Below are 57,468 nucleotides of genomic sequence, written 5' to 3'. Positions count from 1 at the left end.
GCTGACGCTACAGATGGCGGGCCTGGCCCGGCGTGCAGACACCCGTTTCATGCGCCAGATGGCGCGGGGGTCTGGGGCGATGGCGTTGGGTGGGGGCATCTGGTCGATGCACTTCATCGGCATGCTGGCGTTCACAGTGTGTGGGCGCGGGCGTTTTGATCCCTGGATGACAGCCCTGTCTATGCTTCCCAGCGTGGCTGCGTCGTGGGTGGCGCTGGGGCTGCTGATGCGCCGCGAGATCAGCCGTACCGCCCTGGTCGTGGGCGGCGTGCTCGTCGGCGCCGGCATTGGCGCCATGCATTACGTCGGCATGGAGGCGTCCCAGTGGGCGCCCCTCATTCGCTTTGATCCTTGGGGCTTTGCAGCTTCCGTCTTGGTGGCCGTGCTTCTCGCGGTTGTGGCCCTTTGGGTGAGATTTGGATTGGAGCGAGTGGTGCGCTGGCGGGCCCGCTGGCTGAATCTAGCGGCGGGAGCGGTCATGGGGCTGGCCATTGCGGGCATGCATTACACCGGGATGGCGGCATTGCGTTTCATCGACGCACCCGACGAACTGGAGCTGCTGGCCGCAGCAGAGGGTACGTCCCTTGCCCTGGCTGTAGCCGCCGTGGCCGTGGTAATCGGTGTGCTGGTCATCGCTATCAACGCCGGCCTGCGCTACCGGCAAATGTTCCTGCAGATGCGCCAGAGCGAGTCCCGCCTGCGCGCGATTGCCGACACGGCCGTGGATGGCATGGTGATGATTGATGCGCAGGGCCGGGTGCAGTCCTTCAATGCGGCGGCCGAACGCATCCTGGGGTGGCGCCCCGATGAGGTGGTGGGCCAGAACGTGTCCATGCTCATGCCCGAGCCTGATCGCTCTCGCCATGACACCTACCTGCAGCGCTACCTGCAGGGCCAGGGCGGTGGCGTGGTCGGCGCCAACAGCCGCGAGGTGCTGGCCTTGCGCCCCGACGGCAATACCGTGCCCATTCGTATTGCCGTTGGACGCGTACCGCTGGATGGCGCGCCTGTGTTTGTGGGGTTCATCAGCGACCTGACCCAGCGCCGCGCGATGGAGCAGGAGCTCAAGGCGAGCGAGCAGCGTTTGCGCTCATTGATCGGAAACATCCCGGGGGTGACCTTCCGCTGCCGCTACGACGCGGACTGGACCATGCTGTTCATCAGTGATGCAGTGACAGCGCTCACAGGGTGGCAGCCGCAAGACTTTTTGCAAGGGCGCATCAACTTTACACAGCTGACACTGCCTGAAGAGGTACCCCGCCTGTGGGACGAGGTGTCGGCGGCCATCGAGGGGCGCAGGCCCTACCACGTGGAGTTTGGCCTGCGCGACCGCGAGGGCCGCTTGCGTTGGGTGTCCGAAAGCGGGCGCCCCGTGGTGGGGGACGATGGCCAAGTGCAATGGATTGACGGGGTCATCATGGACATGACCGCCTTCAAGGAACGCAACGCAGAGTTCGAAAGCACTGTGCGCGCCATCAACCGCGCGTTGGCGGTAGTGGAGTTCGACATGCAGGGCCGTGTGCTCCATGCCAATGACAACTTCCTCAGTCTGATGGGCTATGGCCTCCAGGAGATCGTGGGCCAGCACCACCGCATGTTCTGCGAGCCCGCCTACGCGCAGACCGAGGCGTATGCGCAGTTCTGGGAACAGCTCCGATCCGGCCAGCTGGATGGCGGTGAGTACCAGCGACTGGGCAAGGACGGGCGGCGCATCTGGATCCAGGCCACCTACAACCCCATCTTCGACGCGCAAGGCCAGCCGTTCAAGGTCGTCAAGTTTGCGACCGACCTCACCCAGCGCCGTGCCATGGAGCAAGAGCTGCGCGCCGCCAAGGAGCGTGCCGAGCAGGCCGCAGCCGCGCGCAGCACCTTCCTGGCCAACATGAGCCACGAGATCCGCACGCCCATGAACGCCATCATCGGCTTCACCGAGGCACTGCTCGACACCCCCATGGACGCGCAGCAGCGCCGCCACCTGGGCACGGTGCAGCATGCGGCGCGCTCCATGCTGCGCCTGCTCAATGACATCCTGGACACCGCCAAACTCGAAAAAGGCGCGGTGGAACTGGAGATTGCGGACTTCTCGCTGCAAGAGGTGTGCGACCAGATCCTTGCCTCGCTGCGCATCCATGCGGGCAAGAAGGGGCTCGCGCTGCAGTGCCTGACGGACGACCGGGTGCCGCCCTACCTGCGGGGCGATGCGCTGCGCCTGCAGCAGGTGCTGCTCAACCTGCTGGGCAACGCGCTCAAGTTCACCGAGCGCGGCCATGTGATGCTGCGGCTGGACTACCACGACGGCACGCTGGTGATGGAGGTGGAGGACACGGGCATCGGCATCGCGGCGCAGCACCTGGAGCGTATCTTCGACCCCTTTGCGCAGGCCGACGCATCCACCACCCGGCAGTTCGGCGGCACCGGCCTGGGCACCACCATCTCGCGCCAGCTGGTGGAGCTGATGGGCGGCAGCATCAGCGTGCGCAGCACCCTGGGTGTGGGCACTACGTTCACCGTGTGTGTACCTTTGCCGGTGGGCCAGGCGACGGCGGCAGTGGCCACCGTGAGCCATGCGGTGCAGTTGCCGCCGCTGCGCATGCTGGTGGTGGACGATGTGCCGGCCAACATCGAGCTGCTGCAGATCCACCTGGACCGGGGGCGCCACCAGGTGACCGTGGCGCGGGATGGCGAAAGCGCTGTCGCCGCCTACGAAGCCGGGCGCTTCGATGTGGTGCTGATGGACTTGCAGATGCCCGGCATGGACGGCCTGGAGGCCACGCGCCGCATCCGTGCGTTCGAGCAGGCGCAACGGCGCAAGCCGGTGCCGGTGATCGCGCTGTCGGCCAGCGTGCTGGAGCAGGACCGGCGCAACGCACGCGCTGCGGGCATGGACGGTTTTGCAAGCAAGCCGCTGGAGCCCGCCCGCCTGTTCCGCGAGATCGCCCGCGTGCTGCATCTGCAGCCCGACACCTCCACATCGGGGTGGAGCAGCCTGCAGACCTTGACGCGCGCCACCGACTTGCCACCGGTCCCCCACGCCACCGTCGCCGCGGTGGACTGGGAGCGTGGCACCCGCCTCTGGGGCCAGCGTGCGCTGCTGCGCGATGCCGTGGCGCGCCTGCTGACCGACCATGCCGCCACCCCCGCCACCTTGCAGGCCCTGGTGGCGCAGCCCGACATGGACGCTGCCCGTGCGCTGGCCCACCGCCTGCGTGGTGCGGCAGGCAACCTGGCGCTGGGCCCGCTGCAAACGCTGGCGCAGCGCATCGAGGAAGCCGCCCACAGCCTGGACCGCACTGCTCTGCAGCCGCTGGTGGCCGCCCTGCCCGCCGCGTTGCAGGCCGTGGAGCAGGCCCTGGCCCACGAGGCCGTGGCCGCCGCAGCGCCCGCCCCCGGCGTGGGCCAGCACGCACCGCTGACCGCAGACCAACGCCAGCAGGCCCGGGACGCCGCGCAGGCGCTGCAGCAGGCCCTGGCACAGTCCGAGCTGGCCCAGCCGCCGCTGGACCTGCTGGTGCAGATGCTGCCTGCAGATGCCACCGAGCGCCTGCAAGAGGCCATCGACCGCTTTGACTTTGACCAGGCCGGGGTGCAGTTGCAGCAGCTGCGCACGCACTGGCTGGACGAACCCCTGGAGAACCCCGCATGACACCGGCCCCTGACCAGCGGCCCCGCCTGTTGCTGGTGGACGACGAGCCCACCAACCTGCAGGTGCTGCGCCACATCCTGCAGTCCGACTACCGCCTGCTGTTTGCCACCGACGGTGAACGTGCGCTGCAGGTGGCGCGCGAGCAGCGGCCCGACCTGGTGCTGCTCGACATCATGATGCCGAACCTGGACGGCTATGCCGTGTGCCGCGCGCTCAAGGCCGATGCCGCCACGGCCTCCATCCCGGTGATCTTCATCACCGCCCTCACCGACAGCCAGGACGAAACTGCCGGGTTTGACGCGGGCGCGGTGGACTACATCACCAAGCCCGTCAGCCCGCCCGTGGTGCGCGCGCGGGTGCGCACCCACCTGTCGCTGGTGCGCATGGACGAGCTGCGTGAAACCCGCCTGCAGATCGTGCAGCGCCTGGGCCGCGCGGCCGAGTACAAGGACAACGAAACCGGCATGCATGTGATCCGCATGAGCCACTTTGCCCAGCTGCTGGCCCTGGCTGCCGGCCACAGCCCGGCCTGGGCCGAAGACCTGCTCAACGCCGCGCCCATGCACGACGTGGGCAAGATCGGCATCCCCGACGCCGTGCTGCGCAAGCCCGGCCCGCTGAACGCCGATGAGTGGGACACCATGCGCCGCCACCCCGAGATCGGCGCCGAGATCATTGGCGAGCACCCGTCCGGCGTGCTGCAGCTGGCCCGTGAGATTGCGCTGGCCCACCACGAAAAGTGGGACGGCAGCGGCTACCCGCGCGGCCTGGCGGGCGAGGCCATTCCGGTGTCGGCGCGCATCGTGGCGGTGGCCGATGTGTTCGATGCGCTTACCACCCGCCGCCCCTACAAGGAACCCTGGCCCGTGCAGGATGCGCTCGACCACATTGCAGCGCAGGCCGGCAAACACTTCGACCCCGCTTTGGTGGCGCTGTTCGCCCCGCTGGTGCCGCAGCTGCTTGAGATCCGCGCCCGCTGGGCCGATTGAGGCGTGACCGCATGACCCCCTGGACCCTGCAGCGCCGCCAGTTCGTGGCGGGCGCCGCCGCCCTGGCCACGGCTGCGCTGGGCGGGTGCGACCGCGCCGTGCCGCCGCTGGAAGGCGGCTTCACCGGCATCAACATGGCACGCGGCCACCAGCTGCGTGAGTGGCTGGCGCGCGGCACCTGGCCCGAGCCCGCCGTGGTGCGCCGCGCGCAGGTCATCATTGCCGGTGGTGGCGTGGCGGGGCTGGCCGCAGCGCGTGCGCTGCGCCTGGCAGGCGTGCAGGACTTTGCGCTGCTGGAGCTGGAAGACACCGCAGGCGGCAACAGCCGGGGCACTGGCGTCAACGGCATCACCTGCCCGCAGGGCGCGCACTACCTGCCCGTGCCTGGCGACGACGCGCGCGAGGTGCAGGACCTGCTGGAGGAGCTGGGCCTGCGCCAGCGCGTGGCCGGGCGCTGGCAGTACGACGAACGCCACCTGTGCCACAGCCCGCAGGAGCGCCTGTACTTCGATGGCGAGTGGCAGGACGGCCTGCTGCCCGTGCAGGGCGTGGGCGAGGCCACGCTGGCGCAGTACCGCCGCTTTGCCCAGGCCGTGGACGCGCAGGCCCGCGCCGCCCGGTTTGCCATGCCCGCACTCAAGCTGTGGACCGCCAAGCGCCCACTGGCGCCCAGCCAGCAGGCGCTGGACGCGATGACGTTTGCCGCCTGGCTGGCGCAGGAAGGGCTGGACGATGCCCACCTGCGTTGGTACCTGGACTACTGCTGCCGCGACGACTACGGCGCCGGGGCCGACCGTGTCTCGGCCTGGGCGGGCATCCACTACTTTGCCAGCCGCCATGGCTTTCATGCGCCCGGCGAGGCCGTGGACGAAGCGCGCGAGAGCGTACTCACCTGGCCCGAGGGCAATGGCTGGATCACCCGGCGTCTGGCCGAGCCGCTGGCCAACACGTCCCACGGCGGCGGCCAGCTGCGCACCGGCACCAGCGTGCTGCGCATTACCGAAGGCCGCCACGGCGTGGAGGTGGATGCGTTCAATCACGCCACCGACAGCGTGGAGCGCTGGCAGGCGCCACGCTGCATCGTGGCGCTGCCCGTCTTCGTGGCGGCGCGCGTGGTGCAGAACCCGCCTGCCTTCCTCACCGGGGCGGCCCAGCGTCTGTCGTGGGCGCCCTGGCTGGTGGCCAACATCCACATCCAAAGTCCGCTCACCGACCGCCCCGGCGCTGCGCCGGCCTGGGACAACGTCCTGTATGCCGACCCCACGGCGGGGGGCCTGGGCTATGTGAACGCCGGCCACCAGCGCCTGGACACCCGCGCCACGCTGGCGGGCCCGACCGTGCTCACCTACTACCAGGCGCTCGGCGACCTGCCGGACGCCCGCCAGCAACTGGCCACCCACCCCTGGCAGCACTGGGCCGACGCCGCCCTGGCCACCCTGGCGGTACCGCACCCCGACCTGCGCCAGCGCGCCACGCGCGTGGACATCACCCGCTACGGGCACGCCATGTCCATCCCCACACCGGGTTTGCAGCAGTTTTTGAGCCAAATCGGCCTGGAGCGCAAGTCTTTCATGCCCAAGGTGCTATCAAATGGTGAGCGTTCCGCCTGGCTGCCCACGCCCACCACCGCGCGGCTGGCGTTTGCGCATGCCGACTGGTCGGGGTATTCGGTGTTTGAAGAGGCCTTCACGCGCGGGCACGGCGCGGGGCTGGTGGCTGCCGCCAGTTGATTCCTTGGTGCGGAGGATCCCTAGCCGCGCTGCCCGTCCCACCACAGCCCCAGGCACAGCGCGACGCCCACGGCGTACAGCAGCCAGGTGGCCGAGACCACGTAGGGATAAAACATCAACGCCACGCCCCACCAGCGGGTGCGCGGCTGCTGCGCACGCTTGCCGTGCCAGTACGCCGCCATGCCGATCAGGCCAAACAGGATGGCGCCCACGATGTAGGCCGGGCTGGGCAGCTCCAGGCCGAGGGATTGCAGTGCAGAGAGGGTTTCCATGGCGGGTGCGCAGGCCGTGCGGGTGGGGTGAGGCAGGTGTGATCCCGGCCAGCGGCAAAAGGTCCGTGCATGTGCCCGATTCGGCGTTGCCTGGTGGGGGGCGTTGGAGAACCGCTTTTCATGGCGGTGTCACAGGGCGGCGGCATCGTTCACGGTTTTGGCTCTCTTCCCCTTGACCACCATGTCCCGACTGTCCCAAATTGCCGCCTGCGCAGCGCTGCTGTGCGCTGCCGCCACCCCCGCCATCGCCCAGCAGGCCTACCCCGCCACCCTGGCCGGCCACGCCGTGCTGCCCGCGCTCACCGTGGTTGCCGCGCCCAAGGACGCGCCGCAAGACCTGCAGGTGGCCGGCAAGTTCACCACCCCCCGCCGTGTGGACGCCGTGGGCAGCGTGATGGGCCAGTCGGGCGGCCGCGACACAGGCGTGTCGCTGCCCTTCCAGGGCCAGCCCCTCCAGGGCCACTCGGGCATCAAGCGCATGGCCGACGGTTCGTTCTGGATCCTGACCGACAACGGCGCGGGCTCCAAGGCCAACTCGCCCGACTTCATGCTGCACCTGAGCCACTACACCGTGGACTTCAAGAGCGGCCAGTTCAACCGCCTCAAGACTGTCTTCCTGCACGACCCCGACAAGAAGGTGCCGTTTCGGATCACCCACGAAGGCACCGACAAGCGCTACCTGACAGGCGCTGACTTCGACCCCGAGAGCTTCCAGTTCGCCGGTGGCGCACTGTGGATCGGCGAAGAGTTTGGCCCCTTCCTCATCAAGGCCGACCTGAACGGCAAGGTGCTGGCCGTGTTCGAGACGCAGGTGGACGGCAAGGTCGTGCGCTCGCCCGACGCCCCCGGTGTGCTGATGCCTGGTGCCCCCGACGCCAAGCCCACGCCGTTTGAAGTCAAGCGCTCCAAGGGCTACGAAGGCATGGCCTCCAGCAAGGACGGCAGCAAGCTCTACGCGCTGCTCGAAGGTGCGCTGTGGAACGACAGCGCCAAGGCGTACGAAAACGTGGGCGGCAAGCAGTACCTGCGCGTGCTCGAATTTGACGTGAAGACCGAGCAATGGACCGGCCGCCACTGGAAGTACGTGCTGGAGGCCAACCACCACGCGATTGGCGACTTCAACATGATCGACGGCACGACCGGTTTGATCATCGAGCGCGACAACGGCGAAGGCACGGCCGACAAGGCCTGCCCCGAAGGCCAGAAGCGCACGGATTGCTTCCACGACCTGGCCAAGTTCAAGCGCGTCTACAAGGTGGAGATGAGCGACGCCAACGTAGGTGGCGAGATCCGCAAGGTGGGCTACATCGATCTCATGAACATCCAGGACCCTCAGCGCCTGGCGCGCAAGCCGCTGAACAGCGGCGTGCTCACCTTCCCGTTCTTCACCATCGAGAACGTGGACATCGTGGACAGCACGCACATCGTGGTGGGCAACGACAACAACCTGCCCTTCAGCAGCAGCCGCGACCCCAACAAGGCGGATGACAACGAACTGGTGCTGCTCGAAGTGGGCGAGTTGCTGCGCGCAAGGTAAGGGGCACCCCCCTGAGACGCTTCGCGTCTTCCCCCCGCTCTCGCGCTGCGCGCGGGCAGGGGGACGCAGCCCTCGCTCGGCTGCCCCGGGCTGGGTCGCGCCGGTTTTGGGCGCTGCGGGCAGGTGCGAGGCCCCGTTAAGACCGGTGTTTGGGGGCTCCAACCCTCGGGACACCTTTGAATGCTGCGGGTGGCAAAATTCCCGGCTCCCGTTCCAACGTACCCGGAAGCCGCGCCATCATGTTCACAGGCATCGTCCAAGCCACGGCAGGCATTGCCGCCATCCACGACCGCGCAGGGTTGCGCACGTTCACGCTCGATTTCCCTGAGGGCTTCTGCCAGGACCTGGCCATTGGCGCCAGCGTGGCCACCGATGGCGTGTGCCTCACGGTCACCGAGATCCTGTCGCCCACGCAGGCCAACTTCGACGTGATGCTGCAGAGCCTGAATATCACCACGCTCGGCAGCTATGGCCAGGGCGACCGCGTGAACGTGGAGCGCGCGGCCAAGGACGGCGCCGAGATTGGCGGCCACCCGCTGTCGGGCCATGTGGACTTCACCGGCACGCTGATTGAGCGGCGCGAGTTCGACAACAACCTGGTGTGGCGCGTGGCCGTGCCCGAGGCGTTTCGCCGCTACATCTTTGCCAAGGGCTACATCGCCATTCACGGCGCCAGCCTCACGGTGGCCGAGGTGAACCGGCAAGAGGGCTGGTTCGAGATCTGGATGATCCCCGAGACCCGCCGCGCCACCGTGTTCGAGAACAAGCAGGTGGGCGACCGCCTGAACATCGAGATCGAGCGCAGCACCCAGGTGGTGGTGGACACCGTGCGCGAGGCCGTGCAGGAGAGCCTGGGCCGCCTGCAGCCGGTGCTGGAGGCGCTGCTGAAGGAAAAGGGCCTGTCGCTGGACGACTTCGTGCAGGCGCCCGTGCTGCCGCACTGATCGAACCAAGCTCACTTATGTCCGTGGTGGTGCGCCCGCTGGCGCTGAGCGACCTGTCCGATCTGCTGGCCGTGCAGCTGGCCTGCTATGGCGAGGGGTTTGTGGAGAGCGGCGAGGTGTTTGCCCGCCGCCTCGCCAGTCCCGCCAATTGTTCGCTGGTGCTGGAGCAGGGCGGCACGGTGTGTGCCTACCTGGCGGCTTACCGCAGCGTGCGCTGCAAGGTCACCCCGCTGCATGGCGACTTTGAAGCCACTGCCCAGCCCGACACGCTGTACCTGCACGACATGGCCGTGCTGCCTGCCCATGCGGGGCAAGGCCTGGCCCACGCGCTGCTGCAGCCCCTGTGGGCGCAGGCCCGCGCAGAAGGGCTGCGGCACAGCGCGCTGGTCTCGGTGCAGGGCTCGCAGGCCTACTGGCAGCGGCAGGGCTATGCGCTGCGCCCCTTGCAGGACGCCACCCAGCAGGCCTGCCTGGCCAGCTACGGCGAAGGCGCGGTGTACATGGCGCGAGCGCTGTAGACCTTATAGGCGCAGCGTCACCCGCCCTCGTCATAATGCCCGCCATGCCCCACCGCTGGAAACCCAACGTCACCGTGGCCGCCCTCATCGAGCGCGATGGCCGCTTTCTGCTGGTCGAGGAAGAAACCACCGACGGCCTCAAGCTCAACAACCCTGCCGGCCACCTGGACCCGGGCGAGTCGCCCATCCAGGCCTGCGCGCGCGAGGTGCTGGAAGAAACCGCCCACGACTTCGAGCCCACAGCGTTGATTGGCGTGTACCTCAACCGCTTCACCAAGACGCGCACGGGGGACGACATCACCTACATGCGTTTTGCGTTTGCGGGCACGCTGGGCACGCACCATGACTGGCGCACGCTCGACACCGGCATCGTGCGCACGCTGTGGCTCACGGCCGACGAGATCCGCGCCTGCCCCGAGCGCCATCGCAGCCCCCTGCTGCTGCGCTGCCTGGAGGACTACCTGGCGGGCCAGCGTTTTCCGCTGACGCTGGTGCACACTGACATTTCGGTGACGGAACCCTCTGCGCAATAGCGCCAGGCGGCAGCGCGAAAAAGTTTTTGGACGGCATGTAACCCGCAGTACGCGGGGGACGAATTACCAGGCAGAGAGCGCTCAGTTGTGCAGCGTGATCTACCCGCTTCATTCATCCCTCAACGTTTACGGAGTTACTCACCATGCTGTCTACCCAAGCCAAGTCCACCGCCTCCTTTGCCCTGTCTGCCGCCCTGCTGGCACTGGCATCCACCAGCTTCGCAGCGGATCTGCCCAAGGGTGCCAAAGGCGCGGCCATTGGCGCCAACGACACCGTGCACTGCTACAACGTGCACGACTGCAAGGGCAACAGCGACTGCTCCACGGCAGAGCACAGCTGCAAAGGCCAGAACGCCTGCAAGGGCCACGGCTTCAAGGCCAAAACAGCGGCTCAGTGCTTGATGGAGAAGGGCACCATCGGCGATATCAAGGGATAAGGCAACAAGCCCCTCTGAGGCGCTGCGCGCCATCCCCCCAGGGGGACACCGCCAGCGCGGCGGGGCGGCCCTTGCGCGGCGGTGCTGGCATCAGGGCGTGCCAGTCTCGGCGATCATGCCCAGTGCCCGCACTTTGATACCTTGATTTCGCCATGGCACATGACCTCATAGCTACGCGCGGCACCGGCTTTGGCCTGGGGCTGCGCACGCAGCACTACGCCGATTTCCTCGCGCGCAAGCAGCCGCTCGACTGGCTGGAAATCATCACCGACAACTACCTCATCGATGGCGGCAAGCCGCTGGCGGTGCTCGATGCCATCCGGCGCGACTACCCCATGGCCATGCATGGCGTTGCGATGTCCATCGGTGCGTCGCAGGGCGTGGACGTGCCGTATCTGCAGCGCGTGAAGGCGCTGGCCGACCGCATCGAGCCGTTGTGGGTGTCCGACCACCTGTGCTGGACGGGCCCTGGCCCCGAGCAGTTGCACGACCTGTACCCGCTGCCTTACACCGACGAGTCTGCACGCCACGTGATCGCGCAGATCCGCCATGCGCAAGACGTGCTGGGCCGCAGGCTGGTGCTGGAGAATGTGTCGAGCTACGTCCGCTACCGGCAAGACAGCGCGAGCGAGTGGCAGTTTCTGGCCCACATTGCTGAGAAGGCCGACTGCCTGCTGCTGGTCGATGTGAACAACATCTACGTGAGCAGCGTGAACCATGGCTTTGACCCGCTGACCTACCTGCACGCCTTGCCAGCACACCGGGTACAGCAAATTCACTTGGCTGGGCACAGCGACAACGGCGACCACATCATCGACACGCACGACCACCCGGTGGCGCAGCCGGTGTGGGACCTGTACGCCCAGGCCTGCCAGCGCTTTGGCGCCGTGGCCGCGATGATCGAGCGCGACGACCACATTCCGCCGCTGGCCGAGCTGCTCGATGAAATGGCGACGGCGCGGCGCATAGCGGCGCAGCACATGGCGTCGCCCGAACCCGCTGCCGCTGCAGCGTTGCCCTTGGCCCCCGCAGTGGACCCGCTGCCACTGGCTGCGCTACAGCGCCACTTCGCCGATCAGGTGCTGGCCGACGCGCTGCCGCAAGCCACACCCGATGACCCTGTCACCGGGCGCCTGCCCATCTACCACCATGCCTACCGCGCACGGCTGTCCGAAGTGCTGGCAGACACCTATGCCAAGACGTTTCTCTACATGGGCTCAGACAGCTTCGACGCACATGCCCGCGCGTTTGCGGTAGCGCGTCCGCCGCACACGCGCAGCCTCAACCGCTACGGCGAAGGCCTTGTGGAAGCGCTGCGCACGCAATACCCCGACAACCCCGAGCTGCATGAACTGGCCCAGCTCGACTGGGATTTGCGCACCCGCTTTGACAGCGCCGATGTACCGACCCTGGAGACTGCGGCAGCTCAGGCATCGGACCCCTGGACCACCCGCCCCGGTGTGCTGAACCCCAGCGCCTTGCTGCGCACGATCACGACGAACGTCGTGGGCGTGTGGAACGCCATCCACACGGATGACGACGTGCCCGAGGCCGTGGCTCTGTCTGCACCGGCCACGCTGCTGGTCTGGCGCAAAGGGCACCAGCTGCACTTTCGCACGCTCGACGCGGCCGAGGCCGCCTGGGTGCAAGCGCTGCACGCCGGCGCCTCGGTGCACGACGCCTGCGCGGCGCTGCTGGGCAGCGGCCTGTGGCAGGGCGACCCCATCGTGCTCGGCGGCTGGCTCGCGCAGCTGCTGGACGATGGGTTGGTGCAGGCGGATGGTGCTGTGGAGGCATTGCGCGGTGCCGGCCCTTGTTAGTCCGCCGTCAGCTTGCGCTCCTTGATGATGGTGGCCCACTGGGTCGATTCCTTCTTCATGAAGGCCGTCAGCTCGGCGCGTGTGGTGGGCTGCGGCGTGAGACCGTGCTTGTTCAGCGCCTCTTTCACGCCCGGGTCGTTCAGCACCTTCACGATCTCCTGGTTCCAGCGGTCCAGCAGCGGCGCGGGCGTTTTGCCCGGCGCCACAAAGGCGTACCAGTTGAGCGCCTCAAAGCCCGGATAGCCCGACTCCGCCACGGTAGGGATGTTGGGCAGGTAGGCCGGGCGCGTGAGGCCGGTGGTGGCAAGCGGTATGAGCTTGCCCGTCTCCACATGCGGCAGCGCAGTGGGGGGCGCGGCAAAGTACGAGGTCACGCGCTCGCCCAGCAGGTCCTGCAGCGCCGGGGCGCCGCCCTTGTAGGGCACATGGGTCATGTCGATGCCGGCGCGCTGGTTGAACAGTTCACCCGCCAGGTGCGATGCCGAGCCCGCGCCGGTGGAGGCAAAGTCCACGCTGCCGGGCTTCTTCTTGGACAGCTGCACAAACTCGGCCAGCGTCTTCACGCCCGCGCCCTTGTGCACCACCAGCACGTTCGGAAAGTTCACCCCGCCCGACACGGCGGCCAGATCCTTGAAGGGGTCGTAGTTCACCTTCATCAGGTGCAGCGCAATGGTCAGCGGCCCCACGGACCCGAGCAGCAGCACCGAGCCATCGGTGGGCGCATTGGCCACGAACTGGTGCGCGATGTTGCCGCCCGCGCCGCCCTTGTTGTCCACCACCACCGACTGGCCGATGTTCTCGCCCAGCTTCTTGGCAATCAGGCGCGCCGCCGCATCGGCCGCGCCGCCTGCGGCAAAGCCCACGACGAGCGTGACGGGCTTCTTGGGCGGGAAATCCTGCGCGTGGGCAGCGCCGGACAGTGTCGCGGCAGCGGTGGCAACTGCCAGCGCGCTCATCAAGAGGGTGCGTTTTTTCATGGGGGTCTCCTTCATCGTGGATGCTGTGGTGATCGTGGGGTCAGTCCGCGCCTAAACCGATGGGGTTGGGCTGTCGCTTCTCCACCGCATGGCGCAGCAGCGAGGCGGTGCGGAAGATGCCGTGCGCAAACTTGCCGTAGGGCATGGTGGCGAACAGCGCCATCACCGCGCCCAGGTGCAGGCACAGCAGCAGCGGCAGGCCTGCGGTGCCACGCGCGGCCCACAAGGCCAGGCCGCTGGTGGCGGTGAGGAACAGCAGGGCGATGAAGGCGCGGTCCATGGGCTTTTGCGCGGCATCGCCGTGTTGCGGGTGGCGGCGCAGGTTCAGCCGCCAGAGGCCGGCCGTGCCAATCGCCAGGCTGATGCCGCCCAGCCCGCCCAGCAGCTTGGGCAGGCTGGGCAGGTCGTACGGTGCAGGCAAGGCCAGCAGGTAGTGGTACAGCGTCGCCACGCTGGTGGCCGCAAAACACAGCATGAAGCCGTAGAACGTGAGGTGGTGCATGCGCCTGCGCGACAAGGTGTAGGCATCGTCCTCGTTGTGGCAGCCATCGCCATGGCCGCCGTCCAGGTACTTGAGGCGCAGCACGGCATCGGTGGCCTCGGCCGTGGCGGGCGCGCTCAGCGGCGCGCCGCTGGTGGCGGGCGTCACGTCGCGCCAGAAGCGGCGCACGCCCAGGCCCAGCGCCAGCACGGCGAACAGGAACACGGGCGCAAACAGGCCCACCAGCAGGTTGTGCGGGAAGATGCCGTAGAAGCCGCCCACAGGGGCCCGCCACAGCGCGGCGATGCCCTGGCCATGCAGCACCACGGCCAGCAGCAGAAACAGCGTGAGCCCGGCCACCAGCGCCAGGGCCAGGGTCAAGCCGTTGCGCTGGTACAGCTGGCCCAGCGCAGGCGGCCAGGCGTAGTCGGCATAGGTCTGGCCGCGCACCTGGGCCATGGCCTGCGGAATGTTCACCGCAAACTCATGCGGTGGCGCGTACTGGCAGGCGTGCAGGCAGGCGCCGCAGTTGTGGCACAGGTTGGCGATGAAGTGGATGTCGGCCTTGCCAAATTCCAGCCGCCGCGTCATGGCGGGGAACACGGCGCAAAAACCTTCGCAATAGCGGCAGGCGTTGCAGATCTGCAGCTGGCGCGCCACCTCGATTTCGGGGGCTGACAGCACAATGCCGCCATTCGCCAGCGCCCGGGCGTCGCGCGTCAGGGCCTCAAGCGTTTGCATGGTTTGCTCCTTGTTTTGTAGCGTTTGAGGCATGTTCGACTGGCGCTACCGGGCGTTTTGAGGCCAAAGCTGCCTGCGTGCCCGCAATGCGGCCAAACGCAGTGCCAATGCTCATGCCCACGCCGGCGGTGTAGCCCTTGCCCAGCACGTTGCCGGCCATCATTTCGCCCGCCACAAACAGGTTGGGGCTGGGCTGGTTGTTAAAGCGCACCGCAGCCGTGTCGTCGGTGTGCAGGCCCAGGTACGTGAAGGTGACGCCGGGCTTGAGCGCATAGCCGTAGAACGGTCCGGTGTCGATGGGCCGGGCCCAGTGTGTCTTGGCGGGCGCCACGCCTTCGGTGTGGCAGTCGTCCAGCGTGGTGTGGTCGAACTGGCCCACGCGGCAGGCGGCGTTGTAGCCGGTCAGCGTGCGCATGAAGGTGTCCACGGGCAGGCCGAGCTTTTGCGCCAGCTCGGGCAGGGTGTCGGCCTTCACGCCCGGGAACACGGGCGGCATGAAGCGGCCGATGGCCTTGCTGTCGATGATGGAGTAGCCGATCTGCCCCGGCTGCTGCGCCACCAGGCGGCCCCAGATGGCATAGCGCTTGGGCCAGAAGTCCTCGCCCTCGTCGTAGAAACGCTCGCCATTGCGGTTGACCACCACGCCCAGAGACACGCAGTCGATGCGCGTGCAGATGCCGCCGTCGTACAGCGGCGCGCGCGCGTCGATGGCCACCATGTGCGCCTGCGTGGGGTCGCCAATGCGGTCGGCGGCGTGGTCGTCGAGCAGGTGCTTGAGCAGCACCCCCTTGTTGTAGGCCGTGCCGCGGATCAGGAAGTTGTCAGCCGGCCACTCGCCGCGCTCATTCTGTCCCCAGGCTTCGCGCAGCCACTCGCGGTTCGATTCAAAGCCGCCTGCGGCCAGCACGCAGCTCTTGGCGGCAATGCGCTCGCCGTTGGCCAGGTGGGCGGCGACGAAGCGGGGGCCCTCCATCTCGATGCGCTCCACGGGCGCTTCGTAGCGGATCTGCACGCCCAGCTGCTCCGCGCTGCGGTAATACGCATTGACCAGCGCCTTGCCGCCGCCCATGAAGAACGCGTTGGTGCGCGCCACATGCAGCGTGCCTGCCAGCGCGGGCTGGAAGTGCACACCGTGGCGGCGCATCCAGGGCCGGCAGGTGCTCGACTCGCGGATCACCAAGCGCGCCAGGTGTTCGTTGGTCAGCCCGCCTGTCACCTTGAGCAGGTCTTGCCAGAACTCTTCCTCGGGGTAGGCATCGACCAGCACATCCTGCGGCGCATCGTGCATGCAGCGCAGGTTGCGCGTGTGGGCCGAGTTGCCGCCGCGCCAGGCGCGCGGGGCGGATTCGAGCAACAGCACGCTGGCGCCGGCCTCGCGCGCCATCAGGGCGGCGCACAGGGCGGCATTGCCGCCACCGATGACGAGCACATCGACCACGGGGGTATCGCCGCTCATGGCCGTTGGCTCCAGGCGGTGCGTTGTGTGTGGGGTAGTGAAGCGGGTGCGGGGCCCATGGGTGTCTCCTGGCGGTTCGCCGGTCGTTCATCGAATTGATGGCGACTGTAGGGAGACGCAGGCCCGCCGTGCAGCGTGTTCAGGTCATGGGGGTATCACGGATCGTGATGGCTGCGGGGTGGCCGCTCAGCCGCCGGTGTCTTGTCCGCCTATCCATGTCGTGCCAAACCACTGACCCGTAGTGACCAATTCGCGCACGCAGTCCGTCAGCACCACGCGCGCGGCCAGCGCGGCGGGCGAGAGTTCTTCGTCGGGCAGGCTGCACAGCAGGTTGACGCGGCGCGCGGGCGCGTCGGTGAGGCGTGCGCACTGAAAGCGCTCGGCCGCATCGGGGTAGCGGCCCATGGCGGCCCAGGGCTGCACGGTGGAGCCCAGGCCCGCGTCCACGGCGGCCATCACCATGGCGAGCGAGTCCACCTCCAGCACCACGTGCGGTGCCACGCGGTCGCGGGCAAAGGCCGTGTCCAGCGTGCTGCGCAGGCCGTGTGGGCCGGTGGGCAGGATCAGCGGCTCTTGCACCAGCTCGGCGACGGTGATGGTTTCCGGCAGCTGCCGGCCACGGGGGTGGCCGGGGCCCTCCCCTCGGTCACGGGCGCAGATGAGGAACAGGTCCTCTTCCAGCAGCGGCGCCATGTCCCAGCGGCGCGTGCCGGTGGCCTGCTGCGCCTGGTGCAGGCGGGTGTCGAACAGCACGGCCAGGTCCAGCTCTCGCGCATGCAGCATGGCTGTGAGGTGGCCCGACATGCTCTCCACCATGTGCAGCCGCACGTCGGGGTAGCGCGTGCGCATGGCCTGCATCAGCGGCAGGCCCAGCACGCCCGACGTGGTGGGCGCCAGGCCCACGGTGACGGTGCCCGACAGCCGCGCCTGCTGCGCCGCGCGCACAGCCTGGTCGGCATGGCGCAGGGTGAGCTGCGCCTCGCGAAAGAACGCCAGACCCGCCTCGGTGGGCGTGACGCCGCGCGGCGTGCGCTGCAGCAGCCGCGTGGCCAGCTCGCTCTCCAGCCGCGTGATCTGCTGGCTGAGCGCAGACTGCACCACGTCCAGGTCCAACGCAGCGCGGCTCATGGAGCCTTGCTCCACCACACGTACGAAATAGCGCAGTTGTCTCAGTTCCATCGGGGGCCTCGGGGTCCCTCGATGGTCGCACAAGACGGCTTGGCGCCAGCATTGGAGTGAAAACGGCAGGACGCGCTAGTGCAATATGCCTGAGTAGCTATCATTTTGATAACTTCAAGCGCTCAAACCCCATGCGGCAGCACCGCCGCCAGCGCCTCGCGCATCCAGCGCGCAATCAGCTGCTGGCGCTCGCGCGGCATGCGGTCCACGGTCGATGCCACACTGATCGCTGCCACGGGTTCGCCCGCCGCGTTGCGCACGGCCATGCCAGCCGCCAGCACGCCCTGCGTGGCATGGTTGCCCACCACCGACCAGCCGCGCTCGCGCGTGGCGCGCACCAGGATCTGCAGGCGCTCGGGCGTCATGCCGCCGTAGCGCGGCAGCTCTTGCGCGTTGGCGTCGATGCAGGCCTGCACCTCGGCACCGGGCAGCGCGGCCAGCAGCGCCAGGCCCGCCGCGCCCACGCCCAGCGGCTGGCGCGTGCCCACCTGGATCACCAGGATCTGCACTGGGTGCGTGCCCACATGGCGTGCAATGCAGTGCGAGGTGGGGCCTTCGCGCACGATGGCAAAGGCTGCGTCACCACAGGCGCGGCTCACGCGTTCCAGCACGGGCGCCAGGCGCACGGCCAGGTTGGGCTGGCCCGGGGGCTCGGCCAGGGCGGCCAGGCGCGGGCCCGCCACGTAACGAAAGCGCCCACGCTGCGCCACGTAGCCGCTCTCCATCAGCGTGGCGAGCAGCCGGTACACGGGGGCCCGCTCCAGCGCGGCGGCGCGGCACAGGTCCACCACGCGCGCACCGTCGCGGCCATGGGCCAGCACGGCGTCCAGCACCTGCAGGCCGCGCCGCAGCGTGCGGCTGCCGGGGTCTTCGACCGGCTCGTCGGGGGTGTGTGCACTCGCATTTTCGTCCGGCTGCCGGACGTTTGAATTCGCAGGTCGGGAGGGCATGGGAAAGAATTTGTTGGTCAACGCCACCAGTGCGCAGTGTGCCGCAGGGCGTCCAGACGGCATTTTTCCAAGAACCAACGGAGACAGACACCATGAGCCCACACACCCCCGCCGCGCTGGGTCAGCGCAAAGCTTCGCCATCCCGGCCACGCCGTGCCCTGCTGGCGCTGGCGGCCACCCTGGCCTGCGGCGCTGCCATGCCGTTGCAGGCCCAGCCCAATGCGTCCGGCTGGCCCACCAAGCCGGTCAAGCTGGTGGTGGGCTATGCGGCGGGCGGCGCCACGGACGTGATTGCACGCCTGGTGGCCGTCAAGCTCGGCGACCAGCTGGGCCAGCCGATGGTGGTGGACAACCGCGCCGGGGCCAACAGCAACGTGGGCGCCGAGGCCGTGGCGCGCGCGCCGGCCGATGGCTACACGCTCTACGTCTACACCATCGCCAACACTATCAACGCCACGCTGTACCCCAAGCTGGGCTATGACCCGGTCAAGGACTTCGAGCCCATCGGCATGATCGCCAAGATACCGAACATCCTGGTGGTCAACCCCAAGTTGCCCATCAAGAACCTGGCCGACTACGTGCGTTACGCCAAGGAGTCCAAAGACGGCATCACGTTTGCGTCCTCGGGCAGCGGCTCGTCCATCCACCTCTCGGGCGAGATGTTCAAGATGCAGTCCAAGCTCAAGATGCTGCATGTGCCTTACCGGGGCAGCGCGCCTGCCGTGACCGACCTGCTGGGCGGCCAGGTGGATTCGATGTTTGACAACACCCCGTCGGCCCTGCCGCATGTGCAGGCCGGCAAGCTGCGCGCCATTGCCATCACCAGTGCCCAGCGCTCGCCCCTGCTGCCGGACGTGCCGACGCTGGCCGAGTCGGGCTACGCGGGCTTTGACGTGCAGTCGTGGTTTGGCCTGGCCGCACCGGCGGGCACGCCGCGCGCCGTGATCGAGCAGGTCAACGCAGCCCTGAACAAGGTGCTGGCCCAGCCCGAGGTGCGCACGCGCCTGCAGGAGCTGGCCGCTACGCCCGACGGCGGCACCCCCGACAAGATGCGCCAGTTTGCCGCCGCCGAGATCAAGCGCTGGCGTGAAGTGGTGAAAGAGTCCGGCGCATCGGCCGAGTAACAGATCACCCACACAACCTCCCTGCCTTCATGTTCCCCATCGACTTCTTCTGGCGGGCCGCCCAGCGCTGGCCTGACCGCATTGCCATCGACGCGCCCGAGGGCGCCATCCGTTACGACGCGCTGGCCGCCCGCGTAGCCGCGCTCGCGGCGGGCTTCACCGCTATCGACCCCACGCCCCAAAGCCGTGTGGGTATCTGCGCGGGCAACAGCGCCGACCACATCGCCGCGCTGCTGGCCGTGCTGGCCTGCGGCAAGGTGTGGGTGCCGCTCAATCCCAAGAGCACGCGGCCCGAGATCCGCCGCATCATCGACGCCACCGAGCCCACCCTGCTGGTGCTGGACGTCGCGTGCGCCGACCTGCTCGAAGGCGCGCCCGGTGCCCGCGTGCTGACCGGGGCGCAGGCCGCCGAGGGCGCCGCCGCCCTGGCCAGCCTGGCCGCTGCGCATGCTGGCGCACCCCGCCCGCAGCTGGATCTGCCGGACGATGCCACCCAGGCCGTCAAGTTCACCGGCGGCACCACGGGCGCACCCAAGGGCGTGATGCAGCCCTACCGCGCGTGGATGGCCAACATCACCAACCAGATCCACGCCTGGGGCTTTGACGAGCACGAGCGCTACATCGTGGCCGCACCGATCACGCACGGCACCTCCACATACATCCTGCCCATCCTGGCGCAGGGCGGCTGCCACGTGGTGCTGGCGGGCGCGGGCGCCGAGGCGGTGCGCACGGCGTTCCGCGAGCGCGGCGGCACCGTGTGCTTCATGCCGCCCACGCTGGTCTACATGCTGATGGCGCTGCCCGGCGCGTCGCGCGCGGACTTTCCGCGCCTGCGCCGATTGATCTACGGCGGCGCGCCCATGCCGCCCGACAAGATCCGCCAAGTGCGCAACTTCTTTGGCCCGGTGCTGGGCACCACCTACGGCCAGACCGAGGCGCCGCAGATCCTCACCGTGCTGTGCCCCGAGGACTTCGAGGACGAGCGCAACCTGGCCTCGGTGGGCCGCACCACCTGGTTCAGCGACGTGGCCATCATGGCGCCCGACGGCCGCCTGCTGCCTCCGGGCGAAGTGGGCGAGGTGGTGGCGCGCGGCGACCTGCTGATGACCGGCTACTGGCGCCTGCCCGAGAAGACGGCCGAGACCCTGGTGAACGGCTGGCTGCACACCGGCGACCGGGGCCTGATCGACGAGCGGGGGTTTCTCTACCTCAAGGACCGGCTCAAGGACATGGTGATCACCGGCGGCTTCAACGTCTACCCCGTGGACGTAGAGAACGCGCTGGGCCAGCACCCTGCTGTGCACGAATGCACCGTGTTCGGACTGCCCGACGACAAATGGGGCGAGACCGTGCAGGCCGCCGTGCAACTGCGCACCGGCGAGCACGCGAGTGAGGCCGAGCTGATCGCCTTTGTGCGCGAACGCCTGGGCCCGGTGCAGACCCCCAAGCGCATCCACTTTCACGAGAGCCTGCCGCGCTCGCCCGTGGGCAAGGTGCTCAAGTCTGCCGTGCGCGATGCGGCCCTGGCTGGTACGGCCACTGCCTGAACGAAGGAACCCATTTCATGACCCACCCTGCTTCCAAGACCCCCGTCACCCGCCTGTGCACCCACACCCTCACCAGCCTGCATTACCGCGATGCGGACCTGGTCGAGGACTTGATGGGGAAGAAGACCTTCACTGAGGTGATGCTGATGCAGATCCTGGGCCGCACCCCGCGCGGCGTGGACCTGCGCATCACCGACGTAGTGCTCATCGTGCTCATGGAGCACGGCCTCACGCCCAGCGCCATTGCCACGCGGCTCATCTACATGAGCGCGCCCGAGAACCTGCAGGGTGCCGTGAGCGCGGGCCTGCTGGCCGTGGGCAGCTCCTTCGTGGGCACCATGGAGAACTGCTCGGGCCTGCTCGACCGCATCGCAGCGGCGCAAGACCCTGAGGCGGAAGCGCTCGCCATCGCGCGCCACTACAAGGGCCTCAAATCCCCCGTGCCCGGCTTTGGCCACCACCTGCACAAGCCCGTGGACCCGCGGGCCTACAAGCTGCTCGAAATGGGCCGCGCCGAGCCCGATTTGCGGGGCGACAAGATCCGTGCGCTGGAGACGCTGTCCCAGGCCGTGGATGAGGTGGCTGGCCGCCCCATCACCATCAACGCCACCGGCGCGGTGGCCGCGCTGCTGGGCGAGATCGGCGTGCCCACGGCCGTGATGCGCGGCTTTGCCGTGATCTCGCGCGCGGCCGGGCTGGTGGCGCACATCGTGGAAGAGCAGCAAAGCCCCTCGGGCCGCTTCATCTGGGACACGGTGGAGCACGCCATTCCCTTCGTCGGCGGCAGTGCCGGCCAGGGCACGGACGCATGAGCGCGCAGCCAGGCCATCCTCCCGCCCTGCCGCTCGACCTGTCGGGCCGCGTGGTGTTCGTGGCCGGGGGCGGTTCTGCCGGCCCGGGCTGGAGCATTGGCCGCGCCGCCTGCGTGACCTACGCGCGCCTGGGTGCCAGCGTGTGCGTGGTGGACCGCGACGCGGCCTCGGCCGAAGAGACCACGGCGCTCATCCACGCCGAGGGCGGCACGGCCACCACGCTGGTGGGCGATGTGGCGGATGCGGCCGATGTGCAGCGCCTGTTTGCCGAGGCGCGCGAGCGCTTTGGCGGCGCCATCGACGTGCTGCACCACAACGTGGGCATCGGCAAGACCGGTGGCCCGCTGGAGACGAGCGTTGAAGACTTCGACCGCATCCATTCCGCCAATGTGAACAGCCTGCTGCTGGCCTGCCAGCAGGTGCTGCCCGCCATGGTGGAGCGCGGGCGGGGTTCCATCATTGCGATCTCGTCCATCGCGGGCATGCGCTACCTCGGCTACCCGCACCTGGCCTACGGCGTGACCAAGGCGGCTGTCACGCACTTCACACGCATGGTGGCGCAGCAGTACGCGGGCCAGGGCGTGCGCGCCAACACGGTGGTGCCCGGGCTCATCGACACGCCGCGCATTGCCACCACGGTGGCGAAGATGTTCTCGGACACCAGCCTCGACGAGGCCCGCGCCGCGCGCGCCCGGCAGGTGCCCATGGGCCGCATGGGCACGGCGTGGGATGTGGCGCATGCCTGCGCCTTCCTTGCCAGCGATGCCGCCGCCTACGTGACCGGCACCGAGCTGGTGGTGGACGGGGGCATCACCGGCAAGTTCGTTTGAGAACCTGTTCAAGGTCTTTTCGGGGATCGCATTGGAGTGCAATCGGGATGAGTGGATGCTTCGGATGCGCCGCATGGGCTCATGCCCATGCAAGCGGCCGGGGCGTTCAATCGCCCGATTTCACTCCAACCCTTCGGGCAAGTGCCTTGCCGGGCGGTCTGCGGCGTTGCGGCGCTTGTGGATAGCCGAGCTATCCACTGCACCCCGCGCCTTGCATCCCATCCCGGCAAGGGACTTGTGCGACCCCGAAAAGATCTTGAACAGGTTCTAAGTTCTGCTCAGAACGTGTGCACCACACCGGCCGAGATGCCGGTGGCCGTGGCCTTGTTCGCCGCGCCCTGGAAGCCGTTGCGCCAGCGGGTGTTGTCCAGCTCGGCATACACCTTGGTGCGGCGCGAGAGCTTGTACTCGGCAAACGCCATCAGGCGGCCGTAGCCGTCGTCGGCCGCACCGGTGCGCGAGCGGTCCACCTTGTAGTAGGCCGCTGTCAGGTCCACCCACGGCGTGGCCGCCCAGGTGCCGCCGGCGGACAACACGCGCTGCACGGTGAAGCGGCCTGCGGCTGTCTCGGCCTTGTTGCGGCCGGCGTTGGCAGCCAGGCGCACGCTGCCCCATTGGTACGCGGCGCCCAGGGTGGTGCCGTCGAGTGATCGCTTGTTGGTGTCGTTGAAGCTCTGATAAGCGCTGGACACCACCAAGCCGTCCGCAGCCCACGCCAGTCCCACACCGCGTGACGACAGAGCCGAGGCCTGCGATGCGACTTCGCCAATGCCCCACATGGCACGTGCGGTGAAGCCGCCGAAACGGCCCGTGTACTTCAGTGAATTGTCCAGCCGGTACGAGCCCGAATTGGCGCCTGCGCTGCCGTACTCGATGCCCAGTCCATGCTGGCTCAGCGCCGTCACGCCGATGTTGGGGTTGAAGCTGGCAAAGCGCATGGCCAGCGGATCCACGGGCGAGATGGCATCGGCCAGCGTCGTGGTCTGGCGGCCCAGGGCCAGCGTGCCCCAGCTGCCCTGCAGGCCCACCCAGGATGCGCGGTCGAAGTATTTGGTGGCGTTGGCCGGGGCACCCGTGTCGGCGTTGAGGCCGCTCTCCAGGTTGAACAGTGCCTTGGCGCCGCCGCCCAGGTCTTCGCTGCCCCGCAGGCCCCAGCGGCTGGTGGTGTGGATGCCACTGCCCAGGCTGCGGCTGGAGCCGGCCGTGGGCGCGTTGGATGCGGTGAGGCCGCTGCCGTTGCGCAGGCCCAGGTCCACCACGCCGTACAGCGTCACATCAGTGCCTTGTGCCATCGCGCAGTGGCCGACCAATGCAGCGCAGGCCGCTGCCATCTTCGTTTTCATGGGTGTCTCCTCTTGTTGAAATGCGGGCATGTGTGCCGCTGAGGGGCGGTGGCGCCCCTCTCCCTCTATTTCCCAGAGCCTTCTTCGCAGGGGCTCAATCGGGTGTGAGCTGGGCCTTGACCACCACACCCTTCCACTTGGCGAGTTCCTGCTTCACCGTCAGGGCCAGTTGCTCGGGCGTGCTGGTGTCCACCACCGCGCCTTGCTCCTCGATGCGGCGCACCACGTCCTTGTCGGCCAGTGCGGTGTTCAAGGTCTTGTTGAGCAGGTCGATCACCGGGCGGGGCGTCTTGCCGGGCGCGAACAGGGCGTACCACTGGGTGATCTCCACACCCTTGATGCCTGCCTCCTCCAGCGTGGGCACATCGGGCAGCAGCGACGAGCGCTTGGGCCCGGCCAGCGCCAGGGCGCGCAGCTTGCCGCCCTTCACGTGCGGGTAGGCCGAGAACAGGCTGGGAAACATCACCTGCGTCTGACCGGCCATGGTGTCGTTCATGGCGGGGGCTGCGCCCCGGTAGGGCACATGGGCCATCTGGGCGCCACTTTCGAGCTTGAAGATTTCCGCCGAGAAGTGTGGGGCTGTGCCGTTGCCGGCCGATGCGTAGTTGAAGTCGTGGGGCTTGGCCTTGCTCAGCGCCACCAGCTCGCTCACGGTCTTGGCGGGCACCTTGGGGTTCACCACCATCAGCGTGGGCGAATAGCTCACCATACCTATGGGCTCGAACTGCGTGATGGGGTCGTAGCGCAGCTTTTGCAGCGCGGGGCTCATGCCGTGGGTGCCGATGTAGCCGAACAAGATGGTGTGCCCGTCGGGTGCCGCACGGGCCACGTATTCGGCCGCAATCGCGCCATTGGCCCCCGCCTTGTTCTCCACGATGACCTGCTGGCCCAGCAGGGTGGAGAGCTTGATGGCCACCACGCGCGCCATGCCGTCGTTGCCGCCCCCGGCGGCGGTGGGCACGACCAGCGTGATGGGCTTGTCGGGATAGGCCGCGTGGGCGGTGCCGGCGGCCCAGAAGGTGCTGGACGCAAGCGCCAGCGCAGCCGTGGCCAGCGCCGTGCGGCGCGTGGTGGAGTGAATGGAACGGGTCATGGTTTGTCTCCTGTCGTAATGGTTGGAATCGTTGAAATCGTTGGAAGGGCGCTGCGCAAGCGGCGCCCTGACGAGCGCTCAGTGCGCGGGGGCGCTTTCGGGCACGAACAGCGTGCCTTCCAGAATCTTTCGGGCGGTGCGTACCAGCGCGGCCTGCACCAGCTTGAACTGGCTATCCACCTCGCTGAGCTCCACCTCCACCTGGATGCGGCCTGCCGGGTGCTGCACTTCCACGCGGCGCAGCCCGGCGGCGGGTGCATGCCGCTCGTCGGTGGCCACGGTGCCCGGCAGTACCGAGGCCGCCGCCACGCCAATTGCGCCCGTCACGGCATGCGAGCGGTGGCACTGGTGGGGGGTGAAGTAGCGCGACACCACACTGCCTGGTGATGTGCCCGGCGACACGATCACCGGCTTGGGCAGCACGCTGTGTGTCACATCGCCCATGCCCATGCGCTGGCCTGCTTCGAGGCGCAGTGCCTCGATGCGGGTGAGCAAGGCGGTGTTGGCGTCCAGCTCGGCAGGTGTCTCGTCGCCGCGCAGGCCCAGGTCGGCGGCGCGCAATAGCACCATCACCTGCGCCGCGTCGATGCAGGTGACCTGCAGGCCCTGGATGGTGTCGATGCGCTGGCCGGTGGGAAAGATCTGCCCGGTGACGGCGCCCCAGGCGTCCAGGAAGTTCATCAGCACGGGGGCTGCCGTGCCCTGCACGCCGTCGATGCGCACATCGCCGTCGTAGTGCACCTGGCCGCCCGCCGTGCACACCTGCACGTCGATGCGGGAGCGGGTGTTGACGTTGTAGACCCGCACGGTGGTGGTCTGGCCTTCGCGGTCTGCGGGGACCAGCCCCTGCTCGATGGCAAAGGGCCCCACACCGGCCAGCATGTTGCCGCAGTTGGGGCGTGTGTCCACGCGGGCCTCCTGCACGCTGACCTGGGCAAACAGGTAGTCCACATCGCAGTCGGGCTGCGTGGAGCGCGAGACGATGGCGACCTTGCTGGTCAGCGAGTTGCCGCCGCCCAGGCCGTCGATCTGCAGCTCATGGGGCGATCCCAGGGCCGCAATCAGCGTGCGGTCGCGGGCTTCGGGGTCGCGCGGCAGCCAGTCGGCCAGGAAGAACGGCCCCCGGGAAGTGCCGCCACGCATCAGAACGCAAGGAATGTTGGTGCTCATGGGTCGGCATGGTGCGACGCCTTCGATGATCTGTGAATTGCATTGTTGGCAACGATTGATGCATGCTGTGCAATAGGCTAACGCGGCTTGTACATGCTCCAATCACGGCCGTGAATTGCAATGTTCTGATCGTTTGATGCACGGCTTGCAACGCTGATAACACCCCGAAGCGCACTGGAAGGACGCCGCGATGAACAACAAATTCGACCTTGCCGACATCCAGGCCTTTGCGGCCGTGGCCGAGCTGCAGAGCTTTCGTGCGGCCGCCGAGGCCATTCACCTGTCGCAGCCCGCTTTCAGCCGCCGCATCGACAAGCTCGAAGAAGCCCTGGGTGTGCGCCTGCTCGACCGCACCACGCGCCGCGTCACGCTCACGGCCGTAGGTCGCGACTTTGCGCGCAAGACCCGCGTGTGGCTGGACGACCTGGACGGCATGCTCATGGGCCTGGGCGATGTGGCCGCGCGGCGCATGGGCGAGGTCACGATTGCCTGCGTGCCGTCGGCCGTGTATTACTTCCTGCCTCAGGTGGTCAAGCGCTACCACGAGCGGTTTCCGAAGATCCGCGTCAAGGTGCACGACGCCAGCGCCAACGAGGTGCTGGTGGCCGTGGCGCAGGGCGATGCGGACTTCGGCCTGAACTTCATCGGCAGCCAGGAGGCCGAGATCGAGTTCAAACCCGTGCTGGCCGAGCGTTTTGTGGCCGCCTGCCGGCGCGACCATGTGCTGGCGCGCCGCAAGAAGGTGACCTGGGCCGAGCTGGGCCAGCACGACTTCATGTCGGTGGGCAAGACCTCCGGCAACCGCCTGCTCATGGACCTGGCACTGGCCAACGTGCCCGACCGGCCGCAGTGCCTGTACGAGGCCAAGCACGTGACCACGCTGCTCGGGCTGGTCGAGGCGGGCCTGGGCGTGGCGGCCGTGCCCAGCCTGGCCATGCCGGGCAAGGACCACCCCACGCTGGTCAGTATTCCGCTGGTAGAGCCCATCGTCACGCGGCAGATGGGGCTGATCAAGCGCCGGGGCAAAACCCTGTCGCCTGCCGCGCAGCAGTTGTATGACCTGCTGGTGGCTACGCGTTCTGCGCGCCCGCGCAGTGCCCCGGCGGCATCAAAAATACAATCGGGGCAATGACTTCCCCTACCAAACAGCGCGTTGTCGTCGGCCTTTCCGGCGGCGTGGACTCGGCCGTGACCGCCTACCTGCTCAAAAAGCAGGGCCATGAGGTGGTCGGCATCTTCATGAAAAACTGGGAAGACGATGACGACAGCGAGTACTGCTCGTCCAACATCGACTTCGTGGATGCCGCCGCTGTGGCCGATGTGATAGGCATCGAGATCGAGCATGTGAACTTCGCGGCCGACTACAAGGACCGGGTGTTTGCCGAGTTCCTGCGCGAGTACCAGGCCGGCCGCACACCCAACCCCGATGTGCTGTGCAACGCCGAGATCAAGTTCAAGGCCTTCCTGGACCACGCGATGCGCCTGGGGGCGGAGAAGATCGCCACCGGCCACTATGCCCGCGTGCGGCACAACCTGGCCACGGGCCTGCACGAACTGCTCAAGGGCCTGGACCCGAGCAAGGACCAGAGCTACTTTCTGCACCGCCTGAACCAGGCGCAGCTGTCCAAGACCCTTTTCCCCGTGGGTGAGCTGCACAAGACCGAAGTGCGCCGCATTGCCGAGGAGATCGGCCTGCCGAACGCCAAGAAGAAGGATTCCACCGGCATCTGCTTCATCGGTGAGCGGCCCTTCCGCGAGTTTCTGAACCGCTACATCAGCCATGCGCCCGGGCCCATTCTGGACGACCGGGGACGCAAGCTGGGCCAGCATGTGGGCCTGAGTTTCTACACGCTGGGCCAGCGCCAGGGCCTGGGCATTGGGGGCGTGAAGGAAAAAGGCGCCCAGCGCGGTGGCGGCGCGCACGAGCCCTGGTTCGTGGCCCGCAAGGACCTGGAGAAAAACACGCTGCGGGTGGTGCAAGGTCACGACCACCCCTGGCTGTTGTCGCACCGCCTGGTGGCGCAGGACGTGAGCTGGTGCGCTGGCCAAGCCCCGGCGCCCGGCGGCTATGCCGCCAAGACGCGCTACCGCCAGCAGGACGCAGCGTGCGCGCTGGAGACCGTGCCGGACGGCTTTGCGCTGCAGTTCCCGGACGCTCAGTGGGCCGTGACGCCCGGGCAGAGCGCGGTGCTGTACGACGGTGATGTCTGCCTGGGCGGTGGCGTGATTGCTGCCGTGGAGGGGCTGCCGCAGCCCACCGGCCATGCGCCGGCGGTGCAGCCAGCCATGGCCCGTTGATGCTTCAAAATTGATAGCTGTCAGGGCAATGGAATCTAGCGCTTGCGCCTGATTTGTCTTGAAACTCTCTTTCCAGATGCAAAAAAGCCGGGGCGGTGATCGCTCCGGCTTTTTTGTGGGGCGGTGCCCTGGTGTGTCAGTCGTCGTTCGTGGCGAGGCTGATCAGGATGCGCAGCACGTACCAGAGCATGAGCGCAATCGATGCGAACAGGTGCAGCGCTGCGCCGGCGGGGCGGTCTGCAGGGTAGTCGTGGATGATGCGCGAGGTGTCGTACAGCACACAGGCGCCCGCAAACAGCACCATGAGCCCTGAGAACCAGATGCCCAGCTTGAAGCCGAAGATGGCGCCCGCGATGATGGTGCCCAGTGCCACCAGGCCCGCCACCTTCAGGATGCCGCCCAGGAACGAAAAGTCGGTCTTGCTGCTGAACGCCGTCCATGTGAGCGCCGCCACCAGCAGCAGCGTGATGAAGGCGGCAGCGCCGATGGCGCCCGGCACCAAAAGCTGGGCAATGCCGAACATCGGGGCAAAGATGAGCCCTTCCGCCAGCACGTAGAGGCCCAGGCCCATCAGCTGTGTCTGAGGGTTGTCCGAGTTGTCGGCGAGGTGCGATGCCAGCCAGCCCACGAGCATGAAAGCGCCCATGACCCCCAGCCACAGGAATTTGCTACCGCTGGCCATGAGCATCTTGGCCGCGGCGGTGGAAAGTCCGCTCACCATCAGTACCGCCGACAGCACGACAAAGGCCAGAATGGCCACGCCCAGGTGCTTGTAGGTAGAGACGATGAAATCGCGCCGCTCCATCGGAGCGCCCGCAGGGGTTTGTGGCGAAAGTGCGTTGGGGTTCATGGTGTGGTCCTCCGTAGTGAGCGCGCAGGTTGGCGCAAACGATGGGAGGAGCGCGCCCCGGGCGCTGCCCCTCCCTCCCTCTCTCTTTTTATGGGGTATGGCCGTCAGGCGGCGGCCAGCTGGTGTGCTTCGTCGGCGGCGCGCAGCTTGCGGTTGGACCACACGCCTGCCGCTCCCACCAGCGTGAGCAAAATGGCAAAGATCCAGGTGCCTGCGCCGCTGAAGGACTGCGCGGAAGAGGCGGCTTCGGCCTGCAGCCGCTGTTTGGTGGTGTCGTAGCTGATGACGGTCGCGCCGTCTGCCGATACTTCATAGACCAGGTCGCTATCGCTGCCATCGACCAAGGCGGTGACTTTTTCGTCGATCAGGTTGCCCACCAGCTGCTGCGGTGTGCTGTGGTCGATGCGCAGCTTGCGCGCCTCGGCACCAGCGGTGTCGGGCTGGACCGTGATTTCGTAGTACTTCTTGGTCGTACGACGCTTGCGCTTGACGGTGACTTCAGAGGCCTGCGTCACGGTACCGGACACGGTCTGCAGACTTTCGCGCGCCACGTAGGCGTGGCCGTCTTCCGCCTTCCAGCCGCTGTACACCGACAGCCCGATGAGCCCCGGGCCCGCCAGCAGCAGGAGCCACGCGTAGCCAGTGACAAATATCAAAATCTTTCGGACGAACCCCGGCATCACAACCCTCTCTCTTTTCAGTTTGGAATATTGATTTTGGTAACTGCTGGCCGCCGGGTTTTGCACCTCTTTGGCGAGCCAGTCCGCGATGATCTTTGATATTTCCGTATCGGATGTAAGGAATTGTTGATTTGTCGCGGTGATGCCGAACTGGACAAAACTGAGAAGCGGCGCCCGTGAGTGCCGTTGTAAAAGCCATCGCTCCATGGCCGCGCTGGCGCTTGTGAGTCGGGTGGGCCCCAGCACCTCCTGTTGCGAGTTGCTACGTTTTGACGCCCACAGGCGACGTTTTCCGTGGGGTCGGGCATGCCTTGCGCACAGGCAAAAAAAAGCCCACACCTTGCGGGTGCGGGCTGGGGACTGAGTCCGGTGCCAGAAGCTGTCAGAACGGAATGTCGTCGTCCATGTCGTCAAATCCGGAGGCCGCGCGCGGTGCCTGTGCCACGGGAGCGGGTGCAGGGCGCTGAGCGGGGGCGGCCATGGGGCGCGGCGCTGGCGCTGCACGGCGCGGGGCCTGGTCGTAGCCACCCTGGTCGCCACCGTAACCGTCGTCGTATCCACCGCCTTGCTGTCCGCCGCCCTGTCCGCCACCGCCCATGCCCTGGCGGCTGCCCAGCATCTGCATCTGGTCGGCGCGGATCTCGGTGCTGTACTTCTCAACGCCGCTCTGGTCGGTCCACTTGCGGGTGCGCAGGCTGCCTTCTACATACACCTGCGAGCCTTTGCGCAGGTACTGGCCAGCGATTTCGGCGAGGCGGCCGTTGAAGACCACGCGGTGCCACTCGGTGGCTTCCTTCATTTCGCCAGACTGCTTGTCTTTCCACTTGTCGGTGGTGGCAATCGTCACGTTGGCCACCTGATCGCCGCTGGGGAAGGTGCGCATTTCAGGGTCGCGGCCCAGGTTGCCGACGATGATGACTTTGTTTACGGATGCCATGGTGCTGTCTTTGCCTTTAAGGGATAAAAGCGCCGGATTTGGAGAGAGATTCCAGGCGCCAAACGCGCCATTGTGCCGCAACCGGGGGGCAATGGAAGCCCTGACGGCGTGGCACGGCTTGGCGGTTCAGTGCCCGCCACGCCCCACGGGCCGCAGCGGCCAGGTCAGCACCAGCCACAGAGCCGTGAGCGCCGTGGTCACGGCAAACAGGCCTGGAGCCCCGGCCCATTTCACCAGCGCGCCACCCATCGCACCGCCCGCAAACAGGCCTAAAGACTGCAGGGTGTTGTAGCTGCCCAGCGCGGCGCCGCGCAGCTGGGCTGGCGCCATGCGCGACACCAGACTGGGCTGGCTGGCCTCCAGCGCATTGAATCCGCAGAAAAAGACGAACAGCAAAGGCCCCAGCACCCACAGCGTGGCAGGCACACCGCTGGCCGCCAGCAGGCCCAGCCCCGCCTGCACCACCAGCACCAGGGCAATGGCTCCGAGCAGGGCTGCGCGCAGTCGGCCCGCACGCTCCAGCGCAAACAGCCCGCCCATGGCGGCAAACGACAGCACCACGGCGGGCAGGTACACCTGCCAGTGGTGGTCTTTGGTGAGTCCTGCCTGTACCAGCATCGCGGGCACGGCCACCCACATGGACAGTTGCACGGTGTGCAGCACAAACACGCCGAGGTTCAGGCGCAGCAGGTCAGGGTGTCCCCACACATCGGCCAAGCGGCCCCGGGGGGCGTTCCGATGCAGCGCAGGCTCGGGCGGTACCCACCACACCACCACGGCCACACCGGCCAGGGCCAGCGCACAGGTCAGGCCAAACAGCCCCGCCAGGCCGATATGGGCAGCCAACATCGGTGCCGCCACCAGCGCCACGGCAAACATCAGCCCGATACTGCCGCCCACCAGCGCCATCGCCTTGGTGCGCACGCTGTCGCGTGTTTGGTCGGCCAGCAGGGCGGTTACGGCTGCCGACACGGCCCCCGCGCCCTGCAGCGCCCGGCCCAGCAGCAGTCCGGTCAGAGAATCCGCCAGCGCGGCCATCAGACTGCCGCCTGCGAAGACGAGCAGGCCGAGCACGATCACCCGCTTGCGCCCGAAGCGGTCGGAAGCGATGCCCAGCGGCAGCTGCAGGACTGCCTGCGTCAGGCCGTAGATACCCATGGCCAGACCCACCAGTGCAGGGTCGTCGCCGCCAGGGTACTTGCGTGCCTCCAGGGCAAACACGGGCAGCACCAGGAACAGGCCCAGCATGCGCAGCGCAAAAATGAGGGCCAGGCTGACGCTGGAGCGACGCTCCAGCGCGGTCATGGGGGTGGCGGGTGCAGAGTGCTGCGGGGCAGCTGCGGCTGTCAGGGAGGAATAATCCGGCACGGTGGTGCGCTAAGGTCCGGTAAGCAAAAGCGAGATTTTCGCGCATTGGCCCTGACGGCCCATTGCAGCCGGCCCTGTGGCCCTGACTTTCAGCCGGAATCCTGCTTGGAATGCCGATCCATCCACAGTATTCGTGCGGCGAGTGCGGCCAGCAGGCCCAGTGCCCAGGGGTTGTCCACGGGGGTGGGAACGTGGGAGCCGTCGTGGGAGGTGGCGCCATGAGGGGCCCGAGGCGCTGGTGCCGCGGATTGGAGCTCCTGGGCCGCTGTGACGTCTGGGGTGCACAGCAGGGCCACGGCAGTGGTTTCGCGCGGCGCAGGTAGGGGCAGGGCTTCGGTACCGGCCTTGGCTGAGAGGGCTGTGCACAGGGCCGCTCCTGTCCAAAGCAAGTGCCGTAAGGGCGCGGTGGCACGTCGGTGTAGCTGCCCTGCACACTGTGGCATGCCTGTCGAAGAAATACCAAAAATCGCCTGCAGTGCTGACCTGTATTGCATCGGTAGCTATCTTTTTTGATTTGTTTTGCGCCCCAGTCCCACCCACAGAGGCAGCGCCAGCGTCAACACAGTCAGCGCCCAGGGCCCCAGTGCGGGTACGGAGACTGGCCCTGTCCCCCCACCCGCTCCCGCCAGCAGCACGGGCAACCCGGGGTCGGTGATGTGGCCGGGCACGGCGTCGCTATCGCCAAGGCCACCGTCGGTCAACGTTAGCGTCACGCTACGGCGGTCGGGGGCGAACACCGCCGTGCTGCCGGGCAGCGCATACCAGTGGGGCTGGGCGCAGGCCGCTCCGTTGCAGTTCAGGCCCTGGGGGCTGGGGCCGTATTTGAGGTACACCGCACCGGCCGGAACGGGCTCGCTGTAGTGCACGGTGAATTGGGCACTGGAGCCTGCGCTGCCGCCGCTGAGCACCAGGCGCAATGCCCGGTGCTGCGTACTTGCGCCGCCAGGCAATGGTGCGGGTAGCGCGGCGTCGAGGACCGCTGTGTCCAGGCCCCAACCCTGGTTGGTGGCTGGGTCAGGCAGCGCGAGCGATGTGCGCAACCCTCCGACGCCGGACAGGGGCCAGGGCGCGCTGCATTGGCGCGAGTCGGCCCCACCGTTCTGGCCCGCGCAGGTCCAGGCAAAAGCCCCTGAGGCCGCGGCCACGCTGCCTGCTGCACCTGCGCTGCACAGGCCGGCCGTGGGTGGGGTGATGCGCTCCTGCCCGTCTGCCGCACCACAGGCTCCGTCGGCGGGCGGAGAGACGAAGGCGAAGACCGCGCCGCTCAGTACGGCCGTGCCGCTCTCCGCCACCACCTGCACGGTGGCATTACCTGCCGCATGAGACGGGGTGAGCACATCGATGCGGGTGTCGTCCACTGCATTGAAACTGCTGGCGGCCACGCCGCCGAAGCTCACGCGCGTCGTACTCAGCAGCCCGCTGCCACGCAGCGTTACAGGGGTGCCGCCCGTGGTGGGCCCGGTGGTGGGGCTGGCACTGGCCAGCACTGGCGCCGAGGCATACAGGAAGAATCCCTGGGCCGTGCCAAGGCCGGTTGTGACTTCCACGCCTGCCGATTGCAACGGCGCCGGGGGCGGAATGGCGGTCACCTGCGTGGCACTGTCTACAGTGAAGGAGAGGGCGGACTGACCAGCAAAGCGCACCGCCGTAGTCCCCGTGAGATTGGTGCCGGTCAGTACCACTGGTACCCCGCCCGCAGGGGGATTCCAGCGCGGTGCCACGCTGGTGACGGTGGGCCGCAATTCAGGCGGCACGGTGTAGGTGAAATAGCCCATGGGGTGCGGCATATGGGCGATGGGCGTGGAGATCTCGAACATCACCGTAAGGCCTGCCGGCTGGGGCGGCGCGACAGCGGTGATCTGCGTGTCGCTGTCCACGGTGAAGCGGGTGGCGGGTTTGCTCCCGAACAGCACCGTCGTCGCCCCGGTGAACCCGCTGCCGGTGATGGTGACCTCGGTGCCGCCGAGCATTGAACCTTCGCCGGGGCCCAAGTTCGTGATGTTGGGCTGGGGCACATAGGTGTAGCTGCCTGCCGCCGCCGTGCCCAGGGCGGTGATTAGTTCCACTGCGACGGTGCCACGGGCATGGGCAGGCGTGGTGGCCGTGACGCGGGTGCCGCTGCCGTCGACGATGAGGTTGGTGGCATCCACGCCGTCAAAGCGAACGGCCGAGGTGCTGCCCAGGTTGGTGCCGGTAAAGACGACCTGGGTCCAGCCCATGGTCAGGCCCTCGGTGGGCGCAAAACTGGTGACGGTGGGCCGCAATTCAGGCGGCACGGTGTAGGTGAAATAGCCCATGGGGTGCGGCATATGGGCGATGGGCGTGGAGATCTCGAACATCACCGTAAGGCCTGCCGGCTGGGGCGGCGCGACAGCGGTGATTTGCGTGTCGCTGTCCACGGTGAAGCGGGTGGCGGGTTTGCTCCCGAACAGCACCGTCGTCGCCCCGGTGAACCCGCTGCCGGTGATGGTGACCTCGGTGCCGCCGAGCATTGAACCTTCGCCGGGGCCCAAGTTCGTGATGTTGGGCTGGGGCACATAGGTGTAGCTGCCTGCCGCCGCCGTGCCCAGGGCGGTGATTAGTTCCACTGCGACGGTGCCACGGGCATGGGCAGGCGTGGTGGCCGTGACGCGGGTGCCGCTGCCGTCGACGATGAGGTTGGTGGCATCCACGCCGTCAAAGCGAACGGCCGAGGTGCTGCCCAGGCTGGTGCCGGTAAAGACGACCTGGGTCCAGCCCATGGTCAGGCCCTCGGTGGGCGCAAAACTGGTGACGGTGGGTTGAGCACAGGCCAGCTGCGGGCTGCACAGCACGGTAGCGAGCACGGCTGCAGCCAGTTTGCGGATGAATTGCATGGGGGAGTGCGCAAGGGGGGAACAGGCGGTGACCCATGCTAGGCGCGGCCGTCACTTCGGCTTGACTGTGCGTCTCAACGTTTTTGACCGGCTGTTTCGGCGGCATGCAGGCGCCGGGCGCAGGGTTACACCTGCAGAGTGCGCACCCAGTTCGCGTATTCGACTGTGGAGGGGGCTGCCTGGCTGGCAGTACCTGCTGCGGCGGCCAAGGCGCCGCCCGCCATGGCCCGCACATCGCTGGGCGTAAGGCCGAAGGCCGCACGGAAGGTCCGGCTGAAATGTGCCTCGCTGGAGAAGCCGCTGCGCGTGGCGACCTCGGCCACCCGCAGACGGCGATTGGCGGGGCTGGCCAGCGCATGGAAGGCGCGCAGCAGCCGACGCTGCTGTACATAGTGCGCCACACCGCCCAGCGGCTCGAACAGGCGGTACAGCAGGCTGCGCGAAATACCGAAGTGTTGGCACAGCAGCTCTGGGCGCAGCGGCGCTGCCAGGTTCTGCAAGATGTGTCGCTGGATGCGTTCCAGCGTCACCCCCTGCAGCTCGACCCGCGCCTGGGCATGGGTGTGGCGGCTTGGCCGTAGGCACGCGGCCAGCATCTGGGTGGTGGCTTGCACAACGGCTGGGGCCTCTGCGAGCGTCACGTCCGGCAGGCGTTGATGCAGAGACTGAAGATAGTCGCTGAGCAGTCCGCCCAGGGCCGTACCCTGCCGCAGCACCGTGCCATGAAGGTCAGCGTCGCGCCCGCCGAAAGACTCGGCGGCGATCTCGCGCGGCACCACTAGCGACAGCACATGCGAGGGCTGGGCATAGGTGCGTTGCGTGCGCCCCAGGTCGAACACGGTGATGTCGCCCGGGCGCACCTCCATGTCCACGCCGTCATCATGCTGGCCGACAAAGCCACCGCTGCGGTACCACTGCACCAGGTAGTGGTCCACACCGTCGCGCGCTACGCGGGGCGAACCGCGTGAGAACTGCTGGCGCCCGAAGTTCAGGTCTCCCACCAAGAGCGCACCCAGGTGGCGGGCGGTGACTGAGGCCTGGAAGTCCTTGGGAGGCTCGTGCCCCACGGGAGCCACATCGAAGATCACCGAGATGCTGCAGCGCCAGGCTTCGAAGCGCTCATCACCCACCAGCTGGTCGGTAGCGAAGACGGTGGAAGGCAACGGTCCGGTGGATGGCATCGCAGTCCCGGATTTCAGCGGTGTTGGTGACGGCGCCTCAGGCCTAGCCAACCCAGGACCGCGACCAGCACTGCCAGAGCCCAGGGGTTGTTGACGGGAATGGCGGCTGCATCCGATCCGACAAAGAAGGCAGGTGCAAACGGGTCACGGATGCTGCCGACAGCGTTGTCGGAGTCTCCCACACCGTTGTCCGTCACGGTATAGCTCACAGTACGCCGGTCAGGGCTGAGGGTTGCCCCCGACCAGGCGAACCAGGTGGAAGCCCCCGCACCTGCTGTGGCGGGGCCAAACTTCCAAAACTGGATGCCGGCGGGCATGGGGTCTGGATAGTTCAGCGTGATGGTGACACTCCCCGAGCAGCCGGTGGCGAGGAACTCGAACCCTCCATGGGGCAGCGTGAGGTTGCCAGGCATGCCGACGGGCGCCATGAAACTGGTGCCGCCTGGGTTCAGGGTGCAGCTCGCACCTCCGCCTGATAGCGTCGCAGTGGCCAGGCCTGCCATGCCAGGCACTGCGCCAGACACTGACAGTTGCGCATTGACGGTGAAGCTGCGGCTGACTTGCGGTGCTGGCAAAAAGACGCCATTGCCTGCTTGGTCGGCATTGATGGTGCAGCTGCCCGCCGTGACAAACGTCAGTGCCCCCCCGCTGGTGATCGTGCACACGCCGGTGGTGGACGAGGTGAACGCAACGGCCAGACCGGACGTGGCCGAGGCAGACAGCGTGGGCGTGGTGCCGAAATTCTGGCTGCCAGGATTGGCGAAGGTGATGGACTGTATGGCCTTGGGCGTGACGGAGTTGGATGCCGAAGACGCAGGCCCTGTCCCTGCAGAGTTATCCGCCGTCACGGTGAAGGTGTACGCCTGCCCGTTGGTCAGCCCCGTGACGACAATGGGTGATGCGGCCCCGTAGACAGGCGCCACGTCAGGTGGAGTGACGGTGACCGTATAGCCCGTGATGGCGGTGCCGCCGGTGTTCGCTGGTGCGGTGAAGGCCACCGAGGCCTGCGTATCACCTGCTATGGCCGTTCCAATGGTGGGAGCACCGGGCGCGATGGGGGTCACGGTAAAGCTGCGCGACACCTGGGGAGCTGCCAGGTACACACCGTTGCCAGCCTGATCGGCATTGATGGTGCAAGTCCCGGCCGTCCCGAAGGTCAGAACCCCCGCCGGGGTGATGGTGCAAACACCGAGGGTGGATGACGTGAAGGCCACGGGCAGGCCGGAGGTGGCAGAAGCACCGCCACCCAGGACAGCCAGATCAGGTGAGGTGCCATAGTTTTGGCTCCCCGGGTTGGCAAAGCTGATGGTTTGCACTGCCTTGGGTATGACGGAGTTGGACGCTGCCGACGCTGCCCCTGTGCCTGCGCTGTTGGTGGCCGTGACGGTAAAGGTATATGCAGTGCCATTGCTCAGGCCACTCACGGTGATGGGACAGGCTGCGGGCCCCGCGCAGGTGCCGGTTTTGCTGTCGGGGTTGGAGGTGGCTGTGTAGGTGGCAATGGCTGAGCCGCCATTGCTGGCGGGCGCTGTGAACGTGATGGTGGCCTGCGTGTTACCCGCATTTGCAGTGCCGATGGTGGGCGCGCCAGGAACCATGGCATTGATGGCAAACGTTTGGGATACGGTTGTCGCGGCGTTCCACACGTTGTCGCCTGTCTGGGCGGCGACGATCGTGCAGTTGCCTGCAGAAACCAGGGTCAATGCCCCGCTCCCAGTGACGGTGCAAATGCCTGGGGTGGTGGAACTGAAGCTCACAGGCAGGCCCGAGGTCGCAGACGCCGTGAGGGAGAGGGACGTTCCGAAGTTCTGGGCGCCAGGGTTGGCAAAGGTGATGGTTTGCTCGCCTTTCGGGGTGACAGGCGCTGACGGCGATGACGCTCCACTGGAGCCGATGGCATTGGTGGCGATGACTGTGAAGGTGTAGGCGGTCCCATTCGTCAGGCCGGAGACGGTGATGGGCGAGACGGCCGCCGAGCCGGTGAGCCCCTGCGGGCTGGACGTCACGGTGTAGCCAGTGACGGCTGAGCCTCCATTGCTGGATGGCGCACTGAAAGACACGCTGGCCTGCCCATCCGCTGGCGTGGCCACCACACCTGTGGGGGCTCCCGGTGCCATGGCCTGCACGGTCACTGTGATAGTGCGTACGGCGCTATCGGACCCGTCGCTTACCCGCACTGCAAAACTGTCATTGCCGCTGTAGTTGGATGCGGGCGTGTACGTGATGGTGCCAGACGGTGCAATGTCGGTTCCTCCCGAGGCAGTCGCTGTACCGCTGATGGTGAGCGTTCCGTGCACCGGCGCCGTCTGAGCGGACCATGTCTCTGTCTGTCCGGTGTCGGTATCGCTCACGTGGAGCAATGACTTGATGTCTGTGGCGGCAGCGTTCGCGCTGACCGTGAGCGTTGTCGTGGCGCCAACGAAGCTGGGTGCGACGTTGGTCATGGTCGTCGTCACCTTGGTGGTGCTGTTGCTGGTGCCGACATCGGTGCCATCATCAGGGACCAGGGTGAACGTGGTGGTCACCGTGCTCCCCGTTGGGCCTTGCTGGTACGTGGGCGTGAATACCAGACCCCGCAGGTTGGTGGTCACGGTGGCTGGCGCCTGGGCTGTCAAGACGTAGCTACCAGCGCTGCCCGTGAGCCCTGTGCCCGCGAGCGTGCCATTGGCTGCTGCGTAGCTGATCTGCACCGAGACAGCATCGCCGTTCGCGTCCGAGACAGTAACGCCTGTGAACGGTGCAATCGTGGCGTTGTCGTTGACCGCACCGGAAGTCATGAAACTGCCACTCAGGCTGGGGCGGGTATTGGTTGTGACGTTGGCGCTGCTGGAATAGGCGCTATAGCCGTTCGCATTTCCGGCGGATACCCGGTAATAGTAGGTCGTGGTTTGAGCGAGGCCCGAAACGAGGGCTGGCGAGTCGCCGACGCTGGCCGGGTTGTAGCCAGCAATGCAAGAAGTAAACCCCGCGTCTGTACATACCTGCAAGCGGTACGCGTCTGCGCCGGTGGCGGCAGCCCAGTTGGCTGTGAAACGATCGGCGCGGACATTGCTGACTGTCTGCAAGGTGGGCGCTGCGGGCACTGTGGTGGTGCTAACCGTCGCGGATGGAACACTGTCCCCGCCGCCGTTGTAGGAGCGCACACGGAAGTAGTAGGTCGTCCCCGCGTTGCTCAAGCCAGTGACCGTGGCGCTGGTCGGGGGGGTGGGCGAGGCTGTAATTACCAGTCCGTTGTAGCCGGGGTGAAAGGTCGTAAACGCCGCGTCGGTTGCGACGTCAAGCTTGTAGCCCACTACGCCGGGCACGCCGGACCAATACACGGTCGTGCTCCCACCGGAGATATAGGGCTGTACCCCGGAATTCAGCGGTCCGATCGTAGGCGCATCAGGTGCTGGCACCGTCACGCCCTGCTGTACGTTGATCTTGCCGCAGGCCGAGTTGGTGCTGTTGTAGCCCGTACCGGCGACGGGTGTGCCGGCCGAAGAGGGTGCGTAGAACGCAATGGTGCTGTTGTTGAGGTCCGTGCTACCCAGCGAATTGCTGACGACCCAGTTATCCTGCCCAAAGATGGAGGCGCGGTACAGGTACCAGCCGCTGCCGTCATAGCGGGGCACACCGTTGAGCGTGCCGTTTTCGTTGTAGTTTCCGACAATGGAAGGGGGCCAGGCGTTCTGACAACCGCTACCCGCGCCGCCATCCTGTATGGCGTAGTTGACGGCGTACGAAGGGCCGGCCAATAGAAGGCCCAGGGCTGCGCCCAGAATCCATTTCATTGCATTTCTCCCTGAGACCCGCTTTCGGCATCGCCGAGGTCATTGCTTCGGGCGAAATGTATCCAAGGCGTGACTGAATCTTTTTTGTGAAGGCGTGATGTTAACAATTGGCCACAGGGCTTTGGAGGGGTTGTAACAACGCGACACGACACCGCCGCCTCTCGCCATAGCGAGCAGGTCGTGCCCCTCGTGGTCTCGCCTATCATGGTGGGTTTTCCTGCACCGAGCCCGCCCGTGACCCCTCCCCCTGTTGCCGATGACCGATCCGCCGATGGTGTCTACCTCGCCCGCGCCCTGCGCGAGCAGCGCATCAGCATCCGGGGGGCGCGCACGCACAACCTCAAGAACATCGACCTGGACATTCCGCGCAACCAGCTGGTGGTGATCACGGGGCTGTCGGGCTCGGGCAAATCCAGCCTGGCGTTTGACACGCTGTATGCCGAGGGCCAGCGGCGCTATGTGGAGAGCCTGTCAGCCTATGCGCGGCAGTTCCTGGGGCGACTGGACAAGCCCGATGTGGACCTGATCGAAGGCCTGTCGCCAGCGATTTCCATCGAGCAGAAGGCCACCAGCCACAACCCGCGCTCCACCGTGGGCACGGTGACCGAGATCCACGACTACCTGCGTCTGCTCTACGCCCGCGCGGGCACGCCGTTCTGTCCCGACCACGGCCTGCCGCTGGCCGCGCAGACGGTGAGCCAGATGGTGGACGCCGTGCTGGCCCTGCCCGAGGACACCAAACTCATGGTGATGGCCCCCGTGGCACGCGAGAAAAAGGGCGAGTTCACCGAGCTGTTTGCGCAGATGCAGGCGCTGGGCTACATCCGCTTTCGCGTGGATGGGCAGATCTACGAGCACGAGAACCTGCCGCCGCTCAAGAAGACCGAGAAGCACGACATTGACGTGGTGATCGACCGGGTCAAGGTGCGCGCTGACCTGCAGCAGCGCCTGGCCGAGAGCATTGAGGCGGCCCTGCGCGTGGGTGGCAACGAGGGCAATGGCCGCGTTCTGGCACTGGAGATGGACACGGGGCAGGAGCATCTGTTCAGCAGCAAATTCGCGTGCCCGGTGTGCAGCTACTCGTTGGCCGAGCTGGAGCCGCGCCTGTTCTCGTTCAACTCGCCGATGGGCGCCTGCCTGGCGTGCGACGGCATTGGCCAGCGCGAGGTGTTTGACCCGGCGCGTGTGGTGGCCTTCCCGTCCCTCAGCCTGGCCAGCGGGGCCATCAAGGGCTGGGACCGGCGCAATGGCTACTACTTTGCGATGCTGGAGAGCCTGGCCCGGCACTACACCTTCGATATCGAGGCGCCGTTTGAGTCGCTGCCCGCGCCGGCGCAGCACGCCATCCTGCACGGCTCGGGCGATGAAGAAATCGCCTTCAGCTACATCATGGACAGCGGGGCCTCCAAGGGCAAGGTGCACACCAAAAAGCACCCGTTTGAAGGCATCATCCCCAACATGGCGCGCCGCTACCGCGAGACGGATTCGGTGGTGGTGCGCGAAGACCTGGCGCGCTTTCGCAGCACCCAGCCCTGCCCCGAATGCCACGGCGTGCGCCTGCGCCGCGAGGCCCGCCATGTGAAGGTGGGCGAAGGCACACAGGCCCGCGCCATCTACGAAGTGAGCCACGCCACGCTGAGCGACGCGCACGCATGGTTCCAATCTCTGCAGCTCACCGGTGCCAAGGCCGAGATCGCCGACAAGGTGGTGCGCGAGATCGCCACGCGCCTGCAGTTTTTGAACGACGTGGGCCTGAGCTACCTGAGCCTGGACCGCAGCGCCGAAACGCTCTCGGGCGGCGAGGCGCAGCGCATTCGCCTGGCATCGCAAATCGGCTCGGGCTTGACGGGGGTGATGTATGTGCTGGACGAGCCCAGCATCGGCCTGCACCAGCGCGACAACGACCGGCTGATCGCCACGCTGCAGCACCTGCGCGACATCGGCAACAGCGTGATCGTGGTCGAGCACGACGAGGACATGATGCGCGCCGCCGACCATGTGATCGACATGGGCCCCGGTGCGGGCGTTCACGGCGGGCGGGTGATGGCGCAGGGCACGTACGACGAAGTGCGCGCCAATGCGCAGTCGCTCACGGGCCAGTACCTGTCGGGCACGCGCACCATCGCCGTGCCCCAGCGCCGCACGCCTTGGTTGCCGGTGCTGGACAAGCCTGCGCCCGTGGTGGAGGCCAAGCCCAAGTCGCGCTTTCCGCAGACCGAGGCCAGCAAGCGCCGCGCCGAGCGCATGGCCGAGCACCATGCGCGCCAGGGCGCCGTGCAGGCGCTGCGCGTGGTGGGTGCCACGGGCAACAACCTCAAGGGGGTGACGGTGGACTTCCCGGTGGGGCTGCTCACCTGCGTGACGGGCGTGTCGGGCTCCGGCAAAAGCACCTTGGTCAACGACACGCTCTATGCCGCCGTGGCGCGGCAGGTGCACCGTGCGCACGAAGAGCCGGCCGAGCACGAAGAGATCGTGGGCATCGAGTATTTCGACAAGGTCATCAACGTCGACCAAAGCCCCATTGGCCGTACGCCGCGCAGCAACCCCGCCACCTACACCGGCCTGTTCACGCCCATCCGCGAGTTGATGGCCGAGACCAACACCGCCAAGGAGCGGGGCTACGGCCCGGGGCGCTTCAGCTTCAACGTGTCGCAGTCATCGGGCGGCGGCCGCTGCGAGGCCTGCCAGGGCGACGGCGTGGTGAAGGTGGAGATGCACTTTTTGCCCGACGTGTACGTGCCCTGCGACATTTGCCACGGCCAGCGCTACAACCGCGAGACGCTGGAGGTGTTGTGGAAGGGCAAGAACATCGCCCAGATCCTGGAACTGACGGTGGAAGACGCTGCGGCGTACTTCAAGGACGTGCCCACCATCGCACGCAAGCTGCAGACGCTGCTGGATGTGGGCCTCTCCTATATCCGCCTGGGCCAGGCGGCGACCACGCTGTCGGGCGGCGAGGCGCAGCGGGTGAAGCTGGCGCAGGAGCTGAGCAAGCGCGATACCGGCCGCACGCTCTACATCCTGGACGAGCCCACCACCGGCCTGCACTTTGCCGACATTGACCTGCTGCTCAAGGTGCTGCACCAGCTGCGCGACGCGGGCAACACCATCGTCATCATCGAGCACAACCTCGACGTGATCAAAACCGCCGACTGGCTCATCGACATGGGGCCCGAGGGCGGTGCCGGCGGCGGCACCGTGGTGGGCGTGGGCACGCCCGAGGAGCTGGCGGCCAACCCGGCCAGCCATACGGGGCGGTATCTGGCGCCTTACTTGAAAAAATCGCCCGCCTGAGCCCTGTTGCCCGTCAGGGCGTCTTGCTCACAAACGCCACGGTCAGCCCCTTGGCCGTCACGGTGATGGGCCCTGGCTGCAGGCCCAGGCCGTCAAACACCGCCGTGTCTTGCGGGCGCAGTTGGTGCAGTGTGACTTCGCGCAGCGACTGTTCGGCCAGCAGCGGGCCGTAGGCATTGAGCAGCTCGGTCACCGCCGGGCGCAGGCTGGGAAACTCCATGCGCCCCAGCTGGATCTGGTGGGCGCGCAGCGTGCGGTCGCTGGCCTCGTAGCGCAGCGCAAACTCCACCTCCAGGCTGCCCTGGTGGCTGCGCCGCAGCGCCGGGCCGGCCACATCCAGCGCCATGGCTGCGCCCAGCCGGTTCACTTCGGGCAGCAGGCGCAGGTGGGGCGCCTGCACGCTCAGGTTGAACAGGCCTTGTACCGGCACGTTGCGCGGAAACTTGGGGTCCACCATGGCCTGCAGTTGGGCCAGGGGCACGGTGTAGCTGGGCTGTGCCAGCGCGCCCCGCGCCACCAGCAGCACCGCGCCGCCCAGAGCGAGGCCCCGGGTGGCGTGGGTCAGGAATCGTCGGCGATGCAGCATGGGTGCTTTCCGTCAAAACCGTTGTGACACCGCGGTAGCAAAAAGGTGCCCAAGGCTTGCTGCAGGCGTTGTTACCAGAAGTTTGTGGATTTTGGGGCGATAGCGCTAGTGCTATATGCCTTGGGCGCTATCAAAATAGGTGCATTTACACGTGGGCTGCGGGATGGCGGTGGCGGGGCTCGGCCGCCACCGGTGCGACCAGCGCCGCGCTCAGCGCCCCACGACCGACCAGCCCGCCCGCTGGTTGTTCTTGTCGTTCTCGTACTCCCACGCGGTGCCGCAGCGGTCGCACACGTAGCGGGTGATGGTGACGGTGCCGTCCTCACGGTCTTCCTTGCGGTTGCCGCGCTGCACCAGCTCGGCATGGCCCGGCGCCTTGCGCCAGTTGCGCTGGATGCCCTGGCAGGGCTCGCACAGGGCCATGGGTTTGAGTTCGTTCTGTCGGGCCAGGTCTTTGGTCATGGGGTGGCAGCCGTCGTGGCTGGTATGTGGGTGGGTTTGTGTGTGCGGGGCGGCTACTGTAAGGCACCTGCAGGTGCAGGGGCACAGCGCTGTGGTTTCATTTCGAGCCAAATTGGCCTCTGGCGCTTGATTGATAAGCGCAAGCAGCTATCAAATCAGGACTGATCCCTCAGGCGGGCTGCCAAGGCCTTGGCCATGCGCGCGTTGTGCAGCACCACGCCCGCACGCTCCACCTGCTGGCGCGCTTCCACCACGAAGCCCTGGGCGGCAAAAAAAGGCTCGGCGGTCAGGCTGACGTGCGCGTGCAACTGGGTGATGCCGCACTGCGCCGCTTGCGCGTGAATGTGCGCCATCAGCGCCCGGGCCACGCCCTGTCGTGCGAACGCCGGGGCCACGAAGAACATGTCGATACAGCCATCGGCCTGCAGATCGGCAAACCCGGCGATGGCTCCACCTTCCTGTGCCTGCGCGATGAAAGGCTGGTTGGCACGCATGCGCTCTGCCCACTGTGGGGCGTCATGGTGCAGTGGAGCCCAGGCGGCGAGTTGTTCGGCGGTGTAGTTCTCGCAAGCCAACCCATGCACCGAGGCATGGAAAACTGCGCGCAATGCAGGTTCGTCGCCGGGGCGGAAGTTGCGGATGTGGATGAACGGCATGGCAGGCAAGCGGCTCAGAAAAAGGGTGCGATGGTGCCACAGCCCTGCGCGGTTGGAGACGGCGTCAGCCCGCCGCCATGCGCAGCCTGCGCGCTGCATCTTCGTCGCGCGCGTCGTCAATCTCCCGCAGCACGGCCTGCATGTCCACATCGGCATGCGTCGGCGCATAGATGCCGGTGAGTGGCGTCTCATTGCTCAGCAGCCCGCTCTGGTACAGGCTCCAGATTTCGGGGCCGTATTGGGTGGTGCGCAGCTCGGGGGCAAACTGGCCGAAGAAGTCGCGCAGGTTGGCCACGTCGCGCAGCAGCATGCGCTGGGCGTGGTTGTTGCCCGCAGCGTCCACGGCCTGGGGCAGGTCGATGATGACGGGGCCGTCGTGGCCCGCCTCTTCACCTTCTGTGCCAGGCAGGTAGGCCAGCAGGATGTTGAACTCCGACAAGTCCCCATGCACCACACCCGCACACAGCATGCGCACCACCTCGGCCACCAGCGTGGCGTGGTGGGTGCGCGCGTCTTCGGGCGTGAAGCTCACATCGTTCAGGCGCGGGGCGGCATCGCCGTGGGCATCGGTCACCAGCTCCATCAGCAGCACGCCGTCGTGAAAGTTGTAGGGCTGCGGCACGCGCACGCCCGCCGCGGCCAGGCGGTAGAGCGCATCGACCTCGGCGCTTTGCCAGGCGGCCTCTTGCTCTTGCCGGCCAAACTTGCTGCCCTTGGCCATGGCGCGTGCCGAGCGCGAGTTCTTGACCTTGCGGTTCTCGGTGTAATCGACGGCTTGGCGAAAGCTGCGGTTGTTCGCTTCTTTGTAGATCTTGGCGCAGCGGGTTTCGTCACCGCAGCGCACCACGTAGACCATGGCCTCCTTGCCGCTCATGAGCTGCCGGACCACGGTGTCGATCAGGCCTTCCTCGATGAGGGACTGCAGGCGGGGGGGAGCTTTCATCGGTGCATTTTGCCCGTGTCGCGCAATCCCCCTGGCGGACCGTGTGTCAAAGTGCGTTTTGCTCAGCCCGTGCTGCACACACCGCGCAGCCGCAGGTGCGTGGCATCGTCCACAGCCACCGGCAACTGGTGCTTGGCCTGCAGATAGTGGTGGGTGAACACGTCCAGGTATGCCTCCAGCGCCTGTGCGGCCTGCAGCTCGCCCGCCAGCTCCAGGCACAGCGCGCCGACCTCGGACGTACAGAAGTGGTCCATGCGGGTGGATCGGCGCAGGTTGTAGCGCGAGAGCTGCTCGGGCTGCAGGCTCAGCACGGGCAGGTGGTTGAGGTAGGGGCTCTTGCGGAACATCTTGCGCGCCTCGGGCCAGGTGGCGTCGAGCAGCACGAACAGCGGGCGTTTGCCCTCGGCCTGGGCCACCTGCGTGACAACGCGCTCGGGCGCCACGAACTCGCCGGGGAACACCACATACGGCTGCCACTGTGGGTCGGCCAGCAGCGCCAGCAGGTCGGGGTTTACCTCGGTGCGCGCCCAGCCAAACGCATAGGTGTCGGCCACCACATCAGCGATCAGCCAGCCGGTGTTGCTGGGCTTGAGGGGCTCGATGTCGGCCATCAGCAGGCACATGCCCGCGCGCGTGGGCAGCACGGGCCGCAGCGCGCAGATGCAGTGGCTGGGCACCAGGCGGCAGCCCGCGCAGCGTTCGCCCTTGGGGCCGCCCCGGGCCAGAAAGGGCTTGGCACTGCGGGCCAGGCGCTCGGCGCGCAGGCGTGCCACCGCATGCGGTGGGGCAGGTGGTGTGACGGACGGCGTGTCGGTGGTGGCCACGTCAGTCGCCGAGGGGGCTGCGGGCTGTGTCACCGGCCGCCCGCACGTTCCAGCGCAAACAGCGGCAGCTCTGCCAGCGGGCTCAGCCACACGCCCCCACCCAGCTCGGTAAAGCCCTCGCCCAGCGTGCGGCGGTACAGCTGTGCGGGGTGGCGGAACATGCGCGGGTCGGTCACCTGCTCGTCCACCACATCCTGCTCCCAGTCCTCGCGCGCGACGGCCTCCACATACAGGGCGCCCCGGCTCAGGCGCGCCAGGTTGCGCATGGCCTTTTGCACGTCGGCCTCGCTCAGGTAGGGCAGCACGCCCTGACAGATCACCAGGTCGTACGGCGTCCGAGCCTTGTAGTCCACCACCGAGCCGCGCTCCCAGCCAAACCGCTGGCACAGGTATTCGCTGAACTCCACGCCGTGGAACTGCGCCTGCGGAAAATGCCGTGCGATCACATCGCGCCACAGGCCAATGCCGCAGCCCACATCCAGCACCCGCCGCACGGGCACGCGCAGGTACTGCAGGTAGCTGCACACAAACGCGCCCAGGCGCTCGGTGTGCGCCGGGTCCACCACGCTGGTCTTCTTGTCGAAGTAAAAGCGCTGGTAGTACGCCTCGTCAAAAATGGCCGCGTCTGCGCTGCCGGTCACTGGTTTCACTGCTGCTTCCTTTTGCCCCGAACCGCCTGCGGGGCAGCCGCACGATGGCGATTCGAGGTGGCTATTCCAGGCGGCGAGTATCGCCCACGGGAGTGGGGGCCTCTGGCGGTGTAGTCTGCGGCCATGGATTCGCTGATCTCCGCATCCGCCCGCGCACTGGCCGCCGGGGACCCGCTGGGCGCCCTCAAGCGCGTGGCCCTGCGCGACGACCCACCCGCCCTGGCCTTGCGCGGCATTGCCATGGCGCAGCTGGGCGAACACCCCCGTGCGCGCGACCTGCTGCGGCAGGCTGCGCGCGCCTTTGGCACCCACGAAGCCCAGGCGCGCGCCCGCTGCGTGGTGGCCGAGGCCGAGGTGGCGCTGGCCATGCGCGACCTGGGCGGGTCACCCCGCCCGCTGCTGGAGGCGGCCGACACGCTGCAAGCCCACGGTGATACCGCCAACGCCACACAGGCGCGGCTGATTGCGGCGCGGCGGCTGCTGCGCATCGGCCGCCTGGACGAAGCCGCAGCGGCCATGGACGCCATGGCGACCGCCCCCACAGCGGGCGACCTGCCCCCCGCCCTGCGGGCCATGGCCGACCTGACCCTGGCCGAGCTGGCGCTGCGCTCGCTGCACATCGCCTCCGCCAGCGCGGCGCTGGACCGCGCGCAGGAGGCCGCTGAGCAAGCTCATGTACCGGCCCTGCTGGCTGAGGTGGCGCAGGCGCGCGCCGTGCTGGATCAACCCGCAGCGCGGCGTGTGGGGGCAGGGGTGGACCAGCCGCTGCGCCTTTCCGATGTGGCAGACCTGCTGGCATCGGGCGCGCTGGTGGTGGATGCATGTCGGCGCTGCGTGGGGGTGGGCGGTGGCCCCTCCACCGCAGACGCCGCCGTGTGGCAACCGCTGGCACGCCGGCCCATCCTGTTCGCGCTGGTGTGTGCGCTGGCGCAAGCCTGGCCCGGCGATGCCGAGCGCGAGGCGTTGATTGCGCAGGCCTTTCGCACCCGCCACCCCGACGACACCCACCGTGCGCGGCTGCGGGTGGAGGTAGGGCGCCTGCGCGCGCTCCTGCGGCCACTGGCGCGCATCGAGGCCACGGCGCGCGGCTTTGCGCTGCAGCCCTTGGACGCACGGCCCGTGGTGGTGCTGGCGCCGCCCATCGATGGCGAGCAGGCGGCGCTGCTGGCTCTGCTGTCGGACGGTGCGGCCTGGTCCACCTCGGCGCTCGCGTTGGCCACGGATGCCAGCCAGCGCACCTTGCAGCGCGCGTTGGCCGAGCTGGAAGCACAAGGCCGTGTGCGCTCCATCGGCCGCGCGCGTGCGCAGCGCTGGCTGGCGCCGCCGCTGTCCGGATTCACGACGATCTTGTTACTCCCTGCTGCGCTGCCGATTGCATAAAGTGGACGCCAAGCCCCCACCGGGCCACCCCACAGGAGCCAACCATGACCGCATGCACCCACAGCGACCCGACACCCGCCACCCTCCGCAGCCACCCTTCACAACCCGCAGAGATCGTGCGCGAATACGGCCCCTTTGCGGGCGCGGACAGCGTGCACGGCGTCACCCACGACGGCCAGCATGTCTGGGCGGCCACGGGGGCGCACCTGGTGGCCTTCGATGCTGCAACGGGCGAGACCCTGCGCACGCTGGCCGTGGCCAGCGATGCCGGCACTGCGTTTGACGGCAGGCACCTGTACCAGATCACCGAGGCGCGCATCGACAAGATCGACCCCGCCACCGGCCGGGTGGTGGCCTCCATTCCTGCACCCGGCAACGGCAACGACTCGGGCCTCACCTGGGCCGAGGGCAGCCTGTGGGTGGGCCAGTACCGCGACCGCAAGATCCACCAGATCGACCCCGCCACCGGCGCCATCCGGCGCACCATCGAGTCCGACCGCTTTGTGACCGGCGTGACCTGGGTGGACGGCGAGATGTGGCACGGCACCTGGGAGGGTGACGAGAGCACGCTGCGCCACATCGACCCCGCCACCGGCGCCGTGCTGCAGCAGCTCGACATGCCTCAAGGTGTGGGCGTGAGCGGCCTCGAATCCGACGGCGCCGACCTTTTCTACTGCGGCGGCGGCGGCAGCGGCAAGGTCCGCGCTGTGCGCCGGCCCAAGGCGGCCCGCCCCTGAGCACCTGACACCTTCAGCCCTTGAGCGACGCGGCGCCCCGCCGCACCCACCGCCCCTTGCGACCACAGGCCCTGCGCGCATCACGCGATGTCGTAGGCCGGGGACAGGTGCGCCTGCCAGTGCCTCCCTCCCCACGCAATTCTCCGTCCCGCAACGTCATCCACCACCCACCAGGAGCACCCCCATGAACGCACCCACTTCCCACCCCGTGGTTTCTGCCGACGAATGGCTGGCCCAGCGTCACGCGCTGCTGGCCCGCGAGAAGGCCCTGACCCGCCTGCATGACGAGGTTGCCGCGCAGCGCCGCGCGCTGCCCTGGACCCGCGTGGACAAGCGTTACATGCTGGATACGCTGCAGGGCCCGCGCGCCCTGGCCGACCTGTTCGATGGCCGCAGCCAGCTGCTGGTGCAGCACTTCATGTTTGGCCCGGGGTGGGAGCAGGGCTGCCCCAGCTGCTCCTTCATGGCCGACCACATGGGTGGCATGGAGCTGCACCTGCAGCACCGTGACGTGTCGGTGCTCGCCGTCTCGCGCGCGCCGCTGGCCGAGATCGAGCGTTTTCGCCAGCGCATGGGCTGGCAGTTTCGCTGGGCGTCGTCGCACGGCAGCGACTTCAACCACGACTTTGCCGTGAGCTTCACGCCCGAGCAGCGCGCACGCGGCCACGGCGAGGTGTTCTACAACTACGGCATGCAGCCGTTCCCCGCCGATGAGGCGCCGGGCATCAGCGTGTTTGTGCGCAGTGACGCGGGTGAGGTGTTCCACGCCTACTCCACCTTCGGGCGCGGCGTGGAGGCCATGATGGGCACCTACCAGCTGCTGGACCTCGCGCCCCGAGGCCGCCACGAGACCAACCCCGCCTACCCCATGGACTGGGTGCGCCACCACGACCGGTATGCACCTTCCCTGCCAGCGGCTGGGTCTGCGGCGGCACCAGCTGCACAGGCGCCACAGCCTTCACCGGCCCACACGGCGCCGGGCGGGTGCTGCTCCACACGGAGCTGAACCACACACGGTTGAGACCGCGACCATGGACGCCACCCTCTGGTCCTGGCTGGCCATCGCCGCCATGGGGGCGCTGCACGGGCTCAATCCGCTCACGGGCTGGGGGCTGGCCACCACCTGGAGCCTCTGCGCGCGTGACCACAGCATGCCGCTGCGCGCACTGCTGCCCATGGCCGTCGGGCACCTGGCCGCCGTGGCACTGACGGCGGCTGCGGTGGGGTGGGGGCTGTCGTTGTCGCCACCTGCCCTGCTGGCGGTGGCGGGCGGCCTGGGCGGGGTGGTGATAGTCGCTCGCGTGCGTCTGACGGGGGCGGCGTGGCATCGCCTGCGCAAGCCCGCCGGGCCTGTGGGCATGGCGCTCTGGTCCTTTGGTGTGGCCACGGTGCACGGTGCCGGGCTGGCGCTGGTGCCTGCACTGGCGCCGCTGTGCGGGGGCGGTGGCGCTGCAGGTGGAGTGGCCTCTGGGGGCGACCGACTCTCCACCCCCTTGCTGTTCGCGCTGGCCGCGCTGGGGGTTCACACCCTGGCCATGCTGGCCGTCACCGGGGGCCTGGCCGTTGCGGCCTGCCGCGGTGTGCAGGGCGCCCAGCGCTGGCTGCAACGCTACCGGGGTTGCAGCGGGGGCCCTGCCGGTTGATCAGGCCTTGGCCGGGCGGTGCAGGGCGCAGATCTTGTTGCCGTCCGGGTCGCGCAGGTACGCCAGGTACAGCTTGCCGCCGGGGCCTTCGCGCCAGCCGGGTGGGTCTTCGCAGGTGATGCCACCATTCGCTACACCGGCGGCGTGGAAGGCATCGGCCTGCTCGGGCGACTGCATGGCAAAACCGATGGTGCCGCCGTTGGCAAAGGTGGCGGGCTCGCCGTTGATGGGGGTGGTGATGCCAAAGGTACCTGTGGGGCCGCGATAGAAGTAGCGGTTCTTGTTGGCCACCCCGGGCGGTACGCCCAGCGCCCCCAGCAGCGCGTCATAAAACTTCTTGGACCGCTCCAGGTCGTTCACACCGACCATCACATGACTGAACATTCATCGTCTCCTGTAGGCCCCTCAGGGGGCGGGTTGTGGCCAACGGTTGGCGTTGGCATGTTAGCGGGTGGCTATCGCCATCACCGGCGCGGGCCACAAGCCCCTGTGCGGCACTCAGGGGCGGGGGCATTGGGCGGGCTATGCCGTTGGCCCCAGAGCGCCCCCACAGGCTTCATGGAAGCCGTTTTGAGGCAAAAATGCGCCATGGCGCTAGTGCAATATGCCTGAATAGCTATCTAATTAATAGCAAATGTCGGCAGCGCCCACAGGCTCCACGCACTGTCCCATCCCCTGGTATTGCGCTTTGAACACACCGTCACGCCCCATGCTGCCCACTGCCTCCCACCCCCACTTCACCCCGGTGCCCCTCGACAAGGCCTATCGCCTGCTCAACCACGGCCCCGTCGTGCTGGTGTCGGCCGCCCATGCGGGTCAGCACAACGTCATGGCGGCATCGTGGGCCTGTGCACTGGACTTTGCGCCGCCCAAGGTCACGGTGGTGCTCGACAAGGCCACTCGCACGCGCGAACTGGTGGAGGCCAGCGGCTTCTTTGCACTGCAGCTGCCCACCGTGCCCCTGGCCGCGCTGACTGTGGCGCTGGGTACCGACAGCGCCAAGACCACGCCCGACAAGCTGCAGCGCCATGGCGTGCCGTTGTTTGAAGCGCCCGGCCACCCGGCGCAGGCCATGCCCCCGCTGGTGCAAGGCTGCGCCGCCTGGCTGCTGTGCCGCGTGATCCCCGAGCCGCACAACCAGCAGGCCTACGACCTTTTCATCGGCGAAGTGGTGGCCGCCTGGGCTGACGACCGCGTGTTCCGCAACGGGCACTGGGAGTTCGACACCGCGCCGGATGACCTGCGCACGCTGCACTACGTGGCGGGCGGGCAGTTTTATGCGACGGGGGCGTCGGTGCGCGGCTAGTGCCGCCCAACGTGCACGCAATCCATGGGGACGGAGCAGCGGCAGACCGGTTGTGCCCGCCCTGTTTGCAAGGCCCCGTCCGCCGGCCGCCTCACCCCGCCCCGCATCACTCCCCGTCCGAAATCCCCAACTGCTTGAGTTCTGCAAATTTGGCCGCCATCGTCGGGTTGCCGCGTGTGAGCTTTTTGATCGTGAGGTCTTCGGCCTTGTCGTTGGCCAGGCGCAGGTTGTTGGCCGACTTGTGCAGCGCCTCCTTGGTCTTCTCCAGGTCCTTGATGGCCTCGTCAATGCGCTTGATGGCTTCCTCAAACCCGTCCGATGCCAGGCGCCAGTTGCGCCCAAACGCGCCCTTGAACTCTTCCAGCTGCGATTCGAACTTGGTGATGTCCAGGTTCTGCGCCTTCACCAGCGCCAGCTCCGACTTGTACTGCAGCGACTTCATCGCAGCGTTGCGCAGCAGCGTGATGATGGGGATGAAGAACTGCGGCCGCACCACATACATCTTGGGATAGCGGTAGAACATGTCCACGATGCCGGTGTTGTACAGCTCGCTCTCGGGCTCCAGCAGTGACACCAGCACCGCGTACTCGCAGCCCTTTTCGTTGCGGTCCTTGTCCAGCTCTTTCAGGAAGTCTTCGTTGCGCCTCTTCGTGGCCGTCTCGTCGCTCTCGTTCTTCATCTCGAACATGATCGAGACGATCTCGTTGCCCGCCTCGTCCAGGTCGCGAAAGATGTAGTCGCCCTTGCTGCCGCTGCGCGCGTCGTTGTCCTTTTCAAAGTAGGCGCGGGGAAACGCCGTGGCGCGGATGCGGTTGAACTCCGTCTCGCAGTGCTGCTCCAGCGTCTCGCCCACCATCTTGGTGGACAGGCGCGCCTTCATGTCCCGCAGCCGCGCAATCTCGCCGTCCCGGTCGCGCAGTTGTAGGGCGTACTGCTCCTTGATGGCGGCCTCCTCCAGCTGCTTTTTCACCACCACCAGGTTCAGGTTGTTTTGGAGCTCGTCGCGCTCCCGCGCCACCACTGTGACTGCCTCGGTCACCGCCAGCCTGCGCGCCACCTCGGCAGCGTCCAGTTGTGATTTGAGCTGCTGTATCTCGGCGTCCTTTTGGGCGGCCACGCCCTGCAGCTGCTGCGCCAGCCGTGCTTGTGCCAACTGGTCCGCTGCCTGCTGCGCCTGCCGCGCACGCTCCAGCTCACTCACCAGCTTGTTTTCCAGCGCGTCGCGCTGCTTCTCCACCGCACCCAGGGCCTGCGCCACCGCCAGGTCGCGCTCCACCGCGCCCGCGCCCAGCTGCGCCTTCAGGGCCTGAATCTCGGCATCTTTGGCCGCCGCCGACTTCTGCAGCTCATTGGCCACCTGGGCCTGCGCCAGCGCCACCGCATTGCGCTTGTCCTGCTCGGCCAGCTCCAGCCGCTCGTGCAACTGCGCGGCGAAATCCGCGTCCCGCACCTGCTTGAGGATGTCGGCATACCCGGTCTCGTCAATCTTGAACGCCTTGTTGCAGTGGGGGCAGATGATGTCGTGCATGGCGGTCACCGTGTGGGTTGTGTTTGGTTGGCGAGGGGCCGGAGCGGAAGCCAGCTTGGGCTAAACGCTTGAGTGAAAGACTGGCTGCTAGCGCCCACTGAAAAAGCGCTAGCAGCTAAAAAAAGAAGCGATTCAGCTTCCTAAGGTACCCCGCCCCTCGTACGCCGCCATGATGAACGGCTTCGCCGCGTCCAGATCAGTCTGGGTCGAGAGCGTCACTTCCAGGTTGCCCGTGCCCCAGTGCCCGATGTTCGTCACGTCGCGCGCGTTGGGCAGCACCGGCAAGGCGGTGGCGGGGTCTACATGCAGGTACAGCACCAGGCAGTTTTTGCGGTGCAGCACCACCGTGGCAAAGTTCTTGAGGCGCTTGAAGGCCAGGTACAAGCGCAGCTCTTTGCGCTGCACATCGTCGCCCAGCGATAGCGTGTAGCCCTCTAGCGAAGCCAGCAGCAACTGCATGGGCTCTGGCAAATTCACCAGCAGCTCGGCAAACGACTTGTCTGGCCCCGTGCCTTTGGTGCCGATGGGGTCGGCCGCAGCAGGCACCGCCGTGGCCGCCACCGTAGCCGCCATATCGGGCTTGCTGGGCGTGGCCTTGGGCGGTTTGGCCGGGGTGGGCTTGCTGCCTGCATCGCTGCCCGCGTTGACCGATTCCAGCAACAGCAAGTCGCCCCCAAACTGCCGGTAGCGAATCAGCTCGATATTGCGGCCGATCTGTTGCACCGCGTGGCCATCGTACTTGGTGAAGTCCGCCGCAATGCACACCACGCGGGGTGCGCTCCAGTCAATGGCGTCTGCGGCAACGGCCCCCAGCTTGTCCAGCACCAGCAACTTGAATTCGGCCTTGTGGTCCAGCAGCCAGTCCAGGTAGAACAGGCCCTGGTTGATGACGTTCTCGCCCACCGACCGCTTGTATTCCAGGATCACGGGGCAATTGTTTTCGTCCAGGCCCAGCGAATCGATGCGCCCGCCGTGCGTTTTGCCGGTGGAATGCTCTGTGGCGATAAAGCGGATGTTGAGCAAGGGCTGCAGGTTGGCTTCGATCAGCGTCTGCAGGGGCTTTTCCAGATCGGAGGCGCTGCCTTGCAGTTCAGTGGCGGTGCCGCTGGTGAGGCGGAAGAGTTTGATGTCGCTCATGGCTCACTTCTCGCAGTGCGACTGCTCTGCACCAAGCGTCAGGTAGCCGGCAATCCAACCAGTGCGGCAATCGATAGCCGGTGTTTCACGCCACATTGCCAAAGTCCTCAGGCTGGGCACAAAACGCACCCGCGTTCATCGAGAACATTTTTGCTCTGGCTGCGCGTGCGTATGGGGCGCTAGCGGCAGTCGCCTCAAGCATTTGCTCTTGGAGCCTTTCCACCGCCGCCATATCTGTAGCAGCACTGACGATGTCCATCAAATTTTTGTAGTGGTTCTCCACGTCGCGCATCACCCGCTTTCTCGCAGAAATCAAATTACCCAAATTGAGGCCATAAAGCTCGATGGACTTGCTCGCCCGCAGCTGCTTTTTTGGGCCAATACAGGTTTGGCTGGGAATTGCTCGGCCATCATCAGGATCGATATCGATCAGCGCGACATCACTTCTGACGGTTGGGTCAAGCAGTACAGGGCGTTCATTGTTTAAGCACCTGTCATCCCAAACTGCGCGTGGGCTACCATCTAGCAGAGGGAACCAGCTTCCTTTTCCAACTGTTTCTTCAGTGGTCTCGTCTGTGCTCAACCGATTTGATCGGCCTGCTGAATAACGAAAATTCTCGACTGAGAACGCCAGCCAAGGGTAGCCATCGTCCTCGTCGGTATCGGTTCGCTTAGCAGCCTTTTTGGGTCTGAAATGATCGACATCAAAAAATGACTGAGGGTCATTGCTTTCAGAGTACCAGCACTTGCCGTATGACATCTTGGCCAAATAGCGACCAAAGGCGCGCCAGACATGCCCCTTCTTTTCAATGAAGGCCTTACGTTCTGCCTCGGGTTTTGCCTCTAAATCTGCTTGCGCCCTGGCTGCTACGTCAAGGACTTTTTTGGGGATCAATTTTGGATCGCACTTCACGTAGATCAAGACTCAGCCCTTTCCCCGCTTAGCTTTTTGATGAGCGCTTTCATACTCGCATGCCGCTGTTGGATTTCTTCAGGGGTTAAGGGAGGCTGATCTGCATACCGCACGTCATGCCAGGCCCGCAGAAAGTCTTGGTACAACGGCTCACGATCCTCATACAAGAACCCACGTCGCGCCAGATCGTCATTCAGCTCAATCAACCTTTGCTCATCTTTGTCAGACTTGTCGGCCCTCTGAGCAAGTGCGTTGCGTTCGTCTATCAAGCGTTGAGTATCAATATCCAAGCTAGTGGGCATACCGAAGATCTCGGTCAGCGTGGCGGTGAATCCCATGCCTTTCGGATTTGCATATGGCGCTGAAGCCTTTACCTGCCCGTCCGCAACCTGCGTGATCACCCGCACCTCATCCCGCGTAAGCGCGGAAATCGTCAACGGGTTATGCGAGGTCAAAATAATATGGCACTTGTCCGAATCGGCCGCAATGTCAGTCCAGTCATCAATCAATTTGAGATAGCTGTGCTGCCAATGTGGATTGAGATGGGTATCCGGTTCATCCAACAAGAAGAGTGCTCTTTTGCCGCGCGATACGCGAATGAGGCCCAGCACCATCAATAACTGCCGTTCTCCGTCAGACAGGTCCGCAAAGCCAACGTCACCGCTGCTGTCGTTATCGCGCGTTACCCATACCAACATCTCCCGTATCAAACCCGAAATGTCCATCGCCTCCAGGGCGTAAAACATTTCCCGCTCGCTTTTGAACTGCTTTGCAAACTGCCTCAACTTACTGAGACTTGGTAAAAAAGCCGCGTACTGTGACTCGCTTTGTCGCTTATCACGGTAGTCATCGATCACATTGCCATCCAGCGCCATCGGAAAAAAGGCCACCGTTTGGAACTCGCGCGCTGTACGACCCGCGGGGCCGCCAGCGCCCCAAAAATTTGAAGGCACGCGCTCAGCAGCCTTTTTAGTTTTCGCGAACCATGGCTCTCGAAAAAGCGCTAACAAGGAGTGGAAGCCCGTGATACCTAGTTTTCCAGACAACTCTGCACTGACCTTTTTATCCGGAAACGCGAACAACGCCATCAACGCCATCACACCGTGAATTGGGCGGCAATAAAACAGACGCCGTTCACCCTGCGCCTGAGTAAACGCCGCTATGTTTTCCTCCAACTTAATCGCGTCGTAGTAGCGCTTTTGGTGATCATCAAACAGTGACTCCAGTCGCCGACTTCCGCCCGAGTAGTAGCCAAACACCAAGTCCGGAAACCAGTCTGTCTTGCGCTTTTCAAACTCGGTGCGCTTTACCTCCTTGCCATCCACCTTGATGGCAGGCTCT

At 66.8% G+C, this 57,468-nt stretch carries 48 protein-coding genes (2 of these 48 running past the window's edge); 21 read left to right on the top strand and 27 right to left on the bottom strand.

The annotated features are described in order from the left end of the window. The 3 genes in view from N4G42_RS24205 to N4G42_RS24195 are tightly spaced (at most 11 nt apart) and all read left to right on the top strand, a layout consistent with a single transcriptional unit that may run on beyond the window. Positions 1-3,643, top strand: partial view of a PAS domain S-box protein gene (locus N4G42_RS24205; RefSeq protein WP_260668984.1) — the 3' portion only. 110 nt of this gene lie to the left of the window's left edge; only the last 3,643 of its 3,753 coding nucleotides appear in the window; the start codon falls outside the window, past its left edge; the stop codon is at positions 3,641-3,643. Next, the gene (locus N4G42_RS24200; RefSeq protein WP_056742703.1) at positions 3,640-4,632 is read left to right on the top strand and encodes a two-component system response regulator; all 993 of its coding nucleotides are present in this window, start codon (positions 3,640-3,642) and stop codon (positions 4,630-4,632) included. The genes N4G42_RS24205 and N4G42_RS24200 overlap by 4 nt, the downstream gene beginning before the upstream one ends. 11 nt (positions 4,633-4,643) lie before the next feature. Continuing rightward, the gene (locus N4G42_RS24195) at positions 4,644-6,362 is read left to right on the top strand and encodes an FAD-dependent oxidoreductase (protein ID WP_260668983.1); all 1,719 of its coding nucleotides are present in this window, start codon (positions 4,644-4,646) and stop codon (positions 6,360-6,362) included. Positions 6,363-6,382: 20 nt separating this feature from the next. Here N4G42_RS24195 and N4G42_RS24190 read toward each other — a convergent pair whose 3' ends face one another. Continuing rightward, complete coding sequence (locus N4G42_RS24190) at positions 6,383-6,634, bottom strand: hypothetical protein (protein ID WP_056742705.1); 252 nt, start codon at positions 6,632-6,634, stop codon at positions 6,383-6,385. A 181-nt stretch (positions 6,635-6,815) separates the two neighbouring features. On the opposite strand from N4G42_RS24190, the gene N4G42_RS24185 reads away from it, so the two are divergent. From N4G42_RS24185 to N4G42_RS25610, 6 genes are all read left to right on the top strand, one after another. Continuing rightward, the gene (locus N4G42_RS24185) at positions 6,816-8,171 is read left to right on the top strand and encodes an esterase-like activity of phytase family protein (RefSeq protein WP_260668982.1); all 1,356 of its coding nucleotides are present in this window, start codon (positions 6,816-6,818) and stop codon (positions 8,169-8,171) included. A gap of 239 nt (positions 8,172-8,410) precedes the next feature. Beyond that, positions 8,411-9,115, top strand: coding sequence for a riboflavin synthase (locus N4G42_RS24180; RefSeq protein ID WP_056056705.1), 705 nt, complete (start codon positions 8,411-8,413; stop codon positions 9,113-9,115). Positions 9,116-9,132: 17 nt separating this feature from the next. Then, entirely contained in the window at positions 9,133-9,633 is a 501-nt protein-coding gene (locus N4G42_RS24175; RefSeq protein ID WP_260668981.1) for a GNAT family N-acetyltransferase, read from the top strand. A 44-nt stretch (positions 9,634-9,677) separates the two neighbouring features. Continuing rightward, a complete protein-coding gene (locus N4G42_RS24170; protein ID WP_056057615.1) occupies positions 9,678-10,166 on the top strand; it encodes an NUDIX hydrolase in 489 nt (162 codons plus the stop codon). Positions 10,167-10,309: 143 nt separating this feature from the next. Then, the gene (locus tag N4G42_RS24165; RefSeq protein ID WP_082522271.1) at positions 10,310-10,603 is read left to right on the top strand and encodes a hypothetical protein; all 294 of its coding nucleotides are present in this window, start codon (positions 10,310-10,312) and stop codon (positions 10,601-10,603) included. Between the two features lie 152 nt (positions 10,604-10,755). Next, positions 10,756-12,423, top strand: a complete 1,668-nt coding sequence (locus N4G42_RS25610; RefSeq protein ID WP_313771929.1) for a DUF692 family multinuclear iron-containing protein — start codon at positions 10,756-10,758, stop codon at positions 12,421-12,423. Here N4G42_RS25610 and N4G42_RS24150 read toward each other — a convergent pair. From N4G42_RS24150 to N4G42_RS24130, 5 genes are all read right to left on the bottom strand, one after another. Further along, the gene (locus N4G42_RS24150; protein WP_260668980.1) at positions 12,420-13,400 is read right to left on the bottom strand and encodes a Bug family tripartite tricarboxylate transporter substrate binding protein; all 981 of its coding nucleotides are present in this window, start codon (positions 13,398-13,400) and stop codon (positions 12,420-12,422) included. The two genes, N4G42_RS25610 and N4G42_RS24150, sit on opposite strands and share 4 nt — an antisense overlap. A 40-nt stretch (positions 13,401-13,440) precedes the next feature. Further along, positions 13,441-14,622, bottom strand: a complete 1,182-nt coding sequence (gene tcuB / locus N4G42_RS24145; protein ID WP_260668979.1) for a tricarballylate utilization 4Fe-4S protein TcuB — start codon at positions 14,620-14,622, stop codon at positions 13,441-13,443. Further along, positions 14,609-16,078 carry an FAD-dependent tricarballylate dehydrogenase TcuA gene (gene tcuA, locus N4G42_RS24140; RefSeq protein WP_313771928.1) on the bottom strand — a complete coding sequence of 490 codons (1,470 nt, stop codon included), beginning with the start codon at positions 16,076-16,078 and terminating at the stop codon, positions 14,609-14,611. The genes tcuB and tcuA overlap by 14 nt, the downstream gene beginning before the upstream one ends. 186 nt (positions 16,079-16,264) lie before the next feature. Further along, positions 16,265-17,257 carry a LysR substrate-binding domain-containing protein gene (locus tag N4G42_RS24135; RefSeq protein ID WP_260668978.1) on the bottom strand — a complete coding sequence of 331 codons (993 nt, stop codon included), beginning with the start codon at positions 17,255-17,257 and terminating at the stop codon, positions 16,265-16,267. 122 nt (positions 17,258-17,379) lie between these two features. Further along, positions 17,380-18,207, bottom strand: coding sequence for an IclR family transcriptional regulator (locus N4G42_RS24130; RefSeq protein WP_260668977.1), 828 nt, complete (start codon positions 18,205-18,207; stop codon positions 17,380-17,382). A gap of 92 nt (positions 18,208-18,299) precedes the next feature. On the opposite strand from N4G42_RS24130, the gene N4G42_RS24125 reads away from it, so the two are divergent. Genes N4G42_RS24125 through N4G42_RS24110 form a run of 4 tightly spaced genes read left to right on the top strand, consistent with a single transcriptional unit; the run spans position 18,300 to position 22,520 of the window. Beyond that, a complete protein-coding gene (locus N4G42_RS24125; protein WP_260668976.1) occupies positions 18,300-19,331 on the top strand; it encodes a tripartite tricarboxylate transporter substrate binding protein in 1,032 nt (343 codons plus the stop codon). Positions 19,332-19,360: 29 nt separating this feature from the next. Continuing rightward, on the top strand, positions 19,361-20,878 hold the full coding sequence (locus tag N4G42_RS24120) for a class I adenylate-forming enzyme family protein (protein ID WP_260668975.1): 1,518 nt from the start codon (positions 19,361-19,363) through the stop codon (positions 20,876-20,878). 17 nt (positions 20,879-20,895) lie between these two features. After that, entirely contained in the window at positions 20,896-21,690 is a 795-nt protein-coding gene (locus N4G42_RS24115) for a citryl-CoA lyase (RefSeq protein ID WP_260668974.1), read from the top strand. After that, a complete protein-coding gene (locus tag N4G42_RS24110) occupies positions 21,687-22,520 on the top strand; it encodes an SDR family NAD(P)-dependent oxidoreductase (protein WP_260668972.1) in 834 nt (277 codons plus the stop codon). Before N4G42_RS24115 ends, N4G42_RS24110 begins: the two co-directional genes overlap by 4 nt. A 278-nt stretch (positions 22,521-22,798) precedes the next feature. Here N4G42_RS24110 and N4G42_RS24105 read toward each other — a convergent pair whose 3' ends face one another. The 3 genes from N4G42_RS24105 to N4G42_RS24095 form a co-directional block, all read right to left on the bottom strand. Next, entirely contained in the window at positions 22,799-23,863 is a 1,065-nt protein-coding gene (locus N4G42_RS24105) for a porin (RefSeq protein WP_260668971.1), read from the bottom strand. Positions 23,864-23,957: 94 nt separating this feature from the next. Then, positions 23,958-24,956 carry a Bug family tripartite tricarboxylate transporter substrate binding protein gene (locus tag N4G42_RS24100; RefSeq protein WP_260668970.1) on the bottom strand — a complete coding sequence of 333 codons (999 nt, stop codon included), beginning with the start codon at positions 24,954-24,956 and terminating at the stop codon, positions 23,958-23,960. A gap of 78 nt (positions 24,957-25,034) precedes the next feature. Further along, a complete protein-coding gene (locus tag N4G42_RS24095) occupies positions 25,035-26,126 on the bottom strand; it encodes a 4-oxalomesaconate tautomerase (RefSeq protein ID WP_260668969.1) in 1,092 nt (363 codons plus the stop codon). A 190-nt stretch (positions 26,127-26,316) separates the two neighbouring features. On the opposite strand from N4G42_RS24095, the gene N4G42_RS24090 reads away from it, so the two are divergent. After that, entirely contained in the window at positions 26,317-27,258 is a 942-nt protein-coding gene (locus N4G42_RS24090; RefSeq protein WP_108499773.1) for a LysR family transcriptional regulator, read from the top strand. Then, entirely contained in the window at positions 27,255-28,424 is a 1,170-nt protein-coding gene (gene mnmA / locus N4G42_RS24085; protein WP_260668968.1) for a tRNA 2-thiouridine(34) synthase MnmA, read from the top strand. Before N4G42_RS24090 ends, mnmA begins: the two co-directional genes overlap by 4 nt. Before the next feature lie 136 nt (positions 28,425-28,560). Here mnmA and N4G42_RS24080 read toward each other — a convergent pair whose 3' ends face one another. From N4G42_RS24080 to N4G42_RS24050, 7 genes are all read right to left on the bottom strand, one after another. Beyond that, a complete protein-coding gene (locus tag N4G42_RS24080) occupies positions 28,561-29,274 on the bottom strand; it encodes a Bax inhibitor-1 family protein (RefSeq protein ID WP_056056682.1) in 714 nt (237 codons plus the stop codon). Positions 29,275-29,378: 104 nt separating this feature from the next. Beyond that, positions 29,379-29,954 (bottom strand): hypothetical protein, encoded by a 576-nt coding sequence (locus tag N4G42_RS24075; protein ID WP_099731734.1) that lies wholly within the window; start codon positions 29,952-29,954, stop codon positions 29,379-29,381. A gap of 382 nt (positions 29,955-30,336) precedes the next feature. Then, a complete protein-coding gene (ssb, locus tag N4G42_RS24070; protein ID WP_056056677.1) occupies positions 30,337-30,891 on the bottom strand; it encodes a single-stranded DNA-binding protein in 555 nt (184 codons plus the stop codon). A gap of 126 nt (positions 30,892-31,017) precedes the next feature. Beyond that, positions 31,018-32,196, bottom strand: coding sequence for an MFS transporter (locus N4G42_RS24065; RefSeq protein ID WP_056742744.1), 1,179 nt, complete (start codon positions 32,194-32,196; stop codon positions 31,018-31,020). A 563-nt stretch (positions 32,197-32,759) separates the two neighbouring features. Continuing rightward, the gene (locus tag N4G42_RS24060; protein WP_108498782.1) at positions 32,760-35,114 is read right to left on the bottom strand and encodes an IPT/TIG domain-containing protein; all 2,355 of its coding nucleotides are present in this window, start codon (positions 35,112-35,114) and stop codon (positions 32,760-32,762) included. A 125-nt stretch (positions 35,115-35,239) separates the two neighbouring features. Next, a complete protein-coding gene (locus N4G42_RS24055) occupies positions 35,240-36,295 on the bottom strand; it encodes a helix-turn-helix domain-containing protein (protein WP_260668967.1) in 1,056 nt (351 codons plus the stop codon). A 14-nt stretch (positions 36,296-36,309) separates the two neighbouring features. Continuing rightward, positions 36,310-40,068, bottom strand: a complete 3,759-nt coding sequence (locus N4G42_RS24050) for a beta strand repeat-containing protein (RefSeq protein WP_260668966.1) — start codon at positions 40,066-40,068, stop codon at positions 36,310-36,312. 204 nt (positions 40,069-40,272) lie between these two features. Here N4G42_RS24050 and uvrA point away from each other — a divergent pair, with 204 nt between their 5' ends. Beyond that, positions 40,273-43,362: an excinuclease ABC subunit UvrA gene (gene uvrA / locus N4G42_RS24045; RefSeq protein ID WP_260668965.1), complete on the top strand. Its 3,090-nt coding sequence runs from the start codon at positions 40,273-40,275 to the stop codon at positions 43,360-43,362. A gap of 13 nt (positions 43,363-43,375) precedes the next feature. Here the strand turns inward: uvrA and N4G42_RS24040 are convergent, their stop codons facing one another. The 6 genes from N4G42_RS24040 to N4G42_RS24015 form a co-directional block, all read right to left on the bottom strand. Further along, positions 43,376-43,948, bottom strand: a complete 573-nt coding sequence (locus N4G42_RS24040; protein WP_260668964.1) for a DUF1439 domain-containing protein — start codon at positions 43,946-43,948, stop codon at positions 43,376-43,378. A 210-nt stretch (positions 43,949-44,158) separates the two neighbouring features. Further along, the gene (locus N4G42_RS24035; protein ID WP_056056666.1) at positions 44,159-44,410 is read right to left on the bottom strand and encodes a hypothetical protein; all 252 of its coding nucleotides are present in this window, start codon (positions 44,408-44,410) and stop codon (positions 44,159-44,161) included. Between the two features lie 155 nt (positions 44,411-44,565). After that, positions 44,566-45,066, bottom strand: a complete 501-nt coding sequence (locus N4G42_RS24030) for a GNAT family N-acetyltransferase (RefSeq protein WP_260668963.1) — start codon at positions 45,064-45,066, stop codon at positions 44,566-44,568. 64 nt (positions 45,067-45,130) lie between these two features. Beyond that, positions 45,131-46,009, bottom strand: a complete 879-nt coding sequence (locus N4G42_RS24025) for a PA4780 family RIO1-like protein kinase (RefSeq protein WP_099731738.1) — start codon at positions 46,007-46,009, stop codon at positions 45,131-45,133. Between the two features lie 62 nt (positions 46,010-46,071). Beyond that, positions 46,072-46,833 (bottom strand): tRNA-uridine aminocarboxypropyltransferase, encoded by a 762-nt coding sequence (locus N4G42_RS24020; RefSeq protein ID WP_260668962.1) that lies wholly within the window; start codon positions 46,831-46,833, stop codon positions 46,072-46,074. A 29-nt stretch (positions 46,834-46,862) separates the two neighbouring features. Then, positions 46,863-47,483 carry a class I SAM-dependent methyltransferase gene (locus tag N4G42_RS24015; protein WP_192419261.1) on the bottom strand — a complete coding sequence of 207 codons (621 nt, stop codon included), beginning with the start codon at positions 47,481-47,483 and terminating at the stop codon, positions 46,863-46,865. A gap of 123 nt (positions 47,484-47,606) precedes the next feature. Here N4G42_RS24015 and N4G42_RS24010 point away from each other — a divergent pair, with 123 nt between their 5' ends. The 4 genes from N4G42_RS24010 (at position 47,607) to N4G42_RS23995 (ending at position 51,243) form a co-directional block, all read left to right on the top strand. Further along, entirely contained in the window at positions 47,607-48,863 is a 1,257-nt protein-coding gene (locus N4G42_RS24010; protein WP_260668961.1) for a helix-turn-helix domain-containing protein, read from the top strand. Between the two features lie 44 nt (positions 48,864-48,907). Continuing rightward, positions 48,908-49,600 (top strand): glutaminyl-peptide cyclotransferase, encoded by a 693-nt coding sequence (locus N4G42_RS24005; protein ID WP_260668960.1) that lies wholly within the window; start codon positions 48,908-48,910, stop codon positions 49,598-49,600. A gap of 184 nt (positions 49,601-49,784) precedes the next feature. After that, on the top strand, positions 49,785-50,606 hold the full coding sequence (locus N4G42_RS24000) for a DUF899 domain-containing protein (protein ID WP_260668959.1): 822 nt from the start codon (positions 49,785-49,787) through the stop codon (positions 50,604-50,606). A gap of 25 nt (positions 50,607-50,631) precedes the next feature. Continuing rightward, positions 50,632-51,243, top strand: coding sequence for a hypothetical protein (locus N4G42_RS23995; protein WP_260668958.1), 612 nt, complete (start codon positions 50,632-50,634; stop codon positions 51,241-51,243). Here N4G42_RS23995 and N4G42_RS23990 read toward each other — a convergent pair whose 3' ends face one another. Beyond that, on the bottom strand, positions 51,244-51,627 hold the full coding sequence (locus tag N4G42_RS23990; protein ID WP_056056657.1) for a VOC family protein: 384 nt from the start codon (positions 51,625-51,627) through the stop codon (positions 51,244-51,246). A gap of 325 nt (positions 51,628-51,952) precedes the next feature. Here N4G42_RS23990 and N4G42_RS23985 point away from each other — a divergent pair, with 325 nt between their 5' ends. After that, positions 51,953-52,549, top strand: a complete 597-nt coding sequence (locus N4G42_RS23985) for a flavin reductase family protein (protein WP_260668957.1) — start codon at positions 51,953-51,955, stop codon at positions 52,547-52,549. Positions 52,550-52,655: 106 nt separating this feature from the next. Here the strand turns inward: N4G42_RS23985 and N4G42_RS23980 are convergent, their stop codons facing one another. The 4 genes from N4G42_RS23980 to N4G42_RS23965 all read right to left on the bottom strand — a co-directional run. Continuing rightward, positions 52,656-54,077: a DUF2130 domain-containing protein gene (locus tag N4G42_RS23980; protein WP_260668956.1), complete on the bottom strand. Its 1,422-nt coding sequence runs from the start codon at positions 54,075-54,077 to the stop codon at positions 52,656-52,658. Between the two features lie 132 nt (positions 54,078-54,209). After that, complete coding sequence (locus tag N4G42_RS23975; protein ID WP_260668955.1) at positions 54,210-55,214, bottom strand: DUF5655 domain-containing protein; 1,005 nt, start codon at positions 55,212-55,214, stop codon at positions 54,210-54,212. A gap of 85 nt (positions 55,215-55,299) precedes the next feature. Further along, entirely contained in the window at positions 55,300-56,136 is an 837-nt protein-coding gene (locus N4G42_RS23970; protein WP_146191421.1) for a hypothetical protein, read from the bottom strand. Beyond that, a protein-coding gene (locus tag N4G42_RS23965; protein WP_260668954.1) for an AAA family ATPase crosses the window boundary here: on the bottom strand, positions 56,133-57,468 show its 3' portion. It continues 242 nt past the right edge of the window; only the last 1,336 of its 1,578 coding nucleotides appear in the window; its start codon lies off the right edge, out of view; it ends in the stop codon at positions 56,133-56,135. The genes N4G42_RS23970 and N4G42_RS23965 overlap by 4 nt, the downstream gene beginning before the upstream one ends.

Origin of the sequence: Acidovorax sp. K2F (assembly GCF_025246485.1) — a bacterium.
Taxonomy (GTDB): domain Bacteria; phylum Pseudomonadota; class Gammaproteobacteria; order Burkholderiales; family Burkholderiaceae_C; genus Acidovorax; species Acidovorax delafieldii.
The sequence above is the reverse complement of the archived record's forward strand: the minus strand, read 5'-3'. Positions and strand labels throughout refer to the sequence as shown.

Coding starts and splice junctions, on each gene's coding strand:
- N4G42_RS24150 (WP_260668980.1), bottom strand. CDS start 13,400: ATGAAAAAACGCACCCTCTTGATGAGCGCGCTGGCAGTTGCCACCGCT.
- N4G42_RS23990 (WP_056056657.1), bottom strand. CDS start 51,627: ATGTTCAGTCATGTGATGGTCGGTGTGAACGACCTGGAGCGGTCCAAG.
- N4G42_RS24110 (WP_260668972.1), top strand. CDS start 21,687: ATGAGCGCGCAGCCAGGCCATCCTCCCGCCCTGCCGCTCGACCTGTCG.
- N4G42_RS24130 (WP_260668977.1), bottom strand. CDS start 18,207: ATGCCCTCCCGACCTGCGAATTCAAACGTCCGGCAGCCGGACGAAAAT.
- N4G42_RS24040 (WP_260668964.1), bottom strand. CDS start 43,948: ATGCTGCATCGCCGACGATTCCTGACCCACGCCACCCGGGGCCTCGCT.
- N4G42_RS23985 (WP_260668957.1), top strand. CDS start 51,953: ATGCTGCCCACTGCCTCCCACCCCCACTTCACCCCGGTGCCCCTCGAC.
- N4G42_RS24055 (WP_260668967.1), bottom strand. CDS start 36,295: ATGCCATCCACCGGACCGTTGCCTTCCACCGTCTTCGCTACCGACCAG.
- N4G42_RS24010 (WP_260668961.1), top strand. CDS start 47,607: ATGGATTCGCTGATCTCCGCATCCGCCCGCGCACTGGCCGCCGGGGAC.
- N4G42_RS24170 (WP_056057615.1), top strand. CDS start 9,678: ATGCCCCACCGCTGGAAACCCAACGTCACCGTGGCCGCCCTCATCGAG.
- N4G42_RS24060 (WP_108498782.1), bottom strand. CDS start 35,114: ATGCAATTCATCCGCAAACTGGCTGCAGCCGTGCTCGCTACCGTGCTG.
- N4G42_RS24090 (WP_108499773.1), top strand. CDS start 26,317: ATGAACAACAAATTCGACCTTGCCGACATCCAGGCCTTTGCGGCCGTG.
- N4G42_RS24115 (WP_260668974.1), top strand. CDS start 20,896: ATGACCCACCCTGCTTCCAAGACCCCCGTCACCCGCCTGTGCACCCAC.
- ssb (WP_056056677.1), bottom strand. CDS start 30,891: ATGGCATCCGTAAACAAAGTCATCATCGTCGGCAACCTGGGCCGCGAC.
- mnmA (WP_260668968.1), top strand. CDS start 27,255: ATGACTTCCCCTACCAAACAGCGCGTTGTCGTCGGCCTTTCCGGCGGC.
- N4G42_RS24050 (WP_260668966.1), bottom strand. CDS start 40,068: ATGAAATGGATTCTGGGCGCAGCCCTGGGCCTTCTATTGGCCGGCCCT.
- N4G42_RS24105 (WP_260668971.1), bottom strand. CDS start 23,863: ATGAAAACGAAGATGGCAGCGGCCTGCGCTGCATTGGTCGGCCACTGC.
- N4G42_RS24165 (WP_082522271.1), top strand. CDS start 10,310: ATGCTGTCTACCCAAGCCAAGTCCACCGCCTCCTTTGCCCTGTCTGCC.
- N4G42_RS24135 (WP_260668978.1), bottom strand. CDS start 17,257: ATGGAACTGAGACAACTGCGCTATTTCGTACGTGTGGTGGAGCAAGGC.
- N4G42_RS24180 (WP_056056705.1), top strand. CDS start 8,411: ATGTTCACAGGCATCGTCCAAGCCACGGCAGGCATTGCCGCCATCCAC.
- N4G42_RS24075 (WP_099731734.1), bottom strand. CDS start 29,954: ATGCCGGGGTTCGTCCGAAAGATTTTGATATTTGTCACTGGCTACGCG.
- N4G42_RS24005 (WP_260668960.1), top strand. CDS start 48,908: ATGACCGCATGCACCCACAGCGACCCGACACCCGCCACCCTCCGCAGC.
- tcuB (WP_260668979.1), bottom strand. CDS start 14,622: ATGCAAACGCTTGAGGCCCTGACGCGCGACGCCCGGGCGCTGGCGAAT.
- N4G42_RS24195 (WP_260668983.1), top strand. CDS start 4,644: ATGACCCCCTGGACCCTGCAGCGCCGCCAGTTCGTGGCGGGCGCCGCC.
- N4G42_RS24185 (WP_260668982.1), top strand. CDS start 6,816: ATGTCCCGACTGTCCCAAATTGCCGCCTGCGCAGCGCTGCTGTGCGCT.
- N4G42_RS24200 (WP_056742703.1), top strand. CDS start 3,640: ATGACACCGGCCCCTGACCAGCGGCCCCGCCTGTTGCTGGTGGACGAC.
- tcuA (WP_313771928.1), bottom strand. CDS start 16,078: ATGAGCGGCGATACCCCCGTGGTCGATGTGCTCGTCATCGGTGGCGGC.
- N4G42_RS24035 (WP_056056666.1), bottom strand. CDS start 44,410: ATGACCAAAGACCTGGCCCGACAGAACGAACTCAAACCCATGGCCCTG.
- N4G42_RS23980 (WP_260668956.1), bottom strand. CDS start 54,077: ATGCACGACATCATCTGCCCCCACTGCAACAAGGCGTTCAAGATTGAC.
- N4G42_RS24120 (WP_260668975.1), top strand. CDS start 19,361: ATGTTCCCCATCGACTTCTTCTGGCGGGCCGCCCAGCGCTGGCCTGAC.
- N4G42_RS24080 (WP_056056682.1), bottom strand. CDS start 29,274: ATGAACCCCAACGCACTTTCGCCACAAACCCCTGCGGGCGCTCCGATG.
- N4G42_RS24100 (WP_260668970.1), bottom strand. CDS start 24,956: ATGACCCGTTCCATTCACTCCACCACGCGCCGCACGGCGCTGGCCACG.
- N4G42_RS24125 (WP_260668976.1), top strand. CDS start 18,300: ATGAGCCCACACACCCCCGCCGCGCTGGGTCAGCGCAAAGCTTCGCCA.
- N4G42_RS24190 (WP_056742705.1), bottom strand. CDS start 6,634: ATGGAAACCCTCTCTGCACTGCAATCCCTCGGCCTGGAGCTGCCCAGC.
- uvrA (WP_260668965.1), top strand. CDS start 40,273: ATGGTGGGTTTTCCTGCACCGAGCCCGCCCGTGACCCCTCCCCCTGTT.
- N4G42_RS24000 (WP_260668959.1), top strand. CDS start 49,785: ATGAACGCACCCACTTCCCACCCCGTGGTTTCTGCCGACGAATGGCTG.
- N4G42_RS24175 (WP_260668981.1), top strand. CDS start 9,133: ATGTCCGTGGTGGTGCGCCCGCTGGCGCTGAGCGACCTGTCCGATCTG.
- N4G42_RS24065 (WP_056742744.1), bottom strand. CDS start 32,196: ATGACCGCGCTGGAGCGTCGCTCCAGCGTCAGCCTGGCCCTCATTTTT.
- N4G42_RS24095 (WP_260668969.1), bottom strand. CDS start 26,126: ATGAGCACCAACATTCCTTGCGTTCTGATGCGTGGCGGCACTTCCCGG.
- N4G42_RS24025 (WP_099731738.1), bottom strand. CDS start 46,009: ATGAAAGCTCCCCCCCGCCTGCAGTCCCTCATCGAGGAAGGCCTGATC.
- N4G42_RS25610 (WP_313771929.1), top strand. CDS start 10,756: ATGGCACATGACCTCATAGCTACGCGCGGCACCGGCTTTGGCCTGGGG.
- N4G42_RS24030 (WP_260668963.1), bottom strand. CDS start 45,066: ATGCCGTTCATCCACATCCGCAACTTCCGCCCCGGCGACGAACCTGCA.
- N4G42_RS23975 (WP_260668955.1), bottom strand. CDS start 55,214: ATGAGCGACATCAAACTCTTCCGCCTCACCAGCGGCACCGCCACTGAA.
- N4G42_RS23995 (WP_260668958.1), top strand. CDS start 50,632: ATGGACGCCACCCTCTGGTCCTGGCTGGCCATCGCCGCCATGGGGGCG.